Genomic DNA, 57,671 nt, shown 5'->3' on the forward strand with positions numbered 1-57,671 from the left:
CCGCCGCCGAGCCAGACCACCACGCGCCTGGTCGAGGCGGCGGCGGACGCGGCGGAAGAGGGGCTCGCGAGATGGGACGGCTTGCGGAACGGGATCGGGGTCATGGCTCCCTCCAGTGGGGCAGGGCAGGGGTTTCCTCTCGAACCGGAGCCTTACAAGAGGCGTGCCAGACAGGATTCCCGGGAGTTTCCCGGCGTCGCCGGCCGTGGGGCCGGTGCCGATGTTTCGCCCTGTGAACGGCGGGGCGGCGGTCTGTTCGCGAACGTGAACATGGACCTCCGCGCCGCGGCCACCGGCATCACCTTCGCGTCAGGAAACCGACTGGAGCATGAAGGTGATGAACGGGTCGCCGTCGGCGCCGGTCGCCTCGCGCCCGACGATGCGGAATCCGGCTTCCCGGAACATTCCCGCCATCTCGTCGGCACTGCGCCCGACGAACCTCAGGGTCGATAGCGCGCGCTCCCCGGAGTCCCGGCATTCGAAGGCGAGCGTGGCGGCGTGCAGCGAACCGGGCGTCCTTCCCGGCTGCCAGTGGTACCGGCACCGGAAGATCTCGCCGCCGTGCCGGTTTTCCACGATGGTCGGCGGGAAACCCCGCGCTTCGGCAGCCGCCCAGTCGCGGATATTGGTCAGGAGATGGCCGCCGGTCCTGAGCACGGCCTTCATGCCGTGCAGGGAAGCCCGGAGATAATCGTCGTACGATCCCTCGTCGATCCCGTCGGGAGCGGTGTAGATCGCGTGGGCGGCCAGCACGACGTCGAAACGGCGGTGCCAGTCCGCGATCCCGGCCAGGTCGGCGAACGACGACCGCCGGAACCGGTCCGCGGGCAGCCCGCAAGCCGCCGTCCGCGTGCGTGCCACCCGGAGCAGGCTTTCGGAGAAGTCGGAGCCGAACGCGTTCCAGGGGCCGGCGTTGCCCACTGCCGGAATACCCCGGTGAAGGGCCAGCACGTCGTTGCCGACCCCGCAGCAGGCATCCAGGATCGAAGCACCGGGAGGGACGTCGAGCATCCACCGGTTCATGGCGTCGTCCCCGAGACGGTCGCCGCGCTCCCGTTCCGGCGACAGGAGCGCCAGATACAGGCGGCCGATATCCTGGTATGCATCATCCATCGTCAGGTCGGGATCAGGGGGCGGCCGCCTCGCCCGCGCCGAACCAGCCGTCGACCAGGGGCCGGTTCTCCGCCAGCCACCGGCGGGCGCCCGCCTCTGCGTCGCCGGCCTTCTCGATCGTCAGCATGAGCGAACCCAGTTCCTCGTCGCTCATGTCCCAGGCGTTCAGCCAGCGCAGGGCCTCGGGATGGTCCTCCCCGAACCCGGCGCGGCTCATGAGATGTATATTGTCGCTTCCGCCGAAGTCGTCTTCGGTGTCCTGGAGGTATTTGAGGTCGTACTCCGCGAAGGCCCAGTGCGGGCTCCACAGGGTGACGACGATGGGGGTGCGGTTCCGGTAGGCGCGTGCCAGCGCGCTCATCATCCCGGTTTCGGAGGAATTGACCAGCTTCATGTCGAGATCGTAGGTGTCGAGCACCTTCTCGGCCATCTGCATCAGGGACGAGCCGGGATCGATCCCGACGATCGCCGCCTCTTCCCCGGCCGCGGGAAACTCGGCCTCGTGCTCCGAGAGTTCCCGGATGCTGTCGATCCCGACATAGGACGGCACGACGAAGCCCTGCCTCGTTCCCTTGTACCAGGAATCATGCACCTCGATGGTTTTCCCGAACCGGTCCATGACCTCCTTGTCGGTCTTGGGCAGCCAGGTCTCCAGGCCGAGATCGATGTCGCCGCGCGCCAGCCCGCTGAAGGCCAGCACCCGGTCGACGCTCTTCAGTTCGACCCGGTAGTCCCGTTCCGACAGCAGGATCTTCCACAGGTTGGCGACGGCGATGTTCTCGGCCCAGTTCGTCATGCCTATGGTCACGACCCTGTCCTGCGCGCTCAGAGGGTGCATGGCGCAGGTAAAAGCCATCATTCCGGATACTATTGCCAATAGTATTCTGCTCATCCCAAGCACCCTCTGAAGAAAATCCCGAAGTTTTGCAAAATGCCGTCCGATCGGAACAGCTCCGGCGCTTGCTTGTTCCTGAACGGCAGCGCGACGGCGTCTGCCCGGGCAGGCCGATGTGACGGGCGCACTCCGGCGCTGTGACCTCAGTCCGCATGTAGGAGGGGTGTCCGGAGGAGATCGACGATCGAACCTCAAATTCCGGACGAGGGATTCGAGAAGAAGCTCAAAGCGGCGGCAGGATTCGCCACTCCGGGAAATCTCCGGCAAATCGCAGCCCGAACGTCCCGGAGTTTTGACCCGAGTTCGCCTACAGGGGCTGAAGAGCAACGCCTCTTCTTACCGTCGGCATACTCGCCTCACGGAGGAATTTTCAAATAGTCCCGATGGTATGACTTTCCGGCAAGTGTCTGGAAAAGTGGGTCAAGCGATAGGAATATGGGCATTCTAAACAACGCATTTAGGACCATCATGTAAGCCCTTGAAAGTCTACGACTTTTCGTCTTTGCTGCAATCCATGTTTTCCACTCGGAAATGTACCATCCCCGGGCCGAAGGATGGATAAAAATCTATGCCTATCTTCCAGAGATACTTGCAAGTAAATTCCTGTTAGTATTTGAAGATCAGGATGTTTCCTGAACTATCCTTACTTGGTCCGTAGGTACAATCATGTCTGCTGCACAGGCTCGCGAGCGATTCCCGTACCGGTCCGGTGGTGTCGATGTTCCCCTCCTCTGCACGGAGCCGATGATCATCGATCAGGTGTCGGCGCAGGGCTGTTCAGTTCTCGCTATGAGAGGCGATATGCGAGCGCATTGTCGAAGTTGAGCGCGTTGACGTAGAGTTCGCGGGCGATGTTCTGGACGCCGTTGGCCCGCAGGATGTTGATCGCGAAGCTGCGGAACCGGGCGACGTGGGTGGGCTTGACGCGGGTTCGGCTGGCGTCCTCGCCGAACGTGACGTCGCGGACCCAATGGCTCCGGTTTTCAATCGCCCAGTGCCCCCGGACCGCCCGTCCGAACGCCTCGGCGCCGAGCGCGACCTGGCAGGCGTAGAACGAGACGTCCTCGGTGGCGTGCCACAGGCCTGACCTGGTGTCCTTGTGCCAGGTCAGGCGGGCGACGCGGGCGGCGCAGACGATTAGGCCGTCCCATTCGGCGTCGAGTTTGCCCCGGACATCGAAGGTCTCGACCGTGCGGGTCTCGTGGCGGCCGTGGCCCTTGGGATCAACGCTCCTGTGGCTTTCGGCCGGGGGCTGGGTGGCGGCGATGGCCTCGAGCGTGGCCAGCAGGGTCGGCTGGTTGGCCTTGACCTGGGCGAGCAACGCGTTGCCGGTGTCGCGGGCCGCCTCAAAGGTTTTTTTGACAGTGCAGCGCGTCGGCGGTGAACAGCACGCCGCTCAGGCCGAGCTCCGCGATCAGGCGCTGGGCCGCCGGGATCTCGTTGCTCTTGTCGTCGATCTCGCTGTGCGCCAGCAGGATCGCCGCCTCCGAGGCGAACGCGCTGAGCGCCTGGGCCGCCTTGCGGTCGTTGAGGTGGTCGAAGCTGCCCTTGAGCGTCTTGCCGTCGAGCGCGATCGCCGGCATCCCGCCCTCGGGGCGCGCCAGCAGGCTGGCGGCGTGCCGGCGGAACGCCCGCTCCAGGGCGTCGGCGTCGAGGTCCTGGAGCACGGTGCGCAGGGTGTTGACCGATGGCGCCCGCCTCAGGGCGACGCCGAACAGCTCGTTGAGCAACTCCCGGCGCTGCTCCAGGAAGACGATGATGCGGCGGTACGAGGTCGCGCCGGACAGCAGCGCCAGCACGGTGAACAGCAGCAGCGGCGCCAGCGGGTAGCGCTTGCCCGCCGCGCGCCGCGGATCGGGAACCTCGCCCAGGGCCGCGAGAAGCCGGCCGAACGGTACCATGGCAACCCCCAAGTCCAGGAATTGCCGAGCAAGGATTCACACATTCGCGCGAGATGGTAGACTCTTTCTACGCTGCTTCACACCCCGCCAGGACTCGCTGCGCGCGAGTCAGGCGCGCAACGGGGAGAACTGAACAGCCCTGGGTGTCGGCGGCTCTCCCGGCCGAAGGCGCGACGGCGGCGGGAAGATGTTCCGATCCGGTGTGGACCCGCCTTGCCGGCGCTCTCGTGGGTCCGAGCCTTGGGTCCGCCCGGGTCGAGTTCGTCTGGCCTGGCGATCATGGCGGCGGACCGGGTCCCGCTGGCCGGCCGCCCGCCCGGCTGGAGCGAGAGCATGTCCTGGCCGAGAGCGAGGAAGCGGTCCTGGACGCCATCGCCCGGGGAGACGGTCTGGACGGCATCCTCGACCGCGTCTGCCGCTCGTCGGATGCCCTGTTCGAGGGGGCGCGCTGCTCCATTCTGCTCGCCGAACCCGATGGCGGTGTCCTGCGGTTCGGGGCGGCGGTCGGTTCGATGCCCATCGCCTTGCCCGACAGGTCGCGCGACGCCGGCGAGGCGGAAGAAGTGGTGCTGACCAGCGACGCCGCCTCCGATCCGGCGTGGCGCGGGTTCGTCGCGATCGCCCTTGCCCACGGCATAAGGTCCTGCTGGACCTTTCCCTTGGGACGCGGCGGGGCGGTCCACGGGTTCCTCGTCGTCCACCACGAGGAGGCCCGTGGCCCGAGCGGGGCCGAAGCCGCCCTGGCCCGGCGCTTCGCGACGCTGGCCGGCCTCGCCGTCAAGCGGAAACGGACGGAGGAACGCCCGTCGGAAGACGGGGAACGGCTCGCATCGGCGATGCAGGGGGCCGGCATAGGTTTCTGGGAATGGGATATCGCCAAGGGCACGCTTTACTGGTCGCCGCTGCTGAAGCGCATGCTCGGGATGGAACCGGGGGACGAGCCGGTCCCGGGCATCACGTTCGAGGGCCTGCTCCATCCCGACGACCGGGAAAGGGCAGGGGAGGTCCTGCGGCGCCACCTGGCCGAACGGGAACCGTACGACGCCGAGTTCCGTGTCCGGCAGGCGGCCGGAGACTGGCGCTGGATCCGGGTCACCGCCCAGGCCGGGCGGGATGCCGGCGAACGGCCGGTCCATCTCGCCGGGTGCGTCTTCGACATCACCGATCGGATGCGGCGCGAGAGCGAATTGAGCGCCGCCCGCGATGCGGCCGAGGCGGCAAGCCAGGCGAAATCCCGATTCCTGGCCCATATCGGCCAGGAGCTGCGGTCCCCTCTCGCCTCCCTGCTGGGAGTTGGCGAGGCCCTGAAGGACGCCGCCCTCGCACCGCCGAGCGCCCATGCCGGGGAAATCACCGCGATCATCGACAGCGGCGGCCGGCAGCTGGCCGGATCGATCAACGACATCCTTGAGATGGCCCGGCTGGAGTCCGAACAGGTCGAGTTCCACGAGGAGACGGTCGTCCTGGCGGCGATCCTCGACGAAGCGATCCGATCGGTCCGGGCGTCGCAACGGGAACCCCGGCACAAACTGACGCTCGACCTGCCCAGCCCTCTGCCCGTGCTGTCGGCGGACCGGCACCGCCTGACGCAGGTGCTGACCTATGTCCTGGGGAACGCGGTCGACTCTTCGCCGAAGCACGGCCATATCGCCGTCAAGGTCAGCAGGACCGAAACCGCCCTTGAAATCAGGGTCGAGGATGCCGGACCCGGAAACGCCGACGACTTCGCTCCCTCCCTCCTGCATCCCCTCTACCGCCTCGGGAGCGTGACGGCCCGGCCGTACCGGGGCAACGCCCTGGGACTCTTCATTTCCAGCGTCCTGGTCGAGCGGCACGGCGGCAGCCTCGAGGTCGAGAGCAGGTCCGACAGCGGCAAGACGGTCCATATCAGCCTGCCGGCGGAACGCCTGGCGGCGGGCCGGCCGATGCCGGCGAACGGATCGAAGGTATGGCGTCACGTGGCGCGAAACGTGATCTGACGGGCCGCGGGAAAGGGCCGGCAACCCGCCCTTTCCCGCCGGAAACCCTTACGGAGCGGCCTGATCGTCGGCCGCCTCGCCGTCGCCGTCCGGGGACCCCATCATCGCACCCGCGACGAGCCCGGCGTTCTCCCGGATCTTCGACTCGATCACGTCCGCCATGTCCGGGTTGGATTTCAGGAAGGTCCGGGCGTTCTCCTTGCCTTGCCCGATCCGCTGGCCGCCGTAGCTGAACCAGGAACCGGACTTCTCGACGACCCCGGCCTGCACGCCCAGATCCAGGAGCTCTCCCGTCTTGGAGATGCCCTCGCCGTACATGATGTCGAACTCGACCACCCGGAACGGCGGGGCCATCTTGTTCTTGACCACCTTCACGCGGGTCTGGTTGCCGACCACGTTCTCCCTGTCCTTGATCGCGCCGATGCGGCGGATGTCGAGACGCTGGGAGGCGTAGAACTTCAGCGCGTTGCCGCCGGTGGTGGTCTCCGGATTGCCGAACATGACGCCGATCTTCAGCCGGATCTGGTTGATGAAGATCACGGTGCAGTTGGATTTGGAGATCGAGCCGGTCAGCTTGCGGAGCGCCTGGCTCATCAGACGCGCGTGGCGGCCGACATGGCTGTCGCCCATCTCGCCTTCCAGCTCGGCGCGCGGCACCAGGGCCGCGACGCTGTCGACCACCAGCACGTCGATGGCGCCCGAGCGCACCAGCGTATCGACGATTTCCAGCGCCTGCTCGCCCGCGTCGGGCTGGGAGATCAGCAGCTCGTCCACGTCGACGCCCAGCTTGCGGGCATAGGCGGGATCCAGGGCATGCTCCGCGTCGACGAAGGCGCAGATGCCGCCACTCTTCTGGGCCTGGGCGATGACATGCAGCGTGAGCGTCGTCTTGCCCGAGCTTTCCGGGCCGTAGATCTCGATGATGCGCCCCTTGGGCACGCCACCGATGCCGAGCGCGATGTCGAGCCCCAGCGAACCGGTGGAGATCGCCTCCACCGCGGGCATCTCGGCGCCGCCCCCGAGCTTCATGATGGCGCCCTTGCCGAACGAGCGTTCGATCTGGGTCAGGGCGGCGTCAAGGGCTTTCCGGCGGTCCGGAGTGGTCTCGGCCAACCTTGACGGGGATGAGGACATTGCAGCGCTCCCAAATTCAGAATGCACCTTATGTACTCATTTTGTTCCCGCTTTGCAGGGTAGGGCACCGGCCGGCCGGCCGCTCATTGGGGGTAGCGCCGGATCGGCGCGACATCGCGGGGACCATGCCGCGATCCTATCCCATCCGGATAGTTGCCGGACCGGAGAAGTCCCTGTAAGGTTCCCGCAACTAGAACAAATCATGAACATCCTGGACGCCTGATCATGCCGCCGTCCGCGCCGTCCCATGCCCGGGGCGGCCCGCGGGCAGGGCCGGCCCGACGACGGAGGAAGCATCATGAAGAGGACCGGCCAAGCCATCGGGGAACTCGTCGCGCGACCGCTGGGCACGGGAATGATCCGCACGGCGGTGGGCGATCGCGCGTCGGATCTCCTGATGGCCTATGTCCGGCGGGCCGCCCTGGGGCTGGTCGTCCTGGGCGTCGTCCTGGGTGCCGCCCTGCAGATCGGCGGGATGTCCCTGCCGGACCGGGATGGGCAGGCCGGGTCGGCGGAGGGTTCCGGCCAGGCCAGGACGCTCGACGACATTCTGGCGGAGGCGGGCGGGCCGGAGATCGCCGCCTTCGAGTTCGGCGAAGACCCCGACGATCCGCCGGTCGGGCTCGGCGAGCCGGACGCGTCCGGCATCGGGAGCCTCGTCGCGCGCCTCAACCGCAGGGCCGGAACCCTGGCGGTGATCGACGAGGCCGCCGCCAGGGTCGGCGCGCCCGCGCGCCTGATGCGCGCCATAGCCAGCCTGGAGTCCAGCCTCGACGCCACGGCCAGGGCATCGACGAGCTCTGCGACCGGACTCTACCAGTTCATCGAGGCGACCTGGCTGTCCAAGGTCCGGACCCACGGGCGGAAATACGGCCTGGGCCATCTCGCCAGGCATATCCGCAGAGGACCGCTGGGCGAACCCGTCGTCGACGATCCCCGGATCCGCGAGCAGATCCTGGCGCTGCGCGAGGATGTCAGGCTGAGTGCCTTCCTGGCCGCGGAGCTGACGGTCGACAACAGGCGGCGTCTCCAGAAGCTGATGGCTCGCCCGGTCACGCAGACCGAGACCTATCTGGCCCACGTCTTCGGCGTGGCCGGGACGGCGCGCTTCCTCAAGGCTGCCGAAAGCACGCCCGACAGGGTCGGCGCCTCGGTGTTTCCGAAGGAGGCCAGGGCAAATCCGGGCCTTTTCCGGATGGGCGGCCAGCCGGCGACGCTCGGGGAGATCCGGAAGCGGTTCATCGCGAAGATGTCCCGGCTCGACCTCCCCGATCGGCTGGCCGCCATCGACCGCGTCGCTCCGGCGCGGGCGACCGCGGCGGAGCAGGACGGCGAACTGGCCGGGCTGGCGGACTGGCGTGACGGGAGGGGCGAGGAGCAGGTCGCCGCGTCCGCGGAGCGCTGAGGTTCCGGCCTCGCCGCGGGACCTGACCCGGTGCGGCGAACAAGGTGGCATGACGGAATAACTCATCTGGAATGAATTATTGCCGCTTGCCTCGCGCGGCTCGGTATATTAGTTTTTGCACTGCAGCAGCGATGCTGCATGCGCCTCTTTGGGCGTTTCCTCCCTAGACTCAAGGCCACCCCTCGGGGTGGCCGTCTTTTTTCATGGACGACCCGCCGGGCAGGAATGGCACCGGTCGGCGACGCGAGATCCCCGCGTCATTTCCGGTCCCGGAACCACTGGTCCGCCATCAGGAGCAGAAGAGCCCAGGCATAGGCCGATCCGATCGTGGCCTGCTGCCATCCCGGGGCGGACATGAACCGGTCGAGCAGGACCGGCACCGGAACGATCAGCAGACAGGCCGCGACAGCCAGCGCCGGGGTCAAAGGCGGCCGGAAGAACAGCGGAAGCAGGAACAGGCTGTAGTGGACCCAGGCCAGGGGCGAGGCGACCAGGGCGCCCAGCAGGCCGAGGGCGCTCGTTCGGAGGGGGTCCGGCCGGTGCCGGCGTGCCCGGACGGCGAGCCCGACGAGCAGCACGAGGCTCGCCGCCAGGCCGGCGGTGCCGTACCCGGACCGCAGGAACAGCCCGGGCAGCGACGCATTGGTCAGGAAGGCGCCGCGGTCGGCATCGTGCGATATCGCGTCGAGCCAGAGCCGGTAGATGCCGGCCCCGTACAGCACCGCCGGAACCAGGCTCAGCACGGCCGCGCAGCACCCGGCGGCGACGGCGGCCCTTGCATGCCCGGCCAGCAGCAGCAGCCCGGGCCAGACCAGGAAGTTCGGCTTGACCGCGACCACCACCCCGATCAGCAGCCCCGCCGCCAGCGGCCGGCCGCGTTCCAGGAGCAGCCAGGCTCCGGTCGCCGCGAGCGCCAGGGGCACATAGATCTGCCCCAGCACCAGCGTGTCCCAGAAACCCGCCGCGGCACAGGCCGCCAGCGCCGGCATCAGCGGGGCTTCCGGCCGGTAGCGGCGGACCAGCAGGGTGACCAGGGCGACGTATGCCACCGCCGTGACCGCCCACCAGAGCCGTAACGCTTCCGCCGGGTCGAGATATGAGAGCGGCTGGAACAGGAGCAGCGAGACCGGCGGGTTGAGGTTAAGGTTCCAGCTTTCGAACCCGGGCATCTCGACCCGGAACGTCAGCCCTGGATAGATCCCGTAAGGGTCGAGCCCCTCCGCCGCGGCGCGTCCCGCCCCCATGAACGAACCGAAGTCCCACAGCAAGGCTCCCGGCAGCGACCGCTGGAGCTGCCAGACGATCAGCGCCGTCAGGCCGGCCGCCAGCAGTCCGGTGGGAACGGCCTGGGCCGGCTTGTCCGGTTTCCCGCGCGGCGCTGTCATGAGCTGCTCCGCACCGCCTCGATTTCCTCGGTCCCGGGTTCCCGCTCGCCGGGCGGCAGCAGGCGCATCAGGGCATGGTGGGCGCCGCAGGCCACGGCGCGGACGGGAAGCCGGTCGGGCCATCCGGCGCAGCCCCGGTTGAAGACGATGATGTAGACGCCGGCGCCGCTCCCCTCGACCGCGCCGTCCACCTGATCGACGAGCGCACTCACCTGGTCCGCGGTCTCGGCCCGGGCGATCGGGTTGACGGCGAGTTCCAGCAGGCCCTGGTCGGCCGGGGTGAAGATCAGCGGGTTCTGGCCTTCGCGGGCGAAGATGTTGACGACGACGGAGTTCCGCTGCAGGACCGCATAGGATGCCGTGTGCTCGTGGGCGGGCCGCACGTGCCGGGTCGTGAACCAGTCGCCCAGCTCGAACGGGGCCGCCTCCGCCGGGACCAGGATCGCGCCGGCGGGCAGCCGGTCCAGGGACTGCCTCACGGCGGCGAAGCTGCGGTCCTGCCGGACCCAGTCCTGAGCCATCAGTGCGCCGCGCGCGCCGGTCGCCAGGACCAGCCCGAGGACGAAGACCAGGGCCGTCCCGGGAGCGGGCCGGGCGGGCGCCAGGGCTGCCACCAGGAGCAGCGCGGCGGGAAGCGCTATCCGCGAGTCCAGGAAGTAGGACCCCATGGCCGAGTAGGGGAGCGCCAGCACCATCAGGGCATAGACCGCCGCCACTCCGCCCAGCCCCGGGTGTAAGGTGACGCGCCGGCTCGCCAGCAGGATCAGGATCACGGCGCAGGCCGTCGCCAGGGTCGCGGTATCCAGCATCGTGTTGCCCGTGGACAGCAGGCGGGTGAAGGGCGACAGCTTCTGCCAAGCGGTATAATCGAATCGGAGGTCCAGCGGCAGGCCGTTCGCCGGGCTCGCGGCCAGGTACAGCGCGAGGGCCGGAACGAAGATGCCGGCCGAGGCTGCGAGGCGGCGTGCCGCCGGACGCACCCCGCGGGGACGCGCCGTCCAGGCACGGCCCAGCTCGAGGGCCGCGATGCCGACGGCGAACAGGCCGAACGCCACCATGTGGGCCAGAAGCAGCAGCAGGGCGAAGACGGCGCCCGCCGCGAGCTGGCCGCCGCGCGACCGGCGTCCGAGATGCAGCCACGCCGCCAGCCCCCATAACAGCAGCCCCACTCCCAGCATGTAGTTCAGGAAGCCCCAGAGCATCACCTCGTTCCAGGCCAGGGCCGCTGCCAGTAGCGGCCAGACCGAGGGGCGGCCCGTCGCCGCGGAACCGAGCGCCAGGGTGCCGGTGACGGTCAGGACCAGCAGCAGGCCGAGCAGCACCTTGCCCGCCGGTTCGACCCCGAGCGCCGGCACGAGCGCCAGCAGCACGAGGTCCGACAGGACATTGGGCAGCAGCAGGCTGTCCGCCGTGAAATTGGCCGAGAAGGCCGGGACGCTGTCCAGGTGGGCCAGGACATGGACCCGCGCCAGATGGTTCGGATAGTCGAAGATCGGCGGCGTTCCGGTCGCCAGGAGCGGCAGTGCCGCGAGACCGATGAGGACGGAGGCGAGCATCGCCACCCCGCCCGCCGGCCTGGAAACTCCGTGCGGGCAGGATCCCGCTTCGTGGGTCTGGTCGGTCACCTGCCCTCCGTGAATTGCCGGGAGGTCACCGCGCGGGGCGGCGCAGGATGCGGGTCGGGCTGGTCACGGGGTCGATGCCGCGACGGGGAAGCCGGCCGGGACAAGGCCGGGAAGAGCGGAAACGCGCGCCTTCCGATCTTGGGTATGCATCGTGAACTCCTTGACGGTTCGGAGGCAAAATACAGGTGTGCGGTCACCGCGCCGTGCTTGGCGGTGCCGTTCGCTTGAAGATCCAATGCTCGTTTCTTGATTGCTCGGCGGGCCGGAAGGCGGGCCTGGCCGGAAGGTCCGGCAGGCCCGCCGACTGGAAGACAGCACCGACGAAGCGGAAGTTCCATTTTTTCTACAGGAAGACGGAAGTCCGCCGCGTCGGTGCCGGAGCGCGCCCGCTACCTGACGCCAGGGGCCACGGCGGCGGGCCTGCCGCTGCCCAGGCTGCGCATGGCCAGCAGGCAGGCGACCGGCCACACCACCGCGCCGGCCCACCAGAGATTCAGGCCGCCCGCGATCAGCGCCATTCCGATCAGGCCGGCCTGGACCACGTAGTAGGTCATCGGGAGCAACGCCATCCGGATCAGGTCGCCCTCTCGGTTGACCAGCCCGACGGTCGCCGACGCCGCGACCACGTTGTGCACGCAGATCATGTTGCCGGCGGCACCGCCGACGGCCTGAAGGGTCACCACGAGTGCGGCCCCCGCGGACGCCAGCCCGATGTTGACCGCCGTGGAGAACTGGAACAGCGAGAACATCATGTTGCTGACCGTGTTCGATCCGGCAATGAAGGCGCCGAGCGCGCCCACGATCGGCGAGACCAGGGGCCAGAACTCGCCCGACACGGCCGACACGCCGCCGGCCAGCACCAGCGGCATGCTGGCATGGTCGGGCGACGCGGAGTTGATGAACACCTGCACCATCGGTACGGCGAGCAGCAGCGCCGGCGCCGCCTTGATCATGGTGCTGCCCGACAGCGACCAGACGGCGCGGTAGCTGCCGTCCTTGCCCATGCCCTGGAAGAAATAGGCGAACAGCGATACCAGGACGAACACCGTCCCCGGCAGGTAGAGCGGCTGCGACGAGGCCGAGATGCCGGACCCGAACAGGTTGGTCCAGCTCAGCGTCATCTCGGGAGAGGTGAGGAACGCCTTCAGGGGATCGATCACGCGCGTCGCGATCAGCAGCGCGGCCACCAGCAGGTAAGGCGTCCAGGCCTTCAGCAGCGACATGGGCTGCTCATGCTCGACCGCCTGCTGGGACTGCTCCAGGGTACCGATCCAGCGGTCCTCCCAGTTCTTCCGCGGCCCGAAATCGAAGACCTCGCGCGGCAGGAACAACCCGCGCCGGGCGGCGGGGATGACGATCCCGAGCCCGATCATGGCGCCGATCAGCGACGGGAACTCCGGCCCGAACGCGGCCGCGACGAGATAGTAGGGCAGGGTGAAGGCGATGCCGGCGAACAGCGCGAACTTCCAGGCGGCGAATCCCTCGGCGAAGGAACGCCTGGGTCCGAAGAACCGGGTGATCATCGCGACCATGATCAGCGGGATCAGGAAACCGACCAGCGCGTGGACCATGGCGACGTTGACCGCGATATGGACCAGGTAGTCGCCGAAGGCCATCGGCGCGATCGTGCTGTTGACGATCTCCTGGTTGGCGAGGCCGGTATTGACGCCCAGCAGGATCGGCGTCCCGACCGCGCCGAACGAGACCGGCGTGCTCTGGATGATCAGGGCCGCCAGCACCGCCGCCATGGCCGGGAAGCCGATGGCGACCAGCAGTGGCGCCGCGATCGCCGCCGGCGTGCCGAAACCCGAGGCGCCCTCCACCAAGGATCCGAACAGCCAGGCGATCAGGATCGCCTGCACCCGCCGGTCGGGCGAGATCGAGGTGAAGCCCTGCCGGATCCGGGCGATCGCTCCGCTCTCCTCGAGCGTGTACAGCAGCAGGATGGCTCCGAACACGATGTAGAGGACGTTGACCGCCGTCACCAGGCCGTTGACCGAGGCGCCCATGACCTTTTCGATCGGGGTGCCCCACAGCGCGAGGGCGATCAGGGCCGTCGCGGCGTAGGCGACCGCCATGGTCAGCTTGGCCGACCGGCGGAGTGCCACCAGCAGGACGAACACGATGCAGATCGGCATCAGTGCTAGAAGGAATTGCAGACTTTGAGGCATGTAGACTCCGGTGTTTCCTCGGCTTTATCGTCGTTGTCGCGAGCCGGCACTATATGGGACCGCTGCAAGGCAGATCAGTAGCCCGATGGGGAAACGCGGGCGCGGCGGACGGGGGCCATGAGGATACCCAAGAATGTGATAATGTTTGTTATGGAAAGTATAATGGGCGCCTTGACGGGTTGCTGACCCTGAACCCGTCTGGCGGGAGCCTGCCTGAATGCCGGCCTGTATATTTAAGCCGGGTTCGCGGCCGAGGCCTCGCAATCGCGAAGTGTCCGGGCCGCGGCGTCGAAGGCCGACCAAGCCCGCCGGGCGAGGCTGCCGCCCACGCTACAGCGCCGGACGCCGAGCGCCGCAAGGGAGCGGATGCCGTCGTCGTATTCGTGGACAACCACGTTGACCGGCTTTGGCGCGACCGCCGCGACAAGCTCGGCCACAGCAGCCGGATCAAGGATGAAGGGAACGAACAGGCAGTCGGCCCCGGCCTCGGCATAGGCGACGGCGCGGGCGATGCTTTCGCCTGCCGGCATGCCGGGAACCTGGAAGTTCTCGTTGCGGCCGATCAGCATGACGCTGGGATCCACGGCGTCGATGGCGGCGCGAGCGGCAGCGATGCGCTCGACCGCAAGGCCCTGCTCGTACATGTAGCTGCCCGACCAGTCCTCGATCGACAGCGCCGCGATCCCGGTGTCGAGTGCCCGCGCGACGTTCGCCGCGACGTCCTCGGGATGATCGGCGTAGCCGTTCTCGAAATCGGCGTTGATCGGCAGGGGAGTGGCCGCGACGAGCATCCTCAGGTGGTCGAGCGTGGCGTCGAGACCGAGTTCCCCGTCGTCCCTGCCTGCCGCCCAGGCGGCGCCCGAGCTCGTGGAGGCGATCGCCTTGAACCCGAGCTTGGTGAGGCGAACCGCGCTGCCCGCGTCCCAGGCGTTGGGAATCACGAAGAAGCCGCTCTCGTGCATCTTGCGGAAAGCCGCTCGTTTCTCTGCCGTCGTGGTCATCGAGTGCTCCGTTTCGGATCGGATGAGATGCGCTCGCCGCTTTCCCTCAGGTCGGGAGCTCTCCCAGCCGGCGCTTCTGGTTTCCGGCACCGTCGAAGTTCGAGGGATCGAGCCAAGCCTTGAAGCGGGTCCGCAGCGCCGGCCATTCCGAATCGACGATGGAGAACCAGGCCGTGTCCCGGTTCTCCCCCTTCACCACCATGTGGTTCCGGAACACCCCCTCGAACGTGAATCCGAAGCGCTCGGCGGCCCTCTTCGACGGCGCGTTCCGGTCGTTGCACTTCCACTCGAACCGGCGGTAGCCGAGCGTGTCGAAGGCATGCGTGGCGAAGAGAAAGAACGCTTCAGTCGCGACACGGGTCCGGGAGATCGCCGGACCCCACAGGATGTTGCCGATCTCGATCACCCCGTGCGTCGGGTCGATCCGCATCAGCGCCTGGCGTCCTTCCGCCCGCCCCGTCGTCTTGTCGATCACGGCAAAGAACAGGGGATCCTGCGAGGCAGCGGCGCCCTTCAGCCACCTCGCGAAACTCTCCTCGTCGGCGGGCACTTCCTCGAAGAGGTATCGGAAACGGTCCTCGGCGCCATCCTGCCGGGCCGAACGGAAGAGCTGGGCGCCGTGGCGGGCCGGGTCGAGGGGTTCCAGGCGCGCGTAGGAGCCCTCGATCACGATCCGCTCCGGGCGCGGAGCGCCGTTCCATCCTGAAAGGTCCATGTCCGTCCCGTCCTCTCCTTTTGCAAGTCCGAGACCAGCGTCACGTCGCCGGCTCCGCATTGTAGACCGCCGCCATGACGACGTCCGGTCAATTTCTGTCGGCGGAAAGACAAGCTCGGCTCGCTCCGTTCGAGAACTCGCCGCGGGCCGTGGTCGGCTACGTCATGATGGTGTGATTTCAGGAAGCTCTTCAGTTCCTCCCGGGGGTGTGGCTCGCCGCTGCGCCGCTGCGCCGCTGCGCCGCTGCTGCGCCATGCTCCCGCCTTCGCGCAACTAAACAAGCCGCCGACATCGATCCCCATCTACGTCGTCATCGTCGGCGGAACGGCTGGCGCAGTTCGGATACAGGGTCCAGATCGTCGAGGCGGCCGGGCAACTCGGCAGCCGGCTCCAGACCCGCCGGTTCAACAACGTCCCGATGGATTACGGCGGCGCCTGGATTCACTCGGCCGACATCAACCCGTTCCTGCCGATCGGCGTGCCTCGGGCTACGAGCTGGTCCACCAGGACGATACCCGGATCGACAAGGCGTTCTTGGACGGCGTGCCGCTCGATGCCAAGGAACTGCTCGGCCTGCAGCGCTTGGCTCGGCGGCTGTCGCCAGGATCTCCCAATGGGACGTGACGAACTGGGGCACCAACCCCCTCACCCGCGGCGCCTATTCGGGCGCGCTGCCGGGCATGGCCCATATGCGCGAGGTGGTGGCGGAGCCGGTCGGCGACCTGGTCTTCTTCGCCGGCGAGGCGACGGGCGGCCCGCTCGCGCAGACCGCGGGCGGGGCGATGAACAGCGGCCACCGCGCCGCTGCGGAGATCTACTCCGCCCTGCGCAATTCGACGCTCATGTCGCCGTGCCCGAACGGGCTGCAGCTATGCTTCAGATGACGCTTAGGGCCGAGTGACGCCGCCCCTCCTCCGGCGAAGCGGGACGGAGTCCCACAGGCCCCGTCCCGTCCAGGTCCCGGCCGTTCCACTCGCCGCACTGTGTTGCGCCATGGGCACAACCTACGGCTCGATGCAAGGCGGAGGTGATGCGGGCCGACGATCGTAGGTTGCGCCCATGGCGCAACGCATCGGATCAGCTGTCTCGGGCGGCTCGACTTGATCGGGTACCCGGGGACCGGTGACAGCGCCCGCGGCGACCTCGCGCCCCCTGATGATCCTGTCGCCGAGCAACTTGCATATACCACAAACATGATTTAATGTTCATGTATTGTTCTTTTCCGTGAAGGCGCCCCAGCCATGCTCGACCATAGTTCTCCGGCATCCGCCGCCTCGGTCCCGCCCGTGATCGTCCTGACGCCGCGCCAGGAAGCCTTCTGCCGGGCCATGGCCAGCGGCGTCGGCGGGGCGGAGGCGGCACGGCGGGCGGGCTATTCGCCCAAGGGCGCGAAGCAGCGCGGGGCCTTCCTGATGACCCAGCCGGAAATCCGCGTCCGGATCGACCAGCTCCGGACCGACCGGCAGGCCGGCCATCAGGCCGCCCTGGACCGCGCCGCCGGCCTGGTCGATACGATCGTCGGGGAGGCGCTGGAGCGCAAGAGCCTCGGCCTGGCGCTCCGCGGAGTGGAATTCGGCCTGAAACTCCTCGGGGTGATCCAGGACAAGCGCATCCCGCACCATTTCCTGGGCGACAAGCCGCACCCCGACGCCGACCTGGAGACCCTGGACTGCGACCCGGAGGAGGATGCCGACCACGCCTCGCCCGGACAGTCGGCCGCGACCGACCCGGTTGAGCCCCCGGATGCTCCGGCGATGTCTCCGGCCGAACCGGCGATGTCTCCGGCCGAACCGGCCGTGCCGCTCCGCTCCCTGCCCGCCGGAAAGCCCGTTGCCCCGCAGGCCATCGGGCGGAATAGTGACCTTTCGGCCCGTCGGATAGTGACCTCGCCCGCGACGGCCGCCCTGTTCGGGTCCACCTCCCTGTCGGTGCCGGTGCCGGTGCCAGCCCTGAGGCTGCCGGCGGTCGCCTGATACGGTTTCCGGAGGATCGGCAGGACTCTCCGGAAACCGGGAGCCCGGCAGACCGATGCCACAGGCACCGATCGAGCCCCATGCTCCGCCCCTCCCGCTCAGATCTTGGAGCGGGGTCGGATCATGTTTCCCGGTTTACGCCTCGCATCAGCCGAACAACGGTCCATCGAAGCACCGTGCCGACCCGCAAGTCCCGTCCGCGGACATCGTCTTGCTCCGCTCCTCGGGACGTATCGGCAACATCCCGTTGGGATTAACTCAATAATCGAGCCAAGTCTATTATCATCAACCTGTCACATTACTGAAATTGCTTTCTGAAACTGTCCCTCGGCCGGTCGCGGAGTTCCAACGAACACCTAGACCTCCGCATCTATGTTACGGGCGCAGGGAGGGCCTATTTGATGTCCAATACGATCAGCACCGACGAGAGCTTCCGCCTCCAGATACTCCACGCCTCGGATCTGGAAGGTGGCATCGACGCGATCCAGCGGGCACCCAATTTCGCGGCCATCGAGCAGGCCCTGGAGGGCGAGGAAACGAATTCCATCACCCTGTCGGCCGGCGACAACTATATCTCCGGCCCTTTCTTCAACGCATCGGCAGATCCCGACCTGGGCCCCGCCTTCGCCGACGCCTACAATTTCCTGTACGAGCTGCCGGCGGACGCCGACACCGTCAGCTTCGAGGAGCTGGCCCCGGCGCAGGGCCGCATCGACATCTCCGTGATGAACCTGGTCGGTTTCGACGCCTCGGCCTTCGGCAATCATGAGTTCGACCTCGGGCTGGATGCCATCTCCTCGATCATCGGCGTCGCCGCCGGAGCACCGGAAGCGGGCGAGCCGCCGCTGTCCGGGATCGACTGGCTGGGCGCCCAGTTCCCCTACCTGTCGTCCAACCTGGAATTCACCGGCTCCGGGCTCGAATCCCTCTACACGGACGAGATCCGGACATCCGACAGCTTCCGCACCGACCTGGACGCTGCGGCGGCCGGGACCGCCGATCCGGCCAAGATCGCGAACAGCGCCATCGTCGAGGAGAATGGCGAGCCGATCGGCGTGATCGGCCTGACCACGCCGCGCCTCGCCGAGATCTCCTCCCCCGGCACCGTCGGGGTCGAAGGATCGGACGAGGATCTTTCCACCTTGGCCGAAATCGTCAATGCCGAGGCGGCGCGCCTCGCCGACCAGGGCGTCACCAAGATCGTGCTGGTCAGCCACCTCCAGCAGCTCGCGCTGGAACAGGGCTTGGCGCCGCTGCTGAACGGCGTGGACGTGATCATCGCCGGCGGGTCCGACACCATCCTGGCCGACGGCACCGACACGCTCCGCCCCGGCGACGAGGCGGCGGGCCCCTACCCGGTCACCGCGACCGGCGCGGACGGCAACCCGATCGCCATCGTCTCGACCGACGGCGAATACAGCTATGTCGGCCGGCTGGTGGTCGAGTTCGACTCCGAGGGCGTTGTGATCCCCGGCAGCATCGACCCGGACGAGAGCGGCCCCGTCGCCACCACCGACGAGGAGGTCGCGGCGCTCTACGACGGCGCCGACCCGTTCGCCGAGGGCACCGCCGCCGGCGAGGTCAGGGATCTGGTGGGAGAGGTCCAGGACATCGTGACGGCGCAGGACGCCAACGTGTTCGGCCTCAGCTCCGTCTTCCTGGAGGGCCGCCGGACCGCGGTCCGGACGGAGGAGACGAATCTGGGCAACCTGTCGTCCGACGCCAACATCGCGGCGGCGCGCGAGATCGACCCGGACGTCCAGGTCTCGATCAAGAACGGCGGCGGAATCCGCGCGCCGATCGGCACGGTGGCGGACGACGGCACCCTGCTGCCGACCCAGGCCAATCCGGAGGCCGGCAAGGAGGCGGGCGAGGTTTCCGAACTGGACATCAGCAACGCGCTTCGCTTCAACAACAGCCTGACCACGCTGACCGTGACGGCCGAACAGCTCAAGGCGGCCCTGGAGCACGGCGTCGCCGCCGTCGCCCCCGGCGCCACGCCGGGCCAGTTCGCCCAGGTCGGCGGCGTCGCCTTCAGCTATGACCCGGAGCTGCCGGCCGGCGAGCGGGTCCGCACGGCCGTGCTGCTGGACGACCAGGGCGAACCGGGCCGGACCGTCGTCGCGGACGGCGAGGTCGTCGCGGACGCGCCGAACGCCATCCGGGTGGTGACCCTGAGCTTCCTGGCGGACGGCGGCGACGGCTACCCGTTCCGCGACTTCATCGAGGCCGATCCGGACTTCGCGAACCGCGTCGATCTGGCCGACGTGCTGACCGACCCGGGTGCGGCGACCTTCGCCGATCCCGGCACCGAGCAGGACGCCCTGGCCGAGTACCTGGCCGCCGAGTTCGCCGAAGCGCCGTTCGACGGGGCGGAGACCTCCCAGGCGGAGGACGAGCGCATCCAGAACCTGGCGGTGCGGGAGGATACGCTCGATGACGGCGACGGTGGCGGCGACGGTGGCGGCGATGGAGACGGAGATGGAGACGGAGATGGCGGCGCCCCCTCCGCCGGCATCGCGCTGACGCCGCTCGGCGTGTTCGAGACCGGCATCTTCGACGAGAGCGCCCAGGAGATCCCGGCCTACGACCCGCTGACCCAGCGGCTGTTCGTCAGCAACGACGGCGACCTGACGGTGGACATCCTCGACGTCTCCGACCCCGACGCGCCGGTCCGCGTCGGCCAGGCCGACATCGGCGTGCTGGCCGGGGTCGGCGGCGTCAACAGCGTGGCCGTTTCCGGCGGGCTGGTCGCCGCCGCGGTCCAGAACGAGGACGGCGCCCAGAACGGTGTCGTCGCCTTCTACAGCAACGGCGGGACATTCCTGGGCACCGTCGAGGCCGGCGTGCTGCCGGATTCGCTGACCTTCACGGCCGACGGGACGAAGCTGCTGGTCGCGAACGAGGGCGAACCGGCCGACACGACCGACCCCGAGGGCAGCATCAGCGTGATCGACCTGGCCGGCGGACTGACCGGGGCCGAGGTGACGACCATCGATTTCTCCGCCTTCGACGGGCGGGAGGACGAGCTGCGCGACCAGGGCGTGCGGATCGAGGCGGGCAAGACCGTCTCGGAGGACATCGAGCCGGAATACATCGCGGTGTCCCCGGACGGTGCCACCGCCTGGGCCACCTTGCAGGAGAACAACGCGGTCGCGCGGATCGACCTCGCCACCCTGGAAGTGACCGACATCCTGCCGCTCGGCACCAAGGACTTCTCCGAGGACGGCAACGGGATCGATTCAAGCGACGAGGACGGCATCGCGATCCGCCCGGTCCCCGTCCTGGGCCTGTACCAGCCCGACGCGATCGCCAGCTATGCCGGAGCGGACGGGGAGACCTACTGGGTCACCGCCAACGAGGGCGACACCCGCGACGGCGAGGAGATCCGCGTCGCCGACGCCGAGCTGGACCCGGCCGCTTTCCCCGACGCCGAATCGCTCCAGTCCGACGAGGAACTGGGCCGGCTGACGGTCTCGGCGGTGGACGGCGACACCGACGGCGACGGCGACATCGACCAGCTCTACACCTTCGGCGGCCGGTCCTTTACGATCTGGAACGACCAGGGGGAACGGGTCTTCGACAGCGGCGACCAGTTCGAGCGGATCACCGCCGCGGAGCTGGGCACCACCGGCTTCAACGCCAACAACGACGATAACGACAGCTTCGACGACCGGTCGGACAACAAGGGGCCGGAGCCCGAAGGCGTCGCGGTCGGCGAGATCGACGGCCGCACCTATGCCTTCGTCGGGCTGGAGCGGGTCGGCGGGGTCATGGTCTATGACGTGACCGAGGCCGATGGCGCCCGGTTCGTCCAGTACGTCAATACCCGCGATTTCGCCGGCTCGGCCGAGGAAGGCACCGCGGGCGACCTCGGCCCCGAGGGGCTGGCCTTCATCGCCGCCGGCGACAGCCCGACCGGCGAGCCGCTGCTGGCGGTCACCAACGAGGTCAGCGGCACCACCCGCCTGTTCGGCATCGGCGTCCCGGCGGAGCCGGACTATACCGCGATCGGCGAGATCCAGGGGACCGGCGCCACCTCTCCGCTGACCGGCCAGACCGTCACCGCGCGCGGCGTCGTGACCGCGGTGGACGGCAACGGCTACTATCTCCAGGACACCGGGGAGAACGGCGAGGGCGATGGCGACGACGCCACCTCGGACGGCATCTTCGTCTTCACCGGGGCCGCCCCGACGGTCGTCCAGGGCATGGAGATCGCCGTCACCGGCACCGTCTCCGAATTCACCCCCGGCGGTGCGTCGAGCGGCAACCTGTCCACCACCCAGATTTCCCAGGTGACCGACACCCGGGTGCTGGTGACCGACGCCGACCTGCCGGACGCGGTGATCATCGGGCAAACGGGCGGCGAGGCGGGCCGCGAACCGCCGACCGAGATCATCAGCCCGGACGGCATCGCGTTCTACGAGAGCCTGGAAGGCATGCGGGTCACCGTCGCCGACGCCGTTGCCACGTCGCCGACCAACGGCTTCGGCGAGATCTTCACTGTGGCCGACCAGGGCGCCGGGGCGACCGGGCTGAACGATCGCGGCGCCATCGTGATCGGGCCGGACGACTTCAACCCGGAGCGGATCCAGCTCCAGTTCGACGCCGACGTTTCCGGCGATCTCACCGCCGAGGTGGACACCGGCGCCCTGCTGGGCGACGCGACCGGCGTGGTGTCCTACGCCTTCGGCAATTACGAGGTGCTGGTCCAGGAGTTGGGCGAGGCGGTGCCCAGCCCGATCGAGCGGGAGACCATCGATATCGAGGGCGGCGCCGGCCGCCTGACCGTCGCCAGCTACAATGTCGAGAACCTGGACCCCAACGACGATGACGGCGACACCGACTTGGCCGACGGCAAGTTCGACGCCCAGGCCGAACAGATCGTCGCGAACCTGAAGTCGCCCGACATCATCGCCCTCCAGGAGATCCAGGACGGCAGCGGCTCGGCCGACGACGGGACCGTCAGCGGCGAGGCCACCGCCCAGGCGCTGATCGACGCCATCGAGGAGGCCGGCGGCCCGACCTACACCTATGTGGAGGTGGCTCCCGAGGACGGCACGTCGGGCGGCCAGCCCGGCGGAAACATCCGGGTCGGCATGCTCTACAACGGCGACCGGGTCGATCTGGTCGAGGACAGCGTCCAGGCGATCGGCGAGTTCGGGGAGGAGCCCTGGACCGACAGCCGCGTGCCGCTCTACGCCCAATTCGAGTTCAACGGCAACGCCGTGGACGTGATCACCGTCCATAACACGTCGAAGGGTGGCGGCACCCCGCTGTTCGGCGCGGTCCAGCCGCCGGTCAACGGCGGCGAGGAGCAGCGGATCGCCCAGGGCGAGGCGATCAACGCGTTCGTGGACGGGCTTCTGGAGGAGGACGGCGACGCCAACGTGGTGGTGCTGGGCGACTTCAACGAGTTCCAGTTCCTGGAGCCGCTGGCCGCCGTCACCGGCGAAGGCGACGAGCAGGTGCTGAACAACCTGACCCTCACCCTGCCGGAGGAGGAGCGCTACAGCTACGTCTTCGAGGGCAACGCCCAGGCGCTCGACCACGCCCTGGTCAGCGACGCGCTGGCGGAAAAGGCCGACTACGACGTGGTCCACGTCAACGCGGAGTTCGCAGAGCAGGCCAGCGACCATGACCCGCTGGTGGTCGGGCTGGACCTGCCGGAGACCTTCGAGGTCACCGACGGCCGGGACGTGATCCGGGCCGGCGACGGCGACAACCGGATCGCCGCCAAAGGCGGGCCGGACCTCATCGCGCTGGGCGACGGCACCGATATCGCCGAGGGCAATGCCGGCGACGATGCGATCGACGGCGAGGCCGGGACCAACATCATGTCCGGCGGCGACGGCGCCGACACGATCCGCACCGGCACCGGCCTGGACATCGCCCTGGGCGGGGCCGGAGCGGACCGGCTGATCGGGACCAGCGGCACCAACGCGCTGTTCGGCGGATCGGACTCGGACCTGCTGGCCGGCGGCGACGGGATAGACCTGCTGGCCGGCGGGCGGGGCAGCGACGTCATCGTGGCAGGCTCCGGCCAGGACGCGGCGTTCCTCGGCGCCGACGACGACCTGATCGTGTTCTCCAAGGCCTGGCTCGACGACGACCGGGCCGACACCACGCTGGTCGCCGACCTGGAGGACGGCGACGCGATGCTGTTCGAGGGCGAGCGGGACCTCGACCTGACGGCGGACACCATCGACTTCGCTCCGATCCTCGGGCAGGTCGACGACCTGCTGAAGGGCGACCTGGGACTCCTGAGCCCCCGGCTCCAGTCGCTGCTCGCCGGAATCGAGGACGGCGAGGATGTGGCCGACGCGCTGGCGCCGCTGGCCGGGCTGGAGCCGGACGCCAACGGCCAGATCCTGGTGCCGGTGGTCGGCATCAATGCCGGCCTGGACACGGTGACGGTCATCTCCGGCGACATCGACGCGGTGCGGCAGTCGATCTACACGGCATGATCAACCCTTCCCGCGTGCCGGCGCGGCGATCGCCGGCACGCGGGCCTGCCCAACGGAAACCCGAAAATCCGATTGTCTTGATCCTGGTCAAACGCTTCCGGGCCCGGATCCTTATCTTCGCTGCGTCAGGCAGCCGGAGCCTGTCCCGGGCAGGCTCCGGCCCTCGCCGTCACTTCAAGAAAGACAAGCCTGCACCATGCTCGGCCGAACCGACCGTCTCGAGGAGACCATCTCCGACCTCAGTTCCCGATCCGATTCGCGCTCCCCGGCGGTGCGCGACCTGATCCTCCGGCTCAGCGCGGTTCGAGACGGCGCCTGCGCCGATCCGGAAGCATGTGACGGGTGCCCGGTGTCATGCCGGACCAGGTTCGCATCGCTTCACCACTGAGGCATGTCGGGAGATCGGCAGCCTGAGCGTCGAGCCGGGAGCCAGGCGTTCCTGCCTTCCCCGGCACGAAACCCGGATCGGCGACGGGTTGCCAGGATCGGAGGCGAGTTCCAGCCACTCCGAGTCCAGCCTGATCTCGTAGGCGCCGGACTGGTAGGCGAATTCGAACGCGATCCAGCCGAGATCGTCCGGCGGGGCCGGATCGAATTCGATCCCGTCGAGATGCGGTGTCATGCCCGTGAAATGCCGCTGGACCACGTCGATGGTGGCGGCCATCGCGCCGAGGTGAACGCCTTCGTCCGTGCCGGAATGACCCGTCTCGCCGTCGGGGCTGAGGGCGCTCCAGTACAGGTCCCGCGCCCGGGACGGCGCCAGGCGCGACAGTGCGCCGGCATAGACCAGGTCCGACAGGCTCGACTCATGCGTGGTGCGCTTCAGGTAATGGTCGCCCGTCCGGCGCAGCTGCTCCGGCGTGAGCCGGTATCCGCAGCGCCCGGCGATGTCCGCCAGCTCCCGCTCCGACAGCAGGTAGAGCAGCATCATCGTGTCGGCCTGCTTGACCACCTGGTACCGGTTGACGTCGTCGCCGCGGGCTTCGAGCGCCCAGTCGGTCCGACGGCCCCCCAGCTCCTCCTTGAAGCTGTCCAGGTCCACTTCGATCAGCTCGTCGAACCCCTCGAACTGCCCGATCACGCCGTCGTCGCGGATGACGAGGCGCATGTTCCGGGTGATGTCGTCCCAGCGCGCGAAATCCTCCCGCCCGAGACCCAGGCTCTCCCGGATCTCGCCGGCGCGCCGGTCGGGCAGGAGTCCAAGGACCTCGCCGGCGTGGGCGAGCGTCCAGGCGGCCATGACGTTGGTGAAGGTGTTGTTGCGAAGGCCCGGTTCGCCGGTCGCGGGGTCGAGCGTGTGGTACTCGTCCGGTCCGATCACGCCGTGGATCTCGGTGCGGCCGGATTCTCCGGTCCGTGCCAGGCTGGCCCAGAAGCGGGCGATCTCCAGGATCATGGTGGCGCCGTAGCTGCTCAGGAACTCCCGATCGCCGGTCGCCTGGAAGTAGCGCCAGGCCTGATAGGCGATCACCGAGCCGACATGGCGCTGCCGATGGGTATGGTCCTGCATCCAGCGCCCGGACAGCGGATTGTACTGGAGGCGCGGCGTCACCTCCCTGCCGTCCGCGGCGCTGCGCCAGGGATACATGGCACCCCGCAGCCCGCACAGCCTGGCGGCCCTGCGCGCGGCGTCGAGCCGCTTGTAGCGGTAGACCAGCAGCGAGCGCGCGACATCGGGGAGACGGGTCGCCAGCACCTCCGACGAGAAGACCGAGTCCCAGAAGATGTGGCCGTGGTAGCCCTCCTGCCAGCCGCGGGACGGGATGCCGGTATCGTAGGAAGCCGTGTGCGGGGATGTGTTCTGGAACAGGTAGGACGCATGGAATCCGAGGGCGTTCCCGAGATCCTCGCGCTCCGTCCGGATCCGGCACCCTTTCCAGATCCGCCGCCAGGCGTTCCGGTGCGCATCCAGCAGGCCGTCGAAGTCGGGAAGCTCGGCGACGAGGCCGCAGGCCGCCTCGTCCGGCTCCGAGATCGCGGGATCCCGCGAAGTGAGGATCACCGCCGCCTTCTCGATCAGGATCGGGCGGCCGGCCTCGGCGCGGCAGAAGACATGCTGCGCGATCATGGCATCGCCGCTGCGGACGGCGGCATCCTCGACCGTGACGCCGCTGACCCGGGTCCGGGCGGCCACGGCGATCCGGACGTGGGACTGGTTCGTCTCGGCCCCGACCAGAAGGACGCCGGGGCCGGCCTCCTCCAGCCGCCTGATCTGCAGATGGCGGCCGCTGTAGAAGCGGTGCCGGGCGACGCCGGCATTCTCGACCGCTCCGTCGATCAGGGACCGGATCTCGATCCGGCCCGACCAGTCGAGCGGCGTCAGCTCGACCTGCAGGGCGGCGACATTGGGCTGGCACATGCTGACCAGCCGCCGTTCACGCAGGTGGAAGCGCACCCCTCCGGACTGGAGCGTCGCCTCGCGCAGCGTGGTGGCTTCCGCGGCATCGAGGGAGTGGCAATAGTCCAGGATCTCCGCGCATCCGATCGCGCACCAGCCGTCGGTGCGGTCGGTCCGGAATTCGAGGGGCAGCCAGTTGGGCAGGTTGACCAGGGACTCGTTCTCGACCGGTTCGCCCTCTATGGTGTCGGCGAGCCGGTTGTAGGTTCCCCCATGGTAGGTTCCGGGATAATGCGACTCCCCGCCGGCGGCGCCGGTGGTGGCACCCCTGACGCTGAGGACGCCGTTGCCGAGCAGGAGCAGGGATTCACGCCGACGCTCGTCCTCCGGGGAATAGGTGTCGAACGTGCAGACAAGGTGCGGCACCTCGGTCATCTCAGGCTCCGGCACAGGCCTGCACTCCGTCGGCGATCATGGGCAACAGGCGGTCCAGCCTCTCCCTGTCCGGATAGGACTCCTGGGAGCGGTAGCCTGTCACGGCCAGCCCGGAAGCCGCGACCGCCATGCAGGCCGCTTCCACGGGATCCTTGTTCTCCAGCAGGGCGACGGCGAGCCCGCCGGTGAAGGCATCGCCCGCTCCCGTGCTGTCGACGACTTCCATGTCGGCCGCCGGGACCAGGGTGAACCGCCGGTCATGGGCCAGGACGCAGCCGCCGTCCGCCATCTTGACGCAGACCACCGCGATACCCCTGTCCGCCAGGCGGGATGCCGCCCGCCGCGCGGCATCGCTCCCGTCCACCGCGATGCCGGTCAACTGCTCCGCCTCCTTGGCGTTGGGGGCGATGGCGTGGACGCGTGCCAGGACGTCCGCCTCGACGCGGTCGGCGCTGGAGGGGTCGAGCACGATCCGCAATCCGCGCGACGCCGCCGCCTCCGTCGCGGCCCTGACGACATCCGCGGGCACCTCGTAGTCGACGGCCAGCACCGATCCTTCCGGAGCGGCGGCGATCGCGCCGACTGCGTCCCTGACCGCCGCGTCGTCCCAGCGATCGTTGGCGTTGGGTGCCAGCACGATGCTCTTCTTGCCGTCCGGGGGAACGGTGATCATGGAAACGGCGGTGGCGGTCCGCGGGGCGGTCGAGACGTGGCGCAGATCGATGCCGGCCTGCCGGAGCGGGGCGAGGGCCTGCTCGCGCAGGTCGTCGTCCCCGACCCTGCCGATCAGGACCGCCCGGTGCCCGAGCCTGTGGGCCAGCAGCGCCACGTTGGCCGCCTTGCCGCCGCCGACGCGGGCGAAGTCATGGGCCATCAGGGTGAGCCCCTCCGCCAGGGGTTCGTCGACGCGCACCTCGAAATCGGCGTTGATGCTGCCGAGAGAAAGAAGCACCGGTTCGTGCAAGGCCTGGTCTCCGTCGCTGGGGAGCGTCGCTGCGCGGCTGCGCGAGCGCCTCCTCAAAGGTCAGGACAACATCCAGGCAAGCCCGATGTCACGGTGACCCTTTCAGGACGTTCGATGGGCTCCGGCGTGGTCCAGCCGCCTGTCGCCGGCCATCCCCAGCCCGCGCATGAGCGCCAGGCGGGCGCCCAGCAGGTGCTTCCTGACGGATTGCAGCGGAAGGCCGAGTTCCCGCGCGGCCTCCTGATAGGTCAGTCCCTGCACGCATACCAGCATGAGCGCCGCGCGCCCTTCTGCCGGCAGGGCCTCGACCTCGTGGCGAACCTGCGCCAAGGTCGAAGGCAGATACGAGGTCTTCATTTCATTTACTCTCGCATGCCGCTCTCTGATCGAGGGCGGACGAATACTACGCAATCGAAAAGATTCCCGACATGACGCAGGTCAAGACGTCGGGTCCGGGTCGTTTCTATTCCGGCTTAGGCTGCCCGGTGCCGGGGATTGCCCGGTCGCGTGCCGGACACGCCGAAAGAGCGGGGCGGCACGTCGTCGGGAGCCGCCTGCCCGATCACGCGGAAGAGCCAGTCCACCCCCGGGTCCATCATGGCGGCCCGGGTCGCGACGGCCTGGATCCTGGTGGCCGGTCCGGGCAGCGGCGCCTCGACGCTGACGAGGCCGAAACGCCCGGCGTGCATCTCCACCAGGTGCCTCGGCAGGGCCGCCAGCAAGTCGGTCTCGGCCAGGAGCGCGAGGGCCTGCATGAAGTTCGGCACGGTCACCGCGACCCGCCTCGAACGCCCGACCGCGGCGAGCGCCTCGTCGAATATCCCGTGCGCGTCGCCCGTCAGGGAGACGACCAGGTGCCGCATCTCGCAGTAGAGTTCGAGGCTGGGGTCGGCGGCGAAGGGATGGCCAGCCCGCGCCGCGACCACGAAGTCCTCCTCGTAGAGCGTCCGTGCCGCGAAGCGCTGGGGGATCTCGTCAAGGGGGACGATGGCCAGGTCGATGGCGCGGGCCTCCAGATCGTCCAGCACGGCCTGCCACGCGCGCCGGGGGTCCACGGTGCCGGGCTTGGGGAGGAGCTGCCGCAAGCCAAGGTCGATTCCCGGGCCCTCGCGGCCGAGCGCGGCGAGGATCGGGACCAGGAGCACCGCGGAGACCCCGTCCGGCGCGCCGATCGTGAAGCGCCGCCTGGACCGGGCCGGGTCGAACCGCTCCGCTGCCGCCATCACCCGCCGGACACCCGAGAGGACATCCGCGATGGGCGGGGCCAGTTCCAGCGCGCGGGCGGTCGGGACCACGCCCCGGGGTGTCCTCAGGAAGACCGGATCCTGGAGCATCCGCCTCAGGCGCCCGAGCCCATGGCTGACCGCCGAAGGGGAGAGATTCAGCCTCTCCGCGGCACGGCCGACGTGCCCCTCCTGCAGCACCGCCTCGAACAGCACGAGGAGGTTGAGGTCGGCTCGCGAGAGATCGATGTCCTTCATGCTCCGATGCCCGGGATGCGTTCCCTATCCTACCCGATGATAACGGTGTCGTGCTCGGCCAGCGTCGCCGATATCCCGGAATCGCCGCCGGGCCGATGGATGTGCAGGTGCCGGGAGCCCGACACCGTCCATTCCCGCGCACCCAGGGCCGTGAATACCGTGCAGCGAGGTGCTGAATACTCGTCGTTTGCTTCCGGCCATACGATGCGGGAAGTCTACGGACAGCGAAATCGGCAACGAAGGACGGAGAATGATCGACTTCAGCCATCTCATCGCCGGCACGCCGGCATTCACGGAGCGCCTCGACCGGGTCGAGGCACCCGACGGGCGGGACGTGGTGTCCTTCTGGCGCGAAGCGGGTCCGGATCTCTGGTTCGCCAAGGACGAGGGCTTCGACCGGCTCTTCCGGGAGCGGTTCCTGGACCTCCACGAGGCCGCCGCCCGAGGCGACCTGGACCGCTGGGCGGAGACGCCCGAGGGGGCGCTGGCGTTGATCCTGCTGCTCGACCAGTTCCCTCGGAATGCCTTCCGCAACTCCCCGCGCATGTATGGCTCCGATCCGATGGCGCGCGCGGTCGCCCGATCCGCCGTGGAGCGCGGTCACGACATCCGGGTGGAGCGTGCGCTCCGCCCTTTCGTGTACCTGCCTTTCGGCCATTCGGAGTCCCTCGCGGACCAGAACCTTTCGGTATCGATGGCCGAGCGCATGGGCGGCGTCGAGGTCGGACACGCGCGGCGGCACCGCGACATCATCCGCCGGTTCGGTCGCTTTCCCCATCGCAACCCCATCCTCGGACGGGAGACGACCCCGGAGGAGCGCCGCTACCTGGACGAGGGCGGGTTCGCCGGGTGAGCGGACATGCATCGATAGGACCAGGGCATCCCCGCCCTCCAGCCGGTCGTCGGCCCTGAAGCCCTGGTCGGAGGCTTCGGATCCGTAGCTGCCCGACAGGACGTCGTCGCCCCCGTGCCCCTTGACGTGCCAGGTGGCCCAGTCGTTGACGCCGATCCTGTTGTTCCGGTCGTTCCCGTCGAACTCGATCCACGGCCCGATGTCGATGATCGGCGTCGCCAGGACGGTGAAATTCTCCACATGCCCGAGCTGGGTGCCGTCCTCGGTGAAGAAATCTCCCTGGTACTCCACCGTGTCGATGCCCTCGCCGGGATCCTCCCTCACGAAGCTGCTGACATCCTCGAACACGCTTCCGTACACACGGTAGAAATCGTCGCCGGGGCCGCCCACCAGGATGTTGTCGTACCACCAGCCGCCATCCAGCTCGTCAAGCGTATCGTCGCCGGCGCCGCCCCGGACGGTGTCGGAGCCGTTGCCGCCGCCCAGGAAGTCGTTCCCGCTGTCCCCGTACAGCCATCCCCGCCGTCCTCGCCGTAGAGGGAGGCATCGCCGCCCAACCCCGACAGGACGTCGTCGCCCCCGCGTCCGAAGAGCCTGTCCGCTTCCGCCGTCCCGCGCCGCACGTCGTCCGCGGCAGTTCCGCTCCAGCTGACCATTCCCGACCCTTCCCCATGCCTGGCTTGTCATCGTCAACTCAGAGTTTTGACACCGCCCCTGCCGGAGGTAAAGTCTCCGCGACGGGCCCTCGTCTTCCGGTTGACGGAGCGGGCCGCAGCCGCGAATGACTTGGAGAGTGTGACATGTCGACCACGGCCGCCGGAATACAGGAATGGGCACTTGCCGCCGGCTTGGAGGGCTTGTCCCAGGCGGAGCTGGTGACCGGCTACTGCGAGCGGCTCGTCGCCGCCGGCCTTCCCGTCTGGCGCGCCTCGGTGGGCGCCGATACGCTGCACCCGCTGATCGACGCCCAGGGACACCGCTGGATCGCCGGCGAAGGCCTGCGCGTCGAATTCTTCCCGCGCCTCACCCTGCGCGACGAGAACGACGAGTGGCGGTTTAGCACCTGGAAATGGATGCTGGACCGGGGCGCCGTCGAGAACCGGTGGAACCTGTCGCGCGGGGAAGGCGCCGACCTCTTCCCGCTGCTGGCCGACCTCGCGGCATCGGGCGGAACCGATTACTGGACCCGGATCGTCCGCTACGGCGAGGGGGCCTTCCTGGGCGAGACGCGCGGCCTCGCGACGTCCTGGGCGACCCGCGAGCCGGGCGGGTTCGGGGAGGGCGACCTGGCCCTGATCAGGGCGACGCTTCCGGCCTTCACCCTCGCCTTCAAGGCCACCATGTCGATCGACACGGCGCGCACCGTGGTCTCCACATATCTGGGCGAGAACGTCGCCGACCGGATCCTGCGCGGCGAGATCGAGCGCGGCAAGGTCATGGCGGTCCGCAAGGTCCTGTGGTTCAGCGACCTCGTCGGATTCACGCGGCTGGCCGACACGCTGCCCCACGAGCAGCTGATCGACCTGCTGAACGCCTATGCCGATTGCCTGGTCGGCGTGGTGCATGACCATGGCGGCCAAGTCCTGAAGTTCCTGGGCGACGGCATCCTCGCCGCGATCGCCGGGGAGGCCTGCGTCGCCTGCGGGCGCGCGCTGGACGCCGCCGCCGCGGCCCGGCGGGCCGTCGCGGACCTCAACCGCGCGCGGTCGGCGGCCGGGCTGCCGACCACGGGGTTCACCCTTGCGCTCCACGAGGGCGAGGTGCTGTACGGCAATGTCGGCAGCCGGGACCGGCTCGACTTCACGGTGGTGGGCCCGTCGGTCAACGAGGCGAGCCGGATCCAGGCGCTGTGCCGGTCGCTGGACCAGCCGATCCTGGTCTCGGAGAGTTTCGCCAGGGCCTGCGGTCCCGACACTCGGCGCCTGGTCTCGGTGGGCCGCTACGCCCTGCGGGGCATCGAGCGGCCGCAGGAACTCTTCACGCTGGATCACGGCGACGCCGGATAAGTCCGGGGCAAATCGCCCTTATCCACAGAATCGGGGGATATCTCTGTGGGTTCCGGGCTTCCGGCCCGCGAATGGTTGATGTTTTGTTCCCGTTCGGACCGGCATACCCCGCCGCGGGGCGCGACGACACCGCACCTAGATACCGCCTAGAAACCCGCGGATGGCGGCGATCAGCCCTTGCCGGTTCTCCCGATGCGGCACGTGCCCGGTCCCGGGAAGGATGTGGACGGTCCCGCGCCCCGCGGCGATGCGCCTGGGGTGTTCGCCGGACCCGTATTCGTCCCCGTCGCCGTGAACGGCGAGCACGGGGCAGCGGACCGCCGGCAGGACCTCGTCCAGGTTCCAGTCCGCGAACCCGGGTGACATCCAGGTGCCGATCCAGGCGTTCACGACCCATTCGGCCTTGCCGCCATGGTATCTTGCCAGCCTCGCGAGGTTGGCGGGATCCTGGAACTCCCGCCGGGCGGCGCGGATCCCGTCAAGCGTCCTGTCCTCGACGAAGGCCTGGGCCGCGATCGTCACGAGCGCGCGGCACCGCGTCCCGAACCGGGCCGCCGTCTCGACGGCCATGCCGCCGCCGACGCTGTGCCCGCAGGCGACGAAGTCCGTCACCCCGACCTGCTCGCACAGCGACGGGACCACCTGCCGCGCCTCCCTGGCGATGAAATCGGGGTCCAGCGGTCCCGGATGGGGATCCGAGCGGCCGAAGCCGAGACGGTCGTAGGCGACGACGCGCCGGCCCGTCGCCGCGGCGAGCAGGCCGGGAAAATCGCGCCACAGCTCGACGCAGCCGAGGGAGTCGTGAAACAGCAGGACCGGCGCCGGCCGGCCGGACTCCGCGCCTTCCGGCGTCCAGATCCTGGCGAAGAGGCTCCCCTCCCCGATCGGAATCCGGCAATCGGTCTCCGTGACGGTCGGGGGCGGGGTGTCGGGCATCTCGGGAATGTTCCTGTCCGGAGTTGGGATCGGGCGCGCCGGCCGGAACATACGTCGCGGCAGACCCGGATGCCCATAGCCGATTCCGGATCGGGCCGGGCATCCGGGCGTCCCGAAGCCACCGGCAGCCCCGGGACCGAGGTCGCGCGCCTGCCGATCGCCCTGACCGGGCGGGCGCCTATGGCGGCGACCGGATCTACTTCGACGATGGCTACTACGATTATTTGGAGACGACCACCGGCGTGTCCGAGTACGGCGGCAGGACGACGTTCCATGTGACGACCACCTACGACGGATATACCTACGGCGACATGACCGTGACGGTCGACAAGGTCGGCCTGGAAGAGGGCGTGGACTACTTCTTCGTCTGATCCCGCGGGATGCGCGGTCGCGGCGGACCGGCCAATCCGGAAACGGTGAATCCGGCCCGCCGTGATACCCTGGTATTCGGTGTCGGCGCCACCGCGCCGGCACCTTCCCTACCTTCCTCGCGAACCAGGACCAATCCCGTCATCGAAAGGAGCAGAGACATGGGCGTGATCACCACCCGGGACGGCGTCGACATCTTCTACAAGGACTGGGGCTCCGGCCGGCCGATCGTCTTCCATCACGGCTGGCCGCTCAGTTCCGACGACTGGGACGCGCAGATGCTCTACTTCCTCGACAAGGGCTACCGCGTCGTCGCCCATGACCGGCGCGGGCACGGCCGGTCGACCCAGGTCTGGAACGGCCATGACATGGACCACTATGCCGCCGACGTCGCCGCCGTGGTGGAGCATCTCGATCTGCGCGACGCGATCCATGTCGGCCACTCCACGGGCGGCGGCGAGGCGGCCCGCTACGTCGCCCGGCACGGCCAAGGGCGCGTCGCCAAGCTCGTGCTGATCGGCGCGGTGCCGCCGATCATGGTGAAGACGGAGGCCAACCCGGACGGCCTGCCGGTCGAGGTGTTCGACGGCTTCCGGCAGCAGCTCGCCGCCAACCGGGCGCAGTTCTACCTGGATGTCGCGGGCGGTCCGTTCTACGGCTACAACCGTCCGGGAGCGGCGCCGTCGCAGGGTATCATCGAGAACTGGTGGCGCCAGGGCATGATGGGCGGCGCCAAGGCCCATTACGACGGTATCAAGGCTTTCTCTGAAACGGACTTCACCGCGGACCTCAAGGCGATCGACGTCCCGACGCTGGTGATGCATGGCGACGACGACCAGATCGTGCCGATCGCGGACTCGGCCCTGCTGTCCGCGAAGCTGCTGAAGAACGGGACGCTCAAGGTCTACGAGAAACTGCCGCACGGCATGTGCACCACCCATGCCGACATCATCAACCCCGACCTTCTCGCCTTCATCCAGGGCTGAGGCCAACCGCTCCTGACGGGTGCGCCGCCGGTTTCCCCGGGGAAACCGGCGGCGCACCTTTCGGTAATGCCACGATCGCGGGACACCGCCGGACAGCGTGACGACGCCATGACCCAACCCCCCTTCCGGATCGGGCCGGCCAGGACGGCCGCCGACTTCGAGACCGCGGCCCGCCTGTTCGAGCGATACGCCTCCTCGCTCGGGATCGACCTCGCCTACCAGGGCTTCGCCGAGGAGTTGGCGACCCTGCCGGGCAACTACGCGCCGCCGGCCGGCGAACTGCTCCTGGCGCACGGCATCGACGGCGAGCCGCTGGGCTGCGTGGCACTCCGGCCCATGGCGCCCGCCGGCTGCCCCGAGGCCGGCTGCTGCGAGATGAAGCGGCTCTACGTCCTGCCGCGGGGACGCGGCGTCGGTCTCGGCCGGGCGCTGGTCGATGCCATCCTCGCCGAGGCGGTGCGGATCGGATACCGTGAGATGCGGCTGGACACGCTGCCCACCCTGACCGAGGCGATCGCGCTGTACCGGAAGGCGGGATTCACGCCGATCGCCGCCTACTACGACACGCCCGTGCCGGGGACGATCTTCCTGGGACGGTCACTCGCCGGCTGACCCGGAGCCTGCCGCCCCCCCGGAGCGTGTCGGCAAACGACAGCGGATGTCATCATGCGTCCGCATCGGCGTCGCGGATGGGAGAGTTACCGTGCGAAAAAGCCGGCGGACGGTCAACCAAGGTCATCCCGGGTCATCCCGCCCGGCCCTGGACGCCGGCCCGCCTGCTGGCTTGGGCGAACCGGTCCGCACCGGGAAACCCATGATTCGGTTGTCAAAGACCCCGCGCGAGCGCCGGCAGCACCGTAGCAGAATCGTGATAGGATTTCCATCCCAGAGACATGCCCGTCCAGCGGGACAGTGGAACCGGGGGTCCCGCCGCCCTGTTGTCCGTGGCAGCATGACAGGGAGAGGCTCGATGATCCGCTGGCAGACGGTCTTACAGGTGACGGCCCTCGCGCTGTCGGTTCCCGCGGCCGGTGCGGGGGGAGCGGTCGCCCAGCAACCGGATCGGGCATCGTGCGCCGGTGTCATGACGGAGCAGTCGAGGAGCTTCACCGAGGACTGCCTGTCCGACCTCGCGACCTTCGTCGCGTCCCAGCCCGAAATGGCGGCGAAGGTCTATAGCGAGAAAGACAAGTCCTATGTGACCCTGACCCGCACCGATGACGGGCTTCGGGCCGAAGCGGTCAGCAAGTTCAACCATCCCCTCATGAAAGCGGACACTCCCGACATCCTCGAACGCCTCGGGTGGTCGGCCCCCGAGAACGAATCCGACAACTGGAAGAAGGACATCGGCAGCGCCAGCCTGGGCAACGGCGGTGCGGCGCGAGAGCTGGGCAAGGCCCTGGAAGCCTACGGCGTGAAGCAGGGAGAGGCGATCTCCCTGACGGTCGGACCGAAGCTCTCCGACCAGCCGACGAGCCGATAGGCCGGAATTCCCCTGCCGGATCGGGCCAGCTCCGGCGCGGCCGCCGTCAGATCAGCGGCTCAAGGATATCGAGGCCGCGGTTCCGGTCGATCACGTGGACCAGCCCCCGGTCATCGACGAAGACGTCGTTGCTCTGGGCGCAGGGCTGACCCTTCGGGGGCTCGGGGATGAACCAGCCGATCTCCCGCGGGGCCGTGGGATCCGCGATGTCCAGCATGCGCAGGCCGCCGGAGAACCAGGTGCAATAGAGCCGGTCGCCGGTCACCCGTTCCTGGAACTGGTGCGCCCCGAAGCGCGCCCCGGCGCGGGCGAAGGGCGAGTCCAGCTCGCTCAGGTGGAACATGCCGATCGGCCTGATGTCGGCCCGGTCCTCCACGTCGAGGAACCAGAGCCCCCCATGGAGCTGGCCGCGGACATGGTCGTGCTCCTCGTCCACCGCGACCGCGACCTGGCGCCCCTGCCACCGCACCGGAACCGGGGCGACGGTGTGGGTCGGCTCCGGGAACGGCGGGTGGTAATCGTACGATCCTACCGTGCGCAGGTCGGTGATGTCGGACGCGTCGATCACCCGCAGCCCGGCATACCAGACCGAGGCCCACAGCTCGTCGCCGAAGCGCAGCGCGTGGTGCAGGCGGTTGCGCAGCCCCGCCCAGTGCGGCGTTTCCCCGCCGGCCGCATGCTGGCCCGGCATCCACCAGCGCGAGACCTCGGCCGGCCGGGCCGGATCGGCGATGTCGTAGACCACCAGGATATTGCCGACATAGCCCTCCATCTCCGTCGAGATGTAGGCGTAGCGGTCGTCCATGTCGAAGCGGTGGACGCCGACCCCGTGGGTGCGGACATAGGCGATCTCCCGCGGGCGGGTCCGGTCGGAGATGTCGTACACCTTGAAGCCGCCGTCGCGGTAGCCGTGCTCCAGCACGTGGCGCAGCCGGGGCAGCAGGTCTTCGGGGATCTTCAGGGCGGCGGCCAGCTCGGCGTCGGAGGGCGGCCGGCCGAGCCGGGCGGCAAGGTCGGACGCCGCCTCCGCCAGCCTCGCTCCCCGCCGCAGGGCGTGGCGGTCGTTCTGCTCGACGTTGGTGATCATCAGGTCGCCCACGACCCGGACCTTGTGGGTGTGGGAGGCTTCGTCCGGCAGTTCGACCGAGGCGGCGACCCGGGGATTGGCCGGATCGCGCACGTCCACGATGGTGGTGCCGAAGGGCGGCTTCATGTGGCCGACGAAGGCGTGGCCGCCGGACACCGTCACCTGGCCTCCGCCGGGCAGGTCGAGGTGGCCGACCAGGCGGAGGTTCTTCGCGAGCGGCATGCCGGTCATCGGGGCTGGTCTCCGGTCAGGGCAGAGGGGGTTTCGCGCTCGATCCGCCGCTGGCGCTCCTGCTGCCGGCTGCGCAGCCAGGGCAGCAGGACCGAGAGGACCACGAAGGCCCACAGCACGTTCCCGGTGGTGGAGGAGAACAGGATCGTCAGGTCGCCCTGCCCGATCCGCAGCGAGCGCAGCAGGTACTGCTCGAACAGCGGCCCCAGGATGATGCCGATCAGGATCGCGGTGACGTGGTAGTTGGTCTTGCGCGCGATGTACCCGATCACGCCGAAGACCAGGGCCAGGCCCATGTCGAACACGTATTCCCGGTTGGCGAAGGCGCCGACGATGGTCAGGGACAGGATCAGCGGCACGAGGATCCGGGTCGGGATCAGCACCACCTGGCTCATGTAGCGGGCCAGCGGCAGGATCGTGAAGAGCATCACGATGTAGGACAGCGTCATCGAGAAGAAGATGCCGTAGGCGATGTCCGGCGATTCGATGAACAGCCGGGGCCCGAGCACGATGCCGTGGTACTGCAGGACCACCATCATCACGGCGGCGGTGCTGCCGCCCGGCACGCCGATCGCCATGAGCGGCACCAGCGTGCCCGACGTGACGCCGTTGTTGGCGGACTCGGGTGCCACCACGCCGGGGGCGAAGCCCTTGCCGAACTCGTCCGGCGTCTTGGAGAACATGCGGGCCTGCTGGTAAGCCACGAACGACGCGATGCTGGCCCCGGCGCCCGGCACGACGCCGATCAGCAGGCCCACGAAGCTGGTCCAGATCGTCAGCCACCAGTATTTGAGGCTGAGCCGCAGGCCTTCGATCGTGTCCGCCCAGTGCGCGCGGGAGTCCACGACGGCGGAGCGCGGCACGATGGTCGACCGCTCCATCATGCTGAACGCCTCGGAGATCGCGAAAAGGCCGATCAGGGCGGGCACCAGCGGCACGCCGTCGTACAGCTCCAGGAAACCGAAGGCCGCGCGCGGCGTGCCGTAGATATGGTCGGTGCCGATCGCCCCGATCATCAGGCCGAAGAAGCCGGCGATGATCCCCTTCAACGGATCGTCGGCCGCGATCGCGGCGATCAGCACCAGGCCGAACACCATCACGGCGACCATCTCGACGCTCCGCAGATACATCCCGACCTGGGCCAGGAACGGCAGCAGGGCGACGGTCGCGATGCTGGTGACCAGCCCGCCGACGGTGGATGCCACGAAGCAGAGCACGAGCGCCTGCTGCGCCCTGCCCTTCAGGGTCATCTGGTAGCCGTCCAGCGTGGTCGCCGCCGCCCCGCCGGTTCCGGGCATGTTGACCAGGATCGCCGGGATGCCGCCGCCCAGATGGGTCGCGCAGTAGAGCGACACCATGAAGGCCAGGGCGGTGTTGATGTCCATGGCCAGCGTCAGCGGCAGCAGGATGATCAGCGTGTTCTGGGCGCTGAAGCCCGGGATCGCGCCGACCAGAATGCCGAGCAGCACCGCCGGGACCACGACCCAGGTGAGCATGACCGCGTCGACCGCGAGCGAGAGGAGGAGTGCGCTGTCCCAACCCATGGTTCAGATCCCCCCGCCGAGCAGCGGGACCAGGACCCGCTCGACCGGCCCCGGGGGGAACCGCGCCCCCAGCAAGACGATAAAGACGAGGAACACGGCCGCGGCCACGCCGCCGGCGACCGCGAACAGGGTGACCGGTTCCCGCAATCCGAGGATCCACATGGCGGCGAGCATCACCAGGAACAGGCCGAGCGTCGTCCCGAGCCAGGGGATGGCGGCGATGAACAGGATCAGGACGCCGATCAGCGCCAGTCGCTGGCCCTGCGCGGGCGTCCACCGGCCCAGGTCGCCGAACCCGAGCGAGCCGGTGCCGCCGCGCAGGCGCAGGACGACGCGGGCGACCTGGATCGCGATCAGGGCCAGCAGCACGACCCCCACCACCGTCCCGTTCGCCCGCGCTTCCCAAACCAGGTTGGACGAGGAGATCAGGTAGTAGAGCGTGAAGCCGGCGGCGAGGACCGGTATGATCAGGTCGGCGCCGAGCTGCGCGTTCCGGCGCTGCCGCAGCGATTGCGCCACTTTCTGGCTCATGACGTTGCTCCTTGGCCGCCGGGGCTACCGCTGCGCGCTGAGCACCGGTTCATAGCGCTTCGCCAGGTCGAGCATGGCCATGGCGTATTCGGTGCAGACCTGGCGGTTGCCGTATTTCAGGGATTCGACCGGGGCTCCCGTCTTGACGAAGGCGTCCCGGAACGCCTCGGAGGCATGGGCCTCCTGCGAGGTGCGCTCCAGCAGGGCGAAATCCTCCGGGTTGGCGTCGGCCCAGGCGGCGTGCACGGCCCAGGCCCTGGACGAATAGAGGTCCGGGATCGAGGTGCCGAAGGCGGCGTTGACCGTCGGCGCGTTGCCGGTGATGTCGGCGAAGATGTTCTCGCGGTTGAAGACGCCCAGCACCCTGAACTGGCTGGACAGCGACAGCACGCCGGTGATCGGCAGCGCGCCGATGTCCGCCTCGCCGTTCATCACCGCGACATAGGTCGGATTGCCGCCGCCGTAGGGGATCAGGTTGTAGGTCGAGCCGGTGGCTTCGCCCAGCGCCAGCATGCCGATCGACGCGGGATGCGGGATCCGGCTGACCGCCACGTTCACCGGGTTCTTCTTCGCCGCCTCGACCACCGACTTCAGATCCTTGTAGGGGGAGTCGGTGCGCACGAAGATGCAGCTGTCGTCGATGTCGGTGCGGCTGAAATAGACGAAGTCCTCCGGGAACCTGTAGTCGGGCTTCTGGACCGCGTACATGATCATCTCCGGTCCCATGTTGCCGAACAGGAGGTTGTAGCCGTCGGCCTCCCGCTGCTTGACGAACAGCTCGTAGCCGATCTGTCCGGCGGCACCGGGATGGAAGGTATATTCGAACTGCTGGTTGAGCAGCTTCGACCAGGCATCGTCGAAGGCCCGGGCCAGCCTTTCGGCGCCGCCGCCCTGCCCCGTCGGGATGATCACGCGGAAGTTCCGCTGGGGATAGGACTGCGCGACGGCGCGGGACAGGGGCAGTCCGGGCGTGAACCCGGCCAGCAGCCCGGCGGCGGCCATGCCGCCGCACAGCGCCCGGCGGCTGATGCGCGTTGTATGGTCCATGGATTTCCCTCCCAGGTTGTTTTTTCTTTGGACAGCTCTTGTCGGGCCGGTCCCGCGGGCCAAGGGCGGCGGAACGCCGCCGGTCACCCGCGGTAGACGGGGGCCGGCTGCTCGAAGAAGGAGCCGAGGATGTGGTAGACGATCGCGTAGTTCTTCTGCTGGAAGCTGGCGTGGGCGATGCCCGGCATCACCGCCAACTGCTTGTCGGGATTGGGCAGCAGCGCGAAGAACTTCAGCAGATCATCGAAGCTTGCGATCCCGTCATATTCGCCGCGCATCACCAGGGTCGGCATCGTTATGCGGGCCGGGTCGACCAGCGGCAGGTTCTCGCACATGTCGATGTAGGTCCCGACCGGCATGGAGTCGTCGAGCGCCAGGATCGCGTCGGCGAAGGCGTCCACCACCGCCTCGTCGGCGGTGCCGGGATGGTCGCGGGTGAAGATCGAATGTACGAATGCCCGGTCGATCGGCCGCCGTTTCCCCGACTTGAACTGGGGCAGCTTCTTGCGGCGCTCGGCCAGGGTCGGGCTGCCATCCCCGGTCCAGACCATCGCGTCGAGCGCCAGGCGCGCGACCCGGTCGGGATGGCGTTCGGCGAACAGGGCGGCGCGCAGGGCGCCCGACGAGATCCCGTAGACCAGCAGGGGGCCGCAGCCGCGCTGTTCCTGGATATAGGCCGACGCGGCGGCCAGGTCGTCGGCGCCGTCCGAGATGTTCGAGGTGATGGCCCGGTTCTTGTCCGACCGGCCATAGCCTTCCATGTCGACGCACCAGGTGTCGAACCCGCACCGGGCGAAATAGTCCATCACGGAAGCGTCGTCGCGGCCGGGAACCTGGAGGTCGAAGGTCGGGGTCGATGCCATGGACGAGCCGTGGACGAACAGGATCGTGCCCCGCTTCCCGGAGCGGGCGACGGCGGGCTTTTCCCAGAGAAACAGCCGCACGTCGCCCTTGGTCGTCCAGTGTTCCAGGCCGCCGGGTGAAACGCCGCCGGGCGATGCTTCGTGGGAGGCTTGAGCTTGCGTCATCGGATCCTTTCCCGTCTGGCGGTGCAAGTCACGATCACGGATTGGCGGTGCGGCGGCCCTATCGTTGCGCCATTCAATGACCAATCCGCAATGGATTGGTATTGGGCGACAATGGCGCAGCATTGTCAAGCCGGTGATTTCCTCGTCCGTGCTATTGCTGCAGGGCGAGAACCAATCACGGATTGGTCAAGGCCGGATTCAGATGCCGAGCCGGCGCAGCTGCGCTTCCGGGTAGCGCGGGCCGGAGGCGGCGCCGGGCCGAAAGGCCTCCTCCAGCGCGGCGAGGTCGGCGTCGTCCAGGCGAGCCGCCGATGCCGCCACGTTCTGCTCCAGCCAGGGGCGGCGCTTGGTGCCCGGGATCGGCACGATGTCCGGACCGCGGGACAGCACCCAGGCCAGGGCCACCTGCGCGGGCGCCAGCCGCCGCTCCTGGGCGATGCGGTCCAGGGTGCCCAGCAGGGCGAGATTGGCTTCGAAGTTGCCTTCCTGGAAGCGGGGATGGGCGTGTCGCCGGTCGGTCGGGATCAGGTCGTCGCGCCGGCGGAAGACCCCGGTCAGGAATCCGCGGCCGAGGGGGCTGTACGGCACCAAGCCGATCCCCAGTTCCCGCAGCAGCGGCAGGATGCGGTCTTCGACATCCCGGCTCCACAGCGAATACTCCATCTGCAGCGCGGAGATGGGGTGTGTCGCGTGGGCCTTGCGGATCGTTTCCGCCCCTGCCTCGCACAGGCCGAGGAAACGGACCTTGCCCTGCTCGACCAGCCGGGCCATGGCGCCGACGGTCTCCTCGATCGGCACGTCGGGATCGACGCGGTGCTGGTAGAACAGGTCGATGACGTCGACGCCCAGGCGGCGGAGGCTCGCCTCGCAGGCCTTGGCGACATGCTCGGGACGGCCGTTCACCCCTCCCCGTTCGCCGTTGGGACCCCGGATATTGCCGAACTTGGTCGCCAGGACCAGCCCGTCGCGCCGCCCGGCGATGGCGCCGGCGATCAGTTGCTCGTTGCGGCCGTCGGCGTAGGCGTCGGACGTATCGAAGAAGGTGACCCCGAGATCGATCGCGCGGCGGATCGTGGCGGTGGACTCGGCATCGTCGGGAATCCCGTAGTCGCCGGTCATGCCCGAACACCCCAGTCCCACGGCGGAAACGCTGAGGCCGGCGTTTCCCAGGCTGCGACGCTCCATCGTCCTTACCTCCCCGTTTGCTTCCAACTGTTCAGCCCCCGGCGTAGGCGGCGATGCCCTGCACGAGGTAGACGAGGCCGACGCCGAGCACGATGCGCTGCGTCCAGCTGCGGAACTGGACGTCGGTCAGCCGTTCCAGCGCCGCCCGGCTCAGGCTGGTTCCCGCCATGGCCAGCGCCACCGAGAGCGCCAGCACGGGCCAGCCGAGCGAGTCACCGGCGCCGCCGATGATCTGGCCGAAATAGACGAGCTTGATCAGGTGGGTCGCGACCTGGCACGCGGCCTTGGTCGCCACGACCGCCCGGCGGTCGAGCGGGCAGCGCACGAAGAAGACGTCGAGCAGCGGGCCGGAAACGCCGGACAGGAGCTGGAAGGCGGTCCCGATGAAGCCGCACAGTTCGGCCCCGCCGGCGCGGTCGGCGCGCGGAGCCAGCCGGTCCGGCACGGTCCAGGCCAGGAACGGCGTCAGCCCGAGCGTCACCAGCACCAGCGCCGGGTCGGGCACGAAGCGCACCAGCGAGAAGGCGGCGAAGGCCAGCGCCGAGCCGATCAGGTAGCGCAGCAGGATCGGCCAGGCGACATAGCCGCGCCACAGGAAGGCGCGCCAGCCGTTGGACGCCGTCTGGGTCACGCCATGGAGCACCATGGCGGCCGGGACGGGCAGCAGGAGCAGCAGCGCGCCCATGTAGATCATGCCGCCGGCCATCCCGAAGATCCCGGACAGGAAGGAGGTCGCGAGCACGACCGCTGCGATGACAAGGATCGTGCCGGCGCTCACGGGCGCTTCCCGGATGCGTTCCCGGACGTGTGCGGGCCGGAAGTCTCAGGGGGCAGGAGTCGGCGGGCCATGGCCGGCAGCTTAACGGCGCGCGGGCGCGTCGCCAAGGGAAATCGGCCTAATTCGAGTGCCAAAAATGAACCATTCTGTCCGAGAGAGGACGGAGCCGGGCGGCTTTCAGGACCCCGTCGGGCCCAGCAGGTTGGACCGCACCATCAGCAGGTGGTCGAGCAGTTCCGACCGGGCGGCCCGGGCGTCCCGGTCGGTCAGCGCCGCCACGATGCGCCGGTGCTGGTCCTGGTAGATGCCGCGCCGCTCGGGCGTCAGCGAGCGGCGTTTCAGCCGGAGCCACTCCGGCTGATTGCGGGTCTCGTTCATCGTCCGGTAGAGGTCGATCAGCAGGCTGTTCTTCGACGCAATCACGATCGAGACGTGGAGCTGGCCGTCCCAGTGCTCGAAATCCCCGATGTCCGGGGCCGCCTCCGACCGGGCCAGGCACTCCCGGATGCGCTGGAAATCCTCGGCATTGGCGCGGACCGCCGCCAGTTCGACCGCGGCGGGCTCGATCACGAGGCGCACCTCCATGATCTCCGCGGGGCTGGCGCCGTGGATGCGGCGGACCAGGCTGTCGGCCGCGGCGGGCTCCCCGGAACTGGTACCGGTGCCGGTACCGGCGCTGGACGGCGGCGGAGCGACGAACGATCCCCGGCCGACGTGGCGGATGATGCTGCCCTTGTCCTGGAGCAGCTTCAGGCTCTTGCGCAGCGTGTTGCGCGACACGCCGAACTGCTTCTCCAGGTCGCGTTCGGCCGGAAGCTTGAAGCCGGCACTCCAGACGCCCTCCGCGATGTTGCTCTCGATGAGTTGTACCAGGGCGCTGGCTCCCGTCGCGGCCCTGGTTCGAATATTCTGGGGGCGAATGTTCTGGGTGCGAATGTCTTGCGTGCTCATCAGCCGTTCCCGCAGTCCGCGATGGTGAACCAAACAGCGTCCATTTCTATCCGTCAATAGGGCCGGCGGCAATATCCCGAAACGCCCTAAACATCGGAAGAACATGATGCGGTGGAGGACGGCTCGGGCAAGTCCCGGCGATGCTCCGCTGATCCATTGTTGCGCAAACCGCGGCGGCCGGCGATAATGGCGCGACAATTGGCATTGGAATGGATCAGGAGGGCCCGATGAAATTCGCCACTTTCCAGATGGATGGCCGCACCGCCGTCGGCCTGGTCGAACCGGAGAACGGCGGGATCTGGCCCCTGGAATCGATCCTGGGCGAGCCCGTGGACGGCATGGTCGACCTGATCCGGCGGTACGACGGCCTGAAGGAACGCATCCGCCCGACCGGCAGGGCCATCGACCTCGCGTCGGTGAGGATCGGGGCGCCGATCCCGCGTCCGGCCCGGAACGTCATGTGCGTCGGCAAGAACTACCACGACCACGCGCACGAGTTCGCCCGCAGCGGGTTCGACAGCAGCGCCAAGGGCAAGGCGGACGCGGTGCCCGAGGTCCCGATCATCTTCACCAAGGTGCCCGAGTCCGTGATCGCCGACGGGGAGGCGATCCGCCATCCCGGGGAAATCAGCGACAGCATCGACTACGAGGCCGAAGTGACGGTGATCATCGGCAAGGGCGGCCGCGGCATCACCAGGGAGCAGGCCTACGGGCATGTCTGGGGCTACACCATCATCAACGACGTGACGGCGCGCGACGTCCAGGGACGCCACAAGCAGTGGTTCCTGGGCAAGTCCTTCGACACCTTCTGCCCCATGGGGCCGTGGATCGTCACGGCGGACGAGATCGATCCGGCATCCCTCGCCGTGCGCTGCTGGGTGAACGACGAGCTGCGGCAGGACGCCAATACCCGGGACCTGATCTTCGACATCCCGACGCTGATCGAGACCATCTCCGCCGGCATCACCCTGATGCCCGGCGACGTCATCGCGACCGGGACGCCCGCCGGCGTCGGCATCGGGTTCGATCCGCCGAAATATCTGAAGCGGGGCGATCGCGTCACGATCGAGGTGGAAGGCATCGGCCGCCTCGCCAACACCCTGGAATAGGCCGGCTCCGGGCGACGACAAGGACGAAGACACATGAAGACCAACGGAATCGGCTGGCGCAGCCTGCTGTTCGTACCGGGAACGCGGCCTGACAGGTTCGCCAAGGCCGCGGCCAGCGGCGCCGACGCGGTCTGCGTCGACCTGGAGGACGCGGTGCCGCCGGGCCGGAAGGACGAGGCCCGCGGCGAGGCGCTGCGTTTCCTCGCGGAGGCCGGCGGCGGGGCGTGCGACCGCGTGGTCCGCATCAACGGCGTGCGTACCGAACCCGGCCTCCGCGACCTGCTGGCCGTCATCGAGGCGCGCCCGGAACGGGGAACGATCGCCGTTCCCAAGATCGAGTCGGCGGAAGAGGTGCAGTGGATCGACCAGCTGCTGACCGCCGCCGGCTGCGGTCTCCGGGTCGTGGCCCAGATCGAGACCCTGCGCGGGGTGGAGAACGCGACCGCGATCGCCGGCGCCTCGCCGCGGCTCTCCGGGATCATGTTCGGCGGCCTGGACCTGGCGGCGGAACTGGGCGCGCCGGCATCGTGGGAGGCCCTGCTCCACGGCCGGTCGCGGGTGATCCACGCGGCGGCGCTGGCCGGGGTTCCGGCGATCGACATGCCGTTCGTCGATGTCGGCGACCCGGAGGGCTGCGGCCAGGAGGCGCGGCGCGCCCTCGCGCTCGGCTTCTCGGCCAAGATGGTGATCCACCCGACCCAGGTGGAGGTCGTCAACGCGGCCTTCTCGCCGACGCCCGAGGAGATCGGCCAGGCCCGCCGCGTCATCGCGGCCCTGGAGGAGGCCAGCGGAACCGCCGCGGGAGGCGTCGTCCTGCTCGACGGCCGGATGGTCGAGCGGCCGGTCGTGCTCGCCATGCAGCGCATCCTGGCGCGTGCGGGGGTCCGGGCATCGTGATCGTGGACAGCGGGGACGCGGGTCCTGTATGGCCCGGGATCGCTGCGGAGACGATGAAGACAGGATGGACATGACGAGCGAACGGTCGTTCAGGATCACCCCCAACGATGACGTCACCTTCTACCCCCGGGTCTTCGGCCGGCGGGGGGTGGTCGCCTCCCACCACTATCTGTCGGCCGGCGCCGGCCTCGACGCCCTGAAGGCGGGCGGCAACGCGGTGGATGCCGCGGTCGCCGCGACCTTCGTCGAAGGCGTGCTGAACCCGAACATGCACACCATCGGCGGCGAGTGCCCGATCCTGATCGCGCCGGCCGGCGGCGGGGAGATCATCTGCATCAACGGCAACGCCACGGCCCCGGCCGCGGCGACGCCCGAAGTGTTTCGGGCGCTCGGGCACGAGGCGATCCCGTCGGAGGGCATCCTGGCGGCAGGCGTGCCCGGGGCCTTCGGCGCGCTGATCGTGGCGGCCCTGCGATACGGCAGGCTGAGCTTCGCCGACCTGGTCCGGCCGGCGCTGGAACTGGCGCGCGACGGCTTCCCGGTGCATGCCGGGCTGCTGCGCCAGCACAAGTTCGGCATCGTCCCGAACGCCGAGAAGTTCCTGACCCTGTGGCCCTCGACCGGCGACGTCTACATGCCCGGAGGAGTCCCGCCGGCCGAGGGCGCCCTTCTGACCAACCCCGCGCTTGCCGGCATGTTCGACCATCTGGCGGCGGTCGAGGCTGCATCCGGCGGATCGCGCGAGCACGCGCTCCAGGCGGTGTTCGACGGATTCTACCGGGGCGACGTCGCCCGGGAGATCGTCGCCTTCTCCAAGGACCAGGGCGGACTTCTGGAAAGGTCGGACTTCGACGCCTTCGAGATCCCGCTGGAGCAGCCGGTCTCGATCGAGTTCGCCGGCGCCCGCATCTACAAGTGCCCGGCCTGGAACCAGGGCCCAGCCCTCCTCCAGAGCCTGTCCATCCTGAAGACGCGCGACCTGCCCGCCATGGGGCACAACAGCGCCGATTACGTGCATACCGTCACCGAGGCGATGAAGCTCGCCTTCGCCGACCGGGAACAGTATTACGGCGATACCCGCCACGTGAACATCCCGGTGGACGATCTGCTGGACGACGCCTACGGGCGTCTCCGTGCCGGCCTGATCGACCCCGCCGCGGCGAACGCCGAACTGCGCCCGGGCGACCCGACCAGGCCGGCCGCCCTGCTCGACCCCGCCGAGCGGTTCGGCGGCGCTTCCTGGGGACCGGGGACCGTCCATGTCGACACGGCGGACGCGGCGGGCAACCTGTGCTCCTTCACGCCGAGCGGCGCCTGGATCAAGTCCTCGCCCGTGATGCCGGCGCTGGGCTTCCCGCTGGGCAACCGGATCTCCAACTTCCACCTGGGGCCGGCGCACCATCCCAACGTCGTGGCCCCGGGCAAGCGGCCCCGCACCACGATCAGCCCGACCATCGTGACGCGGGACGACGAGCCCTGGATCGCCTGCGGCAGCATGGGCGGCGACCAGCAGGACCAGTGGCAGCTCCAGTTCCTGCTGAACCGCCTGCTGTTCGGCATGCCGCTCCAGCAGGCGATCGAGGCCCCGAAGTTCTCCAGCGAGCATTTCCCCGGCTTCTTCGCGCCCCATAACTTCTTCACGAACCGCCTGCGCGCCGAGGAGTCCCTGGGCGCGGCCGTGCTGGAGGAGCTGGCCCGGCGCGGCCACGACGTTTCCGTCGGACCGGCCTGGTCGGAAGGCTTCATGCTGGCGGTCGAGCGCCATTCGGCGGCGTCCGGCCCCGCGGGCGTGCTGGAGGCGGGCTGCGATCCCCGCGGCGCCAAGTCGGAGGTGTTTCCCGCCGCCGCAGTCGCCTGGTGAGCGGCGCGTCCCGTCAATGGCTTCTGCGGGCGAGCAGGGCCAGGATCCCCCCGACGGATGCGGCCAGGGCCAGCACGGAGAAGCTGGCCGCATAACCGCCGAACGCGTCATGGGCGAAGGACAGGGTCGGAGGGCCGACGACGACGCCGAGGAACGTGAAGAACATCACAGCACCCGTCGTGGCACCGATCTGCGAGACATGGCTCCGTCTGGCGACCTCGGCCAGGAACACGCCGTTCCACCCCGCCGCCGTCAGGCCGAGGATCGCGAAGACGGCGGTGACGGCGGGAAGCGGCCAGTCGGGACCGATCGCGACGACGGCCGCGCAGGCCGCCGCCATGATCACGGCCAGGAAGATCAGGACCAGGTTGGCATCCCCGACCCGATCGGCGGCCCCTCCCCAGAGGAGCCGTCCGACGACGCCGGCGACCTGGGACGCCGCGAGGATCGAGCCGGCGGCGACCAACCCCGTCCCGACCTCCTCGACCAGGAGCACGACCATGAAGCTCATGACGCTGAGCTGGATCGCCGAGAAGCAGAGCGACGCACCGGCGAGCAGCGACAGCCGCCGGTCGCTTGCCACGGCCCTGAGTCCCTCGAAAGGCATGCGAAGCACGGGACTGCCGGGGCTGCGATCGGCGTCCCAGCGGTTCCGCACATGCTGGGCGATCAGGCACAGAGCCGCCGCGGCGACCGCGCAGGCCAGCAGGCCCGCCTCCCAGCCGTAGGCGACCGCCAGGGACGGACCGAGCAGTCCGGCGGCCATTCCCCCCAGCGGCACGCCGGTCTGCTTGATCGAGAAGATCAGGTTGCGCCGATGCTCCGGGGCGTGGCGCGCGAGCAGGTGGGCGGCGGAGGGGTTCGGCATGCCGTAGCCCAGCCCGATGGCGAAGGAACCCGCCAGCAGGGCGCCGAGGTGGGGGATGGTGACCGCCAGGCATCCCAGGGCCGTGAGGGCCATGCTGATCTGCCCCGTCCGGCAGGCGCCGTAGCGGCGGACCAGACCGCCGGCCACGAGCGACGACGCCATCGCGGCGATGTAGAGCAGCCCGATCTGGTAGCCGACCATGCTGGCCGGGATGCCGAGGTCGCGCGCCACTTCGGGGGCCACGGCGGGAACCAGGAGAACCGCCATCGAGGCGATCGTCTGCACCGCGGTCGATTCTGCCACGATGCCGAGAAGCCCCTCACCGGGGGCGGCGTTCCGGCTTTCCAAAAATGATCCTTTCGTGCCGATGGAGTTCATCGCCCGCGGGACAGGACACGGGCAGGAGGCCGCCGGTCCCGAGGCCGCGGGCTCCCGCCAAGGGAACAGCGACATAGTCCACTCGTCCGCCCTGTGCCAACGAAATGCACGGAAGCCCAGGGTTTTCCGGGAGATCGGGATCGACAAGCCGCCAGGTCCGCGGGGACGAGGGCCCGCCGATGCGGCTCAAGCCTCTTCCCTTCCGGTTCGCTTCGTGTATGTTATGTTATATCATAACTACCGGGAGTGAGCAGGGTGCGACGGGAAGCGAACCAGGGCGGAGAGGACGGCGGCGATCCCGGGCCGCGGGCGGTCAACAGCCGGCTGGCGGGAGCCTGGTCATGGCGCGAGGCCAGGCCGGTCGTGCTGCATCCGATGTTCTATCGGGGCTACCTGGACTACCGGACGGGCCTGCCGTTCGACTACCGGACGCTCGACGGCTGGGAATCGCTGGACCAGATCCGCTACGAGAACGGCCGCGAGATCGCCGCGGAATGCCGCGCCCTGGGCCTGTCGCTCCGCTGGCCCGACCGCCGGCGGGTCCCGCGGGAACTGAAGGCCGTGGTCGTGGACCGCGCCTGCGCGCGCCGGGGCGCCGTGCGGTGAAGGACAACCCCGGGGAACCGCAGGAAACCTGCGGAAACGTGGTGATCTTGGAAATATCGGAGGTAAAGATGAACGGCTCGTCATCCTTGAAAAGGCTGCTGTGCGTCGGCGTGGCGGCGGGAGGGCTCGCCGTCGGCCTGGGCCTTGACCGGCTGCACGCGCAAGAGGAACGGAACGCGGGGAGTGACGCGCACTACAGGCTGTTCATCGGCGACCATGCCGACGGCGTCGTCCGGGCCGTCGAGGTGAAGGACGGGTCGAGCGCCGGAACCTTCAGGATCGACCAGACGCCCGCCCTCACGCCAAGCCTCAGCGGGCGCACGGTCTTCGCGGTGCAGGGAGACGCCGGGAAGATCGCCGCGATCGGCACCGGCATCTCGCTCGAGGATCACGGCGACCATGGTGACCTGAAGGTCGAGGCCGCGAGGCTCCTGCCGACGGTGATCGCCGGCACCAAGCCCGCCCACGTCGTCGAGGGCTCCGGCACGATCGCCGTCTTCGACGACGGGACCGGCGAGCTCACCCTGTTCCCGGAGCGCCACCTCCACGAGGGGGATTTCGAGCCTCGCATGCTGAAGCCGGGTGCTGCCCACCACGGGCTTGCCGCGCCCATGGGGAGCCATATCGTCGTCTCCGTTCCCCACGACGATCCCCAGGAGCCGCGCGTGGGGCTCAAGGTGATCGACAAGGACGGCAACCAGGTCGGCGAAGTGGTGAACTGCCCAGGGGTCCACGGCCAAGCCCAGTCTGCCCGGACATTCGCCTTCGGCTGCCGGGACGGCATCGTCGTCGCCACTCCCGGCAAGGGGTCCGAACCGCCGGTGCTGGAGCATGTTTCCACCTCGGGGCTCGGCGAGGGTTACGTCTCGACCCTGAAGGGCGGGACGGCGATGCAGTTCTTCCTCGGCAACTACGGCCCGCGCGCCGTGGTCATCATCGAGCCCGGCACCGGGGAGAGCTTCCGCAAGATCGACCTTCCGACGCGCCGCGTGGACTTCGCGCTCGACCCGGCGAAGGCGCGCAACGCCTACATCCTCACCGAGGACGGAGAGCTGCACCTGCTCGACATCCTCTCCGGCAGGATCGAGAAGAGCGTCCGGATCACCGAGCCCTATTCCATGGACGGACACTGGCGCGACCCGCGTCCACGCCTGGCCGTCGCCGGCGGGCACGTCGCGGTGACGGACCCCTTGAAGGGGCTCGTGCGGCTCGTCTCCACCGAAACCCTGGAGGAGGAGCGCACGATCCCGGTGGAGGGCAAACCCTATACCATCGTCGCGGTCGGCGGCTCGGGCGCCGTTCATTAAGGAGACCCTCCCGCGGGCGGAGGGCGATCTTCCGCCTTGCGGGCCATGCCATCTCGTGCCGCCCGGCGTCGCCGAAGCCCCCGGGGCATGTCAGCAAACGACAGCGAACGTGATCATCCGCCCGGGCATCATCGGTCCAAGCCGGTGTCGCGGGCGGGCGGGTCGCCGGGCGATAAGCCGGCGGAGGTCAGCCAAGGTCATCCCGACCGGCCCTGGACGCCGGCCCGACTGTTGGCTTGGGCGAACCGATCCGCACCGGCAAACCCGTGATTTGGTTGTCAAAGATCCCGCGCAAGCGCGGGCAGCACAGTAGCAGAAGCACGTTAGGATTGCCATCCCAACGAGATGCCCGTCGGGCGGGACCTCACTGGGAAAGCCGACGGGGCTTACCGGTCCCGCGGCTGCGCCCGCCCGCTGATGCTCTGGGAAGCCTCTTTCGCGACCTTGGCCGTCGCCTCGGCAATCCTGATGCTGCTGTTCAGCATCACGCGCATTTCCTGATTCAGCAGGGCGTTTTGCGCTGCCACGAGGTCCTGCGGGGTTCGTGCGCGCAGGATGCTGTTCATGCCGTCGATGTTGCATTGCATGGCCTGGCGCGTGTAGTCGGCCCATTCGCGCATCACCGTCTGGAAACCGTCGGCCAGCATGACGCCGGTCTGCATCATGACACCCAGGTTCTGCTGGGTGCGGCCGGCCACCTGCTTGAATGCCTTGTCCTGCATCGCCGGCATCCGGCCGAGTTGTTCGACCACCCGGCCGCCTGCCTGATGGACCGCATCGGCGGCATCGCCGGCCGATTCATCCGATCGCTCCATCGTGCCGCGCAGTTCCTGGGCGGCGTTCTGGAGGTTCTGTCCCGCGGCCTCGGCATTCTTCCGGATCTCGGCGCGGCTGGTGGCTTCCACGACTTTCCGGACCGGTTGGGTATCCGGGTTGGACGCGTCGCGAGCGCTTTTCGCCATCTCGGCGCCGGCATCGCGAACGGTCTTGCCGGCATCGGCAGTCTTCACTACGGCTGACATGGATTGTTCCTCGGTTTGAAGTCTCTGCATCGCAAGCCCTTGAAGGGGAATGCGGGAGACAGGCGTCACCGGCCGCCGGACATCGGATCGACGACCCGATGTCCGGCAAAACGACCTGCACCGCCCGGGTTCAGAATCCCGGCTTAGGAAGCTTTGGAACCGGCCGGCTTACGGTCGATTTCCTCGACGGTCACATCCTGACGGCGAACGGTGCCGCTGACCGTGACGTCACGCTCGCCCGAGTGCTTGCTCAGCGCCACTTCCTCGACCACATGGGCCTGCTTGGTGACGACCGGCTTTTCCGAAACCTCGGTCATTTCGATCGTGCCCTCCTGGAACGCCTTGGCGGCCTCTTCCGGCTTCAGGACCCGATCGACCTTGGTATGCTCGACCTCGACGTTTTCCTCGTGGAGGGTCACGGTCTCCTGGACTTCGCGCTCGCTGACCTCGGTCTTCAGGCGCTTTCCGCCGGTCGTGCGGGATACGCCGACTTCCAGTTCCTCCTCGATCACCTGGGCGCTTCCGGTCGCCTCGTCGGTCCGATTGCCAAGCTTCTCCAACAGCGCTTCCGGCGTCAGGGCCTTGAAGCTGCGCATCGTGCTGAGGGCATCGTCGGCCTTGTCGTCTTCGGCTTCCGCCACGACCAGGGCGCCGCCCTTCTGCATCGCCTTGCCGTAGCTGTCGGCCTTGTCCTTTTCATAACCGGCTTCGACCAGCCGGCTGGAGATCTTGGAAACGGCGACGTCCTGCAGGATCTCGACCGCACTCTTCTTGAAGCCGGCCTTGGTCAGTTCGCCAAGAACCTTGCTCGCAATGCTACCGTTCTCGAAAAGGCCAATGATGGAAGTGGTCATGCTAAATTCCTTGATGATTTGTGCTTGGGAAACTGGGTTATCAGCGCCCATCTCGCTACTGCAATGTAGTATGCTGCGGTGCAATAACATAGTAAAATATCTACTTAGGCCAAATTTTATTTATTGCTTACAATAAAGTATGGCGTTGGGTTTCTATGAGTTTCCTGTAGATCGGAATTAATAGAAGGGAATTCACGGTATTCCTTATGTCGATCATGCGGCTCAGAAGGCGCTATTATTTCTCCTGCCGCATCGCTGAGGTGGGCAGCGTGACTCCGCATTCCCCAAGACCTCTTTCTGATCGAAGCGGCTAGTAGCCCTGCACAGTGGTTTTCATTGGTTTTTCGTAGGTCGGCCTCGGCCGAAGGCCGACGCCGACAGCGCGGCCGGAGCGTTGATGCAGGGTGTCGGCCTTCGCCACTCCGGTCCTCGGAGCCGGCCGTTCCACTCGGCGCACTGTGTTGCGCCATGGGCGCAACCTACGGCTCGATGCAGGGCGGAGGTGATGCGGGCCGACGGTCGTAGGTTGCGTCCATGGCGCAACACAATGGATCATCTCTCTCGGGCGGATCAACCTGATCGGGTACAGCTATGAAGAAACTGACCGGCGAAATACTAGCCGTAGCCGTAGCCGTAGGTCGGGTAGAGCGCAGCGGCACCCGACACCAACTCGCCTGCTTGTCGGGTGCCGCTGCGCTCTACCCGACCTACGGTTGAGTGACCAGCAAATTAGTTTCATTTGCGGCGGATCGGCGCCCTGCGCTGGTGGCAACTCTAGCCTACCATGGCCGGCCGGGACCCGTGGTACCGCCTGCCAGGGCTTGGACTGGAAATCGAGTGCGGCACGGAAAGCGCCGGCTCGCCACGCCGTTCAGACGGATCACATGGGTCCTCAAACGACCGTTCCGCGGCTGCGGGCTAGGCATACATCCCCGTGCCGTAGCTACGAGAACCGCTTTCTCGTCCATGTTATCGTAGCTACGATAACCGGGATGAACACCTGGGACGAAGCCAAACGCGTGGCGAACCTTGCCAAGCATGGGCTGGACTTCGCCGTCGCCGAAGGGTTCGACTGGGATACCGCGCTGACCGCCGTGGACGAGCGCCGGGATTACGGCGAGGGCCGCTTCATATCCATCGGCTATATCGGTCCCCGCCTGCACGTGATGGTATGGACGCCGCGCGGTGACGACACGCGCATCATCGGATCGGGGAAGGCCAATGACCGGGAAGAACGCCGCTACCACGCCGCCGAAGCCTGACCATGTCAGCCAGGAGGATTGGGACGCCGTCGATGTGCCGGAACTGACGGACGAATGGTTCGCCAAGGCGCGGCGGGGCGGCCGCCCGAAGGCTGCGGCGCCCAAGGAGTTGACGACGCTTCGCCTCGACCCCGACGTGCTGGCACACTTCCGCGCGACGGGTCCGGGTTGGCAGACCAGGATCAACGAGGCGCTGCGCAAGGCAGCCGGCCTGCGCCCCTGACCGTTCCCCGAGCCGAGTAGGACGGGCTGGCCGCGATGACGGCGCGGAGCGGCCTGCCGATGCCGCTGGACCGGGGCCGGGCGCAACATGGATCGCATTGCCACATCGCCACGGAGCGCCGGCCGGCAAACTCTCCTGGCCCGCGGCTCCCGCCCGGCGGACCGGCGACTCCCGCGGTCCCGAATCCCGGACGAGGAGCCTTGCCCCCCTTCCCGCCGCCTTCTATTATCGCGCCGAATTGGGGACGGAACGTTCCGGGACCAGGGGTTCGACGACGACTTCCGCCGGCCTCGCGCGGTTCCGTCCGCAGCCCCCGACGATCAAAGGCCGCCCGCTCCCGGGCGGCTGCGCAGAGGACCCGATGCCCCATCTCCGTTCCAGGACTTCCACCCACGGCCGCAACATGGCCGGTGCACGCGGCCTGTGGCGCGCGACCGGCATGAAGGACGGCGATTTCGGCAAGCCGATCGTCGCGATCGCCAACTCCTTCACCCAGTTCGTGCCCGGCCACGTCCATCTGAAGGACCTGGGCCAGCTGGTCGCGCGGGAGATCGAGGCGGCGGGCGCCGTCGCGAAGGAGTTCAACACCATCGCGGTGGACGACGGCATCGCCATGGGCCATTCCGGCATGCTGTACAGCCTGCCCTCGCGCGAGATCATCGCCGACAGCGTCGAGTACATGGTCAACGCCCATTGCGCCGACGCGCTGGTCTGCATCTCCAACTGCGACAAGATCACGCCGGGCATGCTGATGGCGGCCCTGCGGCTGAACATCCCCACCGTCTTCGTCTCCGGCGGCCCGATGGAGGCCGGCAAGGTCAAGCTGCACAACAAGACCCGGGCGGTCGATCTGGTCGACGCCATGGTCGCGGCGGCCGATCCCAGCCTGGACGACGCCGAGGTGCTGGAGATGGAGCGGTCCGCCTGCCCGACCTGCGGGTCGTGCTCGGGCATGTTCACCGCCAACTCCATGAACTGCCTGACCGAGGCGCTGGGGCTGGCGCTGCCGGGCAACGGCTCCGTGCTGGCGACCCATGCCGACCGGAAGGGCCTGTTCCTCCAGGCTGCGCGGACGGTGGTCGAGATCGCGCGCCGCTACTATGAGCAGGACGACGCCAGCGTCCTGCCCCGCTCGGTCGCGAGCTTCGAGGCGTTCGAGAACGCGATGATGCTCGACATCGCCATGGGCGGCTCGACCAACACCGTGCTGCACCTGCTGGCCGCCGCCCACGAGGCGGAGGTGGACTTCACCATGGCGGACATCGACCGGCTGTCCCGCCGCATCCCGCAGCTCTGCAAGGTCGCCCCCTCGGTCCCCGACGTCCATATGGAGGACGTCCACCGCGCCGGCGGCATCATGGCGATCCTGGGCGAGCTGGACCGGGCCGGCCACCTGCACCGCGACCTTCCGGTGGTCCACGCCCCGACCCTGGGCGCCGCGATCGACCGCTGGGACGTCAAGCGCACCGACGATCATGATGTCCTGCGCTTCTACTCGGCGGCTCCCGGCGGCATCCCGACGGTGGTGGCCTTCAGCCAGGAACGGCGCTACCAGACGATCGACGTGGACCGGGCCGGCGGCGTGGTCCGCGATGCCGAGCACGCCTTCAGCAAGGATGGCGGCCTGGCGGTCCTCTACGGCAACCTGGCGGAGGACGGCTGCATCGTGAAGACGGCCGGAGTCGATGCCTCGATCCTGAAATTCTCCGGCCCGGCGCGCATCTTCGAGAGCCAGGACGCGGCGGTCGAGGCGATCCTGAACGGCGGCATCCAGGCCGGCGACGTGGTGCTGATCCGCTACGAGGGACCGCGCGGGGGACCCGGCATGCAGGAGATGCTGTACCCGACCAGCTACCTGAAGTCCAAGGGCCTGGGCAAGGCGTGCGCCCTGATCACCGACGGGCGGTTCTCCGGCGGCACCTCCGGCCTGTCGATCGGCCATGTCTCGCCGGAAGCGGCCGAGGGCGGGACGATCGGGCTGGTCGAGGAAGGCGACCTGATCGAGATCGACATCCCGAACCGCTCGATCCGGGTCGCCCTGACCGACCAGGAACTGGCCTCCCGCCGCGCCGCCATGGAGGCGCGCGGCGCCGACGCCTGGAAGCCGCGCGACCGCCACCGCCCCGTCTCGGTCGCATTGCAGGCCTACGCGGCCCTGACCACCAGCGCCGCCCGCGGCGCCGTCAGGGACGTGTCGGCGGCGACGCGGGCGCCTCGGCCGTAGGTTCCGCATTCCCGGACCGCCCCGCCGGACAGCCGTGTCCGGCGGGGCGGGCGGTTCCTGCGACCACGGCTGCCGGGCGGGATGAACAAGCCCCGACGGTTCAACCTCGATACATTCCACGAAACAGCGGGCCCGAACACTCATCAGTGTCCGAAAGGCCGTCCCGGGGCCATGGGCGATCACCAGATCAAGTGATCGCGCTTTCCAACATACCCTATTTGAGATGATCCAAAGGCAATTGCGAAACATACGCTTCAATTTGTTGTAAGCAGACTAGAAAAGAGCGAAAAACAGCATGGTCAATGCAAAATCAGAAAAGAAACATAAGAAATGAAACGAATGAAGGAGATGCAAAATGCATGTGCTTGTCGCCTCTTTCATCCTGGCATTCGCAGTCTTTGTTCCTCCCTCGATGGCTCAGCAACAACAGCAGGACGGGCAACCGAATATCCTCGTGATATGGGGCGACGATATCGGCTGGTACAATATCAGCGCGTTCAACTTGGGCGTGATGGGATACAAGACGCCCAATATCGACCGGATCGCCCGTGAAGGTGCGCTATTCACCGACTGGTACGGACAGCAGAGCTGCACGGCCGGGCGCGCGGCGTTCATCACGGGGCAAGCGCCGGTTCGCACGGGGTTGACCAAGGTCGGCCTCCCCGGTGCGGAGATCGGGTTGAGGATGGAAGATCCGACGCTTGCCGGCCTGCTCAAGAGCCGCGGCTACATGACCGCCCAGTACGGCAAGAACCATCTGGGCGATCGTGACGAACACATGCCGACGAACCACGGTTTCGACGAGTTCTTCGGCAATCTCTACCACCTCAACGCCGAGGAGGAACCGGAGAACGAGGACTATCCCAAGGATCCGGCTTTCAAGAAAAAATACGGGCCGCGCGGCGTCATCAGGGCGACCGCGGGCGGCACCATCGAGGATACCGGTCCGCTGACGCGCAAACGGATGGAAACCGTGGACGAGGAAGTGACGGCTGGCGCCCTGGACTTCCTGGATCGGGCGACCACGGCGGGCAAGCCCTTTTTTCTCTGGTGGAATTCCACG

General features: G+C 68.4%; 46 protein-coding genes and 2 pseudogenes (2 of these 48 running past the window's edge). 22 read left to right on the plus strand and 26 right to left on the minus strand.

The window, feature by feature from the left end; translation table 11 throughout:
• From JL101_RS33370 to JL101_RS37070, 4 genes and pseudogenes are all read right to left on the minus strand, one after another.
• Positions 1–104 carry the 5' end (the start) of a universal stress protein gene (locus tag JL101_RS33370; protein ID WP_203100814.1) on the minus strand. The gene continues 781 nt to the left of window position 1, outside the view, so the window shows 104 of its 885 coding nt (coding positions 1–104); its start codon is at positions 102–104; the stop codon falls past the left edge of the window.
• A 205-nt stretch (positions 105–309) separates the two neighbouring features.
• Positions 310–1,113 (minus strand): class I SAM-dependent methyltransferase, encoded by an 804-nt coding sequence (locus JL101_RS33375; protein WP_203100815.1) that lies wholly within the window; start codon positions 1,111–1,113, stop codon positions 310–312.
• A 13-nt stretch (positions 1,114–1,126) separates the two neighbouring features.
• Entirely contained in the window at positions 1,127–1,921 is a 795-nt protein-coding gene (locus JL101_RS33380) for a glycine betaine ABC transporter substrate-binding protein (protein ID WP_203100816.1), read from the minus strand.
• Positions 1,922–2,795: 874 nt separating this feature from the next.
• Positions 2,796–3,909: pseudogene (locus JL101_RS37070) on the minus strand (ISAs1 family transposase).
• Positions 3,910–4,109: 200 nt separating this feature from the next.
• Between JL101_RS37070 and JL101_RS33390 the strand changes: the two are divergent.
• Positions 4,110–5,888: a sensor histidine kinase gene (locus tag JL101_RS33390; protein WP_203099283.1), complete on the plus strand. Its 1,779-nt coding sequence runs from the start codon at positions 4,110–4,112 to the stop codon at positions 5,886–5,888.
• Positions 5,889–5,936: 48 nt separating this feature from the next.
• Here JL101_RS33390 and recA read toward each other — a convergent pair whose 3' ends face one another.
• Positions 5,937–7,022 (minus strand): recombinase RecA, encoded by a 1,086-nt coding sequence (gene recA / locus JL101_RS33395; RefSeq protein ID WP_203099284.1) that lies wholly within the window; start codon positions 7,020–7,022, stop codon positions 5,937–5,939.
• Between the two features lie 298 nt (positions 7,023–7,320).
• Between recA and JL101_RS33400 the strand changes: the two genes are divergently transcribed.
• Complete coding sequence (locus JL101_RS33400) at positions 7,321–8,427, plus strand: lysozyme family protein (RefSeq protein ID WP_203099285.1); 1,107 nt, start codon at positions 7,321–7,323, stop codon at positions 8,425–8,427.
• Between the two features lie 257 nt (positions 8,428–8,684).
• On the opposite strand, the gene JL101_RS33405 is transcribed toward JL101_RS33400, so the two are convergent.
• From JL101_RS33405 to JL101_RS33425, 5 genes are all read right to left on the minus strand, one after another.
• The gene (locus JL101_RS33405) at positions 8,685–9,812 is read right to left on the minus strand and encodes a glycosyltransferase family 87 protein (RefSeq protein ID WP_203099286.1); all 1,128 of its coding nucleotides are present in this window, start codon (positions 9,810–9,812) and stop codon (positions 8,685–8,687) included.
• Complete coding sequence (locus JL101_RS33410; RefSeq protein ID WP_203099287.1) at positions 9,809–11,437, minus strand: hypothetical protein; 1,629 nt, start codon at positions 11,435–11,437, stop codon at positions 9,809–9,811. The genes JL101_RS33405 and JL101_RS33410 overlap by 4 nt, the downstream gene beginning before the upstream one ends.
• Before the next feature lie 389 nt (positions 11,438–11,826).
• Positions 11,827–13,608, minus strand: a complete 1,782-nt coding sequence (locus tag JL101_RS33415) for an L-lactate permease (protein ID WP_203099288.1) — start codon at positions 13,606–13,608, stop codon at positions 11,827–11,829.
• A 233-nt stretch (positions 13,609–13,841) separates the two neighbouring features.
• Positions 13,842–14,609 carry an isocitrate lyase/PEP mutase family protein gene (locus JL101_RS33420; RefSeq protein WP_203099289.1) on the minus strand — a complete coding sequence of 256 codons (768 nt, stop codon included), beginning with the start codon at positions 14,607–14,609 and terminating at the stop codon, positions 13,842–13,844.
• A 46-nt stretch (positions 14,610–14,655) separates the two neighbouring features.
• Positions 14,656–15,324, minus strand: coding sequence for a GNAT family N-acetyltransferase (locus tag JL101_RS33425; protein WP_203099290.1), 669 nt, complete (start codon positions 15,322–15,324; stop codon positions 14,656–14,658).
• 355 nt (positions 15,325–15,679) lie between these two features.
• On the opposite strand from JL101_RS33425, the pseudogene JL101_RS37075 reads away from it, so the two are divergent.
• The 4 genes and pseudogenes from JL101_RS37075 to JL101_RS33440 form a co-directional block, all read left to right on the plus strand.
• Positions 15,680–15,724: pseudogene (locus JL101_RS37075) on the plus strand (hypothetical protein); the annotation flags it as partial.
• A 220-nt stretch (positions 15,725–15,944) separates the two neighbouring features.
• Entirely contained in the window at positions 15,945–16,208 is a 264-nt protein-coding gene (locus JL101_RS36695) for an FAD-dependent oxidoreductase (protein WP_203099291.1), read from the plus strand.
• A gap of 357 nt (positions 16,209–16,565) precedes the next feature.
• Positions 16,566–17,297: a terminase small subunit gene (locus JL101_RS33435; protein WP_203099292.1), complete on the plus strand. Its 732-nt coding sequence runs from the start codon at positions 16,566–16,568 to the stop codon at positions 17,295–17,297.
• Between the two features lie 401 nt (positions 17,298–17,698).
• The gene (locus tag JL101_RS33440) at positions 17,699–23,764 is read left to right on the plus strand and encodes a choice-of-anchor I family protein (protein ID WP_203099293.1); all 6,066 of its coding nucleotides are present in this window, start codon (positions 17,699–17,701) and stop codon (positions 23,762–23,764) included.
• A 352-nt stretch (positions 23,765–24,116) separates the two neighbouring features.
• On the opposite strand, the gene JL101_RS33445 is transcribed toward JL101_RS33440, so the two are convergent.
• From JL101_RS33445 to JL101_RS33460, 4 genes are all read right to left on the minus strand, one after another.
• The gene (locus tag JL101_RS33445) at positions 24,117–26,537 is read right to left on the minus strand and encodes a glycoside hydrolase family 65 protein (protein WP_203099294.1); all 2,421 of its coding nucleotides are present in this window, start codon (positions 26,535–26,537) and stop codon (positions 24,117–24,119) included.
• Between the two features lies 1 nt (position 26,538).
• Positions 26,539–27,501 (minus strand): ribokinase, encoded by a 963-nt coding sequence (locus JL101_RS33450; protein WP_203099295.1) that lies wholly within the window; start codon positions 27,499–27,501, stop codon positions 26,539–26,541.
• Between the two features lie 102 nt (positions 27,502–27,603).
• Positions 27,604–27,858, minus strand: a complete 255-nt coding sequence (locus JL101_RS33455; RefSeq protein WP_203099296.1) for an RNA polymerase sigma factor — start codon at positions 27,856–27,858, stop codon at positions 27,604–27,606.
• Between the two features lie 116 nt (positions 27,859–27,974).
• Positions 27,975–28,982: a LysR family transcriptional regulator gene (locus tag JL101_RS33460; RefSeq protein ID WP_203099297.1), complete on the minus strand. Its 1,008-nt coding sequence runs from the start codon at positions 28,980–28,982 to the stop codon at positions 27,975–27,977.
• 250 nt (positions 28,983–29,232) lie between these two features.
• On the opposite strand from JL101_RS33460, the gene JL101_RS33465 reads away from it, so the two are divergent.
• The 3 genes from JL101_RS33465 (at position 29,233) to JL101_RS33475 (ending at position 31,841) form a co-directional block, all read left to right on the plus strand.
• On the plus strand, positions 29,233–29,835 hold the full coding sequence (locus JL101_RS33465; protein ID WP_203099298.1) for a DUF924 family protein: 603 nt from the start codon (positions 29,233–29,235) through the stop codon (positions 29,833–29,835).
• A gap of 114 nt (positions 29,836–29,949) precedes the next feature.
• On the plus strand, positions 29,950–30,372 hold the full coding sequence (locus JL101_RS33470) for a hypothetical protein (protein WP_203099299.1): 423 nt from the start codon (positions 29,950–29,952) through the stop codon (positions 30,370–30,372).
• A 263-nt stretch (positions 30,373–30,635) separates the two neighbouring features.
• Positions 30,636–31,841: an adenylate/guanylate cyclase domain-containing protein gene (locus tag JL101_RS33475; RefSeq protein WP_203099300.1), complete on the plus strand. Its 1,206-nt coding sequence runs from the start codon at positions 30,636–30,638 to the stop codon at positions 31,839–31,841.
• Between the two features lie 135 nt (positions 31,842–31,976).
• On the opposite strand, the gene JL101_RS33480 is transcribed toward JL101_RS33475, so the two are convergent.
• Positions 31,977–32,777 carry an alpha/beta fold hydrolase gene (locus JL101_RS33480; RefSeq protein WP_203099301.1) on the minus strand — a complete coding sequence of 267 codons (801 nt, stop codon included), beginning with the start codon at positions 32,775–32,777 and terminating at the stop codon, positions 31,977–31,979.
• Positions 32,778–33,001: 224 nt separating this feature from the next.
• Between JL101_RS33480 and JL101_RS33485 the strand changes: the two genes are divergently transcribed.
• The 4 genes from JL101_RS33485 (at position 33,002) to JL101_RS33500 (ending at position 35,615) form a co-directional block, all read left to right on the plus strand.
• Positions 33,002–33,148 carry a hypothetical protein gene (locus tag JL101_RS33485; protein WP_203099302.1) on the plus strand — a complete coding sequence of 49 codons (147 nt, stop codon included), beginning with the start codon at positions 33,002–33,004 and terminating at the stop codon, positions 33,146–33,148.
• Positions 33,149–33,307: 159 nt separating this feature from the next.
• Entirely contained in the window at positions 33,308–34,132 is an 825-nt protein-coding gene (locus tag JL101_RS33490) for an alpha/beta fold hydrolase (RefSeq protein WP_203099303.1), read from the plus strand.
• A gap of 108 nt (positions 34,133–34,240) precedes the next feature.
• Positions 34,241–34,744, plus strand: coding sequence for a GNAT family N-acetyltransferase (locus tag JL101_RS33495; protein ID WP_203099304.1), 504 nt, complete (start codon positions 34,241–34,243; stop codon positions 34,742–34,744).
• Between the two features lie 358 nt (positions 34,745–35,102).
• On the plus strand, positions 35,103–35,615 hold the full coding sequence (locus JL101_RS33500) for a TY-Chap domain-containing protein (protein ID WP_203099305.1): 513 nt from the start codon (positions 35,103–35,105) through the stop codon (positions 35,613–35,615).
• Positions 35,616–35,661: 46 nt separating this feature from the next.
• On the opposite strand, the gene JL101_RS33505 is transcribed toward JL101_RS33500, so the two are convergent.
• The 8 genes from JL101_RS33505 to JL101_RS33540 form a co-directional block, all read right to left on the minus strand.
• On the minus strand, positions 35,662–36,933 hold the full coding sequence (locus tag JL101_RS33505) for an LVIVD repeat-containing protein (RefSeq protein ID WP_203099306.1): 1,272 nt from the start codon (positions 36,931–36,933) through the stop codon (positions 35,662–35,664).
• Complete coding sequence (locus JL101_RS33510; RefSeq protein WP_203099307.1) at positions 36,930–38,477, minus strand: tripartite tricarboxylate transporter permease; 1,548 nt, start codon at positions 38,475–38,477, stop codon at positions 36,930–36,932. The genes JL101_RS33505 and JL101_RS33510 overlap by 4 nt, the downstream gene beginning before the upstream one ends.
• Positions 38,478–38,480: 3 nt before the next feature.
• On the minus strand, positions 38,481–39,008 hold the full coding sequence (locus JL101_RS33515) for a tripartite tricarboxylate transporter TctB family protein (RefSeq protein WP_203099308.1): 528 nt from the start codon (positions 39,006–39,008) through the stop codon (positions 38,481–38,483).
• Positions 39,009–39,032: 24 nt separating this feature from the next.
• Positions 39,033–40,055, minus strand: a complete 1,023-nt coding sequence (locus JL101_RS33520; protein ID WP_203099309.1) for a Bug family tripartite tricarboxylate transporter substrate binding protein — start codon at positions 40,053–40,055, stop codon at positions 39,033–39,035.
• An 83-nt stretch (positions 40,056–40,138) separates the two neighbouring features.
• On the minus strand, positions 40,139–41,083 hold the full coding sequence (locus tag JL101_RS33525) for an alpha/beta hydrolase (protein WP_203099310.1): 945 nt from the start codon (positions 41,081–41,083) through the stop codon (positions 40,139–40,141).
• Positions 41,084–41,281: 198 nt separating this feature from the next.
• A complete protein-coding gene (locus JL101_RS33530; RefSeq protein WP_203099311.1) occupies positions 41,282–42,268 on the minus strand; it encodes an aldo/keto reductase in 987 nt (328 codons plus the stop codon).
• 31 nt (positions 42,269–42,299) lie between these two features.
• Complete coding sequence (locus JL101_RS33535; protein WP_228435607.1) at positions 42,300–43,046, minus strand: sulfite exporter TauE/SafE family protein; 747 nt, start codon at positions 43,044–43,046, stop codon at positions 42,300–42,302.
• Positions 43,047–43,223: 177 nt separating this feature from the next.
• Complete coding sequence (locus tag JL101_RS33540) at positions 43,224–43,997, minus strand: FadR/GntR family transcriptional regulator (RefSeq protein ID WP_203099312.1); 774 nt, start codon at positions 43,995–43,997, stop codon at positions 43,224–43,226.
• 227 nt (positions 43,998–44,224) lie between these two features.
• Here JL101_RS33540 and JL101_RS33545 point away from each other — a divergent pair, with 227 nt between their 5' ends.
• The 3 genes from JL101_RS33545 (at position 44,225) to JL101_RS33555 (ending at position 47,864) form a co-directional block, all read left to right on the plus strand.
• Positions 44,225–45,106 (plus strand): fumarylacetoacetate hydrolase family protein, encoded by an 882-nt coding sequence (locus tag JL101_RS33545; protein WP_203099313.1) that lies wholly within the window; start codon positions 44,225–44,227, stop codon positions 45,104–45,106.
• Between the two features lie 33 nt (positions 45,107–45,139).
• Positions 45,140–46,003 (plus strand): HpcH/HpaI aldolase/citrate lyase family protein, encoded by an 864-nt coding sequence (locus JL101_RS33550; RefSeq protein ID WP_203099314.1) that lies wholly within the window; start codon positions 45,140–45,142, stop codon positions 46,001–46,003.
• A 70-nt stretch (positions 46,004–46,073) separates the two neighbouring features.
• On the plus strand, positions 46,074–47,864 hold the full coding sequence (locus tag JL101_RS33555) for a gamma-glutamyltransferase family protein (RefSeq protein ID WP_203099315.1): 1,791 nt from the start codon (positions 46,074–46,076) through the stop codon (positions 47,862–47,864).
• Positions 47,865–47,877: 13 nt separating this feature from the next.
• Here JL101_RS33555 and JL101_RS33560 read toward each other — a convergent pair whose 3' ends face one another.
• The gene (locus tag JL101_RS33560) at positions 47,878–49,035 is read right to left on the minus strand and encodes an MFS transporter (protein WP_203099316.1); all 1,158 of its coding nucleotides are present in this window, start codon (positions 49,033–49,035) and stop codon (positions 47,878–47,880) included.
• Between the two features lie 330 nt (positions 49,036–49,365).
• Here JL101_RS33560 and JL101_RS33565 point away from each other — a divergent pair, with 330 nt between their 5' ends.
• The gene (locus tag JL101_RS33565) at positions 49,366–49,716 is read left to right on the plus strand and encodes a hypothetical protein (RefSeq protein WP_203099317.1); all 351 of its coding nucleotides are present in this window, start codon (positions 49,366–49,368) and stop codon (positions 49,714–49,716) included.
• A gap of 68 nt (positions 49,717–49,784) precedes the next feature.
• Positions 49,785–51,023: a metallochaperone AztD gene (locus tag JL101_RS33570; RefSeq protein WP_203099318.1), complete on the plus strand. Its 1,239-nt coding sequence runs from the start codon at positions 49,785–49,787 to the stop codon at positions 51,021–51,023.
• Between the two features lie 386 nt (positions 51,024–51,409).
• Here JL101_RS33570 and JL101_RS33575 read toward each other — a convergent pair whose 3' ends face one another.
• On the minus strand, positions 51,410–52,045 hold the full coding sequence (locus tag JL101_RS33575; RefSeq protein ID WP_203099319.1) for a phasin family protein: 636 nt from the start codon (positions 52,043–52,045) through the stop codon (positions 51,410–51,412).
• A gap of 143 nt (positions 52,046–52,188) precedes the next feature.
• Positions 52,189–52,950, minus strand: a complete 762-nt coding sequence (locus JL101_RS33580) for a YsnF/AvaK domain-containing protein (protein ID WP_203099320.1) — start codon at positions 52,948–52,950, stop codon at positions 52,189–52,191.
• Between the two features lie 941 nt (positions 52,951–53,891).
• Here JL101_RS33580 and JL101_RS33585 point away from each other — a divergent pair.
• The 4 genes from JL101_RS33585 to JL101_RS33600 all read left to right on the plus strand — a co-directional run.
• Entirely contained in the window at positions 53,892–54,161 is a 270-nt protein-coding gene (locus JL101_RS33585) for a BrnT family toxin (protein ID WP_203099321.1), read from the plus strand.
• On the plus strand, positions 54,121–54,384 hold the full coding sequence (locus tag JL101_RS33590; RefSeq protein ID WP_202684221.1) for a BrnA antitoxin family protein: 264 nt from the start codon (positions 54,121–54,123) through the stop codon (positions 54,382–54,384). The genes JL101_RS33585 and JL101_RS33590 overlap by 41 nt, the downstream gene beginning before the upstream one ends.
• A gap of 361 nt (positions 54,385–54,745) precedes the next feature.
• Entirely contained in the window at positions 54,746–56,608 is a 1,863-nt protein-coding gene (gene ilvD, locus JL101_RS33595) for a dihydroxy-acid dehydratase (protein ID WP_203099322.1), read from the plus strand.
• A gap of 412 nt (positions 56,609–57,020) precedes the next feature.
• On the plus strand, positions 57,021–57,671 hold the 5' end (the start) of the coding sequence (locus JL101_RS33600; RefSeq protein WP_228435608.1) for an arylsulfatase. Its footprint extends 837 nt past the window's final position; 651 of the gene's 1,488 nt are visible here — the first part of the coding sequence; the start codon lies at positions 57,021–57,023; its stop codon lies off the right edge, out of view.

The organism is Skermanella rosea (genome assembly GCF_016806835.2).
Classification (GTDB): domain Bacteria; phylum Pseudomonadota; class Alphaproteobacteria; order Azospirillales; family Azospirillaceae; genus Skermanella; species Skermanella rosea.

Coding starts and splice junctions, on each gene's coding strand:
- JL101_RS33420 (WP_203099289.1), bottom strand. CDS start 14,609: ATGACCACGACGGCAGAGAAACGAGCGGCTTTCCGCAAGATGCACGAG.
- JL101_RS33590 (WP_202684221.1), top strand. CDS start 54,121: ATGACCGGGAAGAACGCCGCTACCACGCCGCCGAAGCCTGACCATGTC.
- JL101_RS33545 (WP_203099313.1), top strand. CDS start 44,225: ATGAAATTCGCCACTTTCCAGATGGATGGCCGCACCGCCGTCGGCCTG.
- JL101_RS33575 (WP_203099319.1), bottom strand. CDS start 52,045: ATGTCAGCCGTAGTGAAGACTGCCGATGCCGGCAAGACCGTTCGCGAT.
- JL101_RS33475 (WP_203099300.1), top strand. CDS start 30,636: ATGTCGACCACGGCCGCCGGAATACAGGAATGGGCACTTGCCGCCGGC.
- JL101_RS33435 (WP_203099292.1), top strand. CDS start 16,566: ATGCTCGACCATAGTTCTCCGGCATCCGCCGCCTCGGTCCCGCCCGTG.
- JL101_RS33495 (WP_203099304.1), top strand. CDS start 34,241: ATGACCCAACCCCCCTTCCGGATCGGGCCGGCCAGGACGGCCGCCGAC.
- JL101_RS33515 (WP_203099308.1), bottom strand. CDS start 39,008: ATGAGCCAGAAAGTGGCGCAATCGCTGCGGCAGCGCCGGAACGCGCAG.
- recA (WP_203099284.1), bottom strand. CDS start 7,022: ATGTCCTCATCCCCGTCAAGGTTGGCCGAGACCACTCCGGACCGCCGG.
- JL101_RS33375 (WP_203100815.1), bottom strand. CDS start 1,113: ATGGATGATGCATACCAGGATATCGGCCGCCTGTATCTGGCGCTCCTG.
- JL101_RS33445 (WP_203099294.1), bottom strand. CDS start 26,537: ATGACCGAGGTGCCGCACCTTGTCTGCACGTTCGACACCTATTCCCCG.
- JL101_RS33500 (WP_203099305.1), top strand. CDS start 35,103: ATGATCCGCTGGCAGACGGTCTTACAGGTGACGGCCCTCGCGCTGTCG.
- JL101_RS33425 (WP_203099290.1), bottom strand. CDS start 15,324: ATGGACCTTTCAGGATGGAACGGCGCTCCGCGCCCGGAGCGGATCGTG.
- JL101_RS33400 (WP_203099285.1), top strand. CDS start 7,321: ATGAAGAGGACCGGCCAAGCCATCGGGGAACTCGTCGCGCGACCGCTG.
- JL101_RS33505 (WP_203099306.1), bottom strand. CDS start 36,933: ATGACCGGCATGCCGCTCGCGAAGAACCTCCGCCTGGTCGGCCACCTC.
- JL101_RS33490 (WP_203099303.1), top strand. CDS start 33,308: ATGGGCGTGATCACCACCCGGGACGGCGTCGACATCTTCTACAAGGAC.
- JL101_RS33570 (WP_203099318.1), top strand. CDS start 49,785: ATGAACGGCTCGTCATCCTTGAAAAGGCTGCTGTGCGTCGGCGTGGCG.
- JL101_RS33530 (WP_203099311.1), bottom strand. CDS start 42,268: ATGGAGCGTCGCAGCCTGGGAAACGCCGGCCTCAGCGTTTCCGCCGTG.
- JL101_RS33550 (WP_203099314.1), top strand. CDS start 45,140: ATGAAGACCAACGGAATCGGCTGGCGCAGCCTGCTGTTCGTACCGGGA.
- JL101_RS33540 (WP_203099312.1), bottom strand. CDS start 43,997: ATGAGCACGCAAGACATTCGCACCCAGAACATTCGCCCCCAGAATATT.
- JL101_RS33520 (WP_203099309.1), bottom strand. CDS start 40,055: ATGGACCATACAACGCGCATCAGCCGCCGGGCGCTGTGCGGCGGCATG.
- JL101_RS33465 (WP_203099298.1), top strand. CDS start 29,233: ATGATCGACTTCAGCCATCTCATCGCCGGCACGCCGGCATTCACGGAG.
- ilvD (WP_203099322.1), top strand. CDS start 54,746: ATGCCCCATCTCCGTTCCAGGACTTCCACCCACGGCCGCAACATGGCC.
- JL101_RS33480 (WP_203099301.1), bottom strand. CDS start 32,777: ATGCCCGACACCCCGCCCCCGACCGTCACGGAGACCGATTGCCGGATT.
- JL101_RS33455 (WP_203099296.1), bottom strand. CDS start 27,858: ATGAAGACCTCGTATCTGCCTTCGACCTTGGCGCAGGTTCGCCACGAG.
- JL101_RS33440 (WP_203099293.1), top strand. CDS start 17,699: ATGTCCAATACGATCAGCACCGACGAGAGCTTCCGCCTCCAGATACTC.
- JL101_RS33525 (WP_203099310.1), bottom strand. CDS start 41,083: ATGACGCAAGCTCAAGCCTCCCACGAAGCATCGCCCGGCGGCGTTTCA.
- JL101_RS33460 (WP_203099297.1), bottom strand. CDS start 28,982: ATGAAGGACATCGATCTCTCGCGAGCCGACCTCAACCTCCTCGTGCTG.
- JL101_RS33510 (WP_203099307.1), bottom strand. CDS start 38,477: ATGGGTTGGGACAGCGCACTCCTCCTCTCGCTCGCGGTCGACGCGGTC.
- JL101_RS33405 (WP_203099286.1), bottom strand. CDS start 9,812: ATGACAGCGCCGCGCGGGAAACCGGACAAGCCGGCCCAGGCCGTTCCC.
- JL101_RS33585 (WP_203099321.1), top strand. CDS start 53,892: ATGAACACCTGGGACGAAGCCAAACGCGTGGCGAACCTTGCCAAGCAT.
- JL101_RS33580 (WP_203099320.1), bottom strand. CDS start 52,950: ATGGGCGCTGATAACCCAGTTTCCCAAGCACAAATCATCAAGGAATTT.
- JL101_RS33555 (WP_203099315.1), top strand. CDS start 46,074: ATGACGAGCGAACGGTCGTTCAGGATCACCCCCAACGATGACGTCACC.
- JL101_RS33415 (WP_203099288.1), bottom strand. CDS start 13,608: ATGCCTCAAAGTCTGCAATTCCTTCTAGCACTGATGCCGATCTGCATC.